Here is a 54,751-nt window from a genome sequence, read left to right as displayed (position 1 = left end):
GGAAAGGCTGCTCGACCGGCTTCACGCCGCTCAGATGCGCCGCGACGTCGACCACAGAAGGTGACAGACATGGATGACCAGGCCAAGGCGGCACTGGCGGCCGCCGTAGTGGGCGGGTATGTGCTGGGCCGGACGAAGAAGGGCCGGCTCGCCCTGAGCGTAGCGACCTACCTGGCAGGACGCCGCTTCGGGCTCGAACCCCGCCAACTGGCGGCCGAGGGGGCGCGCCGGCTCGGGCAGGTGCCCCAGGTCGCGGAGTTGCAGGAGCAGTTGAGGGGCGAGGTCCTCGACGCCGGGCGCCAGGCCGTGACAGCGGCCGCCAACCGCGGTATGGCCTCGCTGGCGGACGCCATCGGCGACCGCACGCTGCGTCTCGGCGCGGCGGACGAGGACGAGGGTGAGGGCGAGGAGTACGAGGACGAGGAGTACGGGGAGGAGGGGCCGGACGAGGAGGAACCCGAGGAGGACGAAGAACCCGAAGAAGAGGAAGACGACGAGGACGACCAGGACGACCAGGACGAGGAACCGGAGGAGGAGGCCCCTGCTCCGCCGCCCCGGCGTGGAAAGAAGCCCCCCACCCCCGCGAAGCGGGCTCCGTCGCGTAGGCCCGCCTCGGCGAAGAAGTCCGCCGCCCCGGCGAAGAAGGCCCCGGCCGAGAAGACCGCCGCGAAGAAGCCGGCCCCGGCCAAGAAGACGGCTGCCAAGAAGGCAGCCCCCGCGAAGAAGTCCCCCGCCGAGAAGACGAAGAAGTCCGCTCCCGCCCGGAAGGCCCCGGCCAAGAAGACGGCTGCCAAGAAGGCGACGGCGAAGAAGGCTACGGCGAAGCAGCGGTCCGCCAAGTCGGCCTCCTCGAAGCGGGCCCCGTCCAAGCGCTCCGGTAGCGGGAGGTAGACGTCATGGTGAAGACGGACAGGGACGAGCCGGAAGAGACGCAGGAGTCGGGGGTCGATCGCCTGAAGGAGGAGCTGTCGAAGTACGCCGGCGCGCAGGTGAAGAGGCTCGCCGAGAGAGCCGGTGGCAAACTCACCGATCTCACCGGCCAGTTGAACGACGTCGCGGAGAACGGCGGCTCCTTGCCCGCCATCGGCTCCCGCGTGCTCCAGGGGGAGTCCCCGGTGAAGGCCTTCGTCTCGGAGAAGGCCAAGGGAGCGAAGGACGCCGTGGTGGACAAGGCCAAGGACACCTTCGGCGGTGGCGGCAGGAGCAAGCGCAAGTCCAGCGGCAGCAAGGTCATGAACATCATCGAGGTGCTCGATGTCGGTGTGCCGCTGCGCAGGGCCTATGACGCGTGGACGCAGTACGAGGAGTTCAGCAGCTTCGCGAAGGGGGTTCGCGACGTCTCCAAGAGCGACGAGGTGGAGAGCGACTGGAAGGTGAAGATCGGTCCCTCCTCCCGCAGCTTCAAGGCCACGGTCCTGGAGCAGGTGCCGGACGACAGGATCGTGTGGTCCTCGGAAGGCGCCAAGGGAACGGTCAACGGAGCGGTCAGCTTCCACGAACTCGGGCCCACGCTGACCCGGATCATCCTGGTGGCGGAGTACTACCCCTCGGGGTTCTTCGAGAAGACGGGCAACCTCTGGCGCGTCCAGGGGCGTCGGATGCGACTCGACTTCAAGCACTTCCAGCGCTACGTGACCCTCACCGAGGAGGAGCCGGAAGGCTGGCGCGGTGAGATCCGTGACGGGGAGGTGGTGGTCTCCCACGAGGAGGCCGTCGAGCGCGAGGAAGCGGAGCGGGAGGAGGGCGAGGACGAACCGGAGGAGGAGTACGAGGACGACGAGGAGAACGAGGACGACGACGAGTACGACGGCGAGTACGAGGACGACGACGAGTACGACGGCGAGGACGAGCCGGAAGAAGACGAGGACGACGAGCCGGAGGAGTACGAGGACGAGTCCGAGGATGAGGAAGAGGACGAGGATGAGGAAGAGGACGAGGAGGAGCCTCCCGCCCCGAGCCGCCGCGATCGTAGGCGTCGCGCGGAGGGTTCACGGTGACGGACCTCGACTTCCGGCAGGACGACCGGCCCGTCCCGGGGCCTCCGAACTCCAACCTCGCCGACATCCTCGAACGCGTCCTGGACAAGGGCATCGTCATCGCCGGGGACATCAAGATCGATCTTCTCGACATCGAGTTGCTCACCATTCGGCTCCGTCTGTTCGTCGCCTCGGTCGACACCGCGAAGAAGGCGGGCATCGACTGGTGGGAGACCGACCCCGCGTTGAGTTCCCGGGCGGCCCGCAACGCTCTGGAGGAGGAGAACCGTGAGCTGAGGGAGCGTCTGCGGGAACGTGAACCGTCCGCCGAGGACGAAACGCCGTCCACGGGCCCGACGTCCCGGGCGGCGGACCACGAGGGGCGGGCGGAAGCGGAAGAGCGGACCGGCCGGAAGAAGGAGAGCGAGCGGAGATGACTCAGCCCTCGGCGCCCCGGGTGCCGCCCCCGCATGCGGACGACGGGGCCACCTATGTGTTCGCCGTCTGCCGCGCCACACGTGCCGCGAGCGCGCTGGAGCTCGGCGATGAGGCCGGCATGCCCGGCGGCGGAGCGGTCCGGCTGCTCCGGGCGGGCCTGCTGACCGCCGTGGTACAGACCGTTCCCGCCGCCGACTTCACGGACGAGGTCTGGCAGCGGCGGCTGTCCGACCGGACGCAGATCGAGCGGTACGCACGGGCACACCACACGGTGGTCTCGAACGTGGCCGCGCACGGTCCGGTCGTCCCCCTTCCGCTCGCCACGCTTTACCACGACGACGACCGGGCCCGCAGCCGCCTGGCGCAGGAGACGGACCGCTTCCACACCGCGCTCAAGCGCGTCGCGCACCACGCCGAGTGGGGCGTCAAGGTGTACCGGCCCGTGGCCCCGGAGCCCGGTCCCCTGCCGGACGAACCGCTGCCGGAGGCGACGGGCGGCCGTGCTCCCGGGGCCGGCCTCGCCTATCTGAACCGCAAGCGGGGCGCCCAGGCGCTGCGGGAGAGGCGCCGGGAACAAGCGCTGGACGTCGCCGAGGCGGTCGACGCCGAGCTGCGCGGGCTCGCCGCGGCGTCCCGACGGCTGCGCACGCACGGGGCGGCGCTCTCTGGCGACCGCCGGATGCACGTGCTCAACGCCACGTACCTCGTCGCCGACGAACTGGCGGACGAAGTCCGCCGCCTGGTCACGGTGTTGGGCGACCGCACCGGAGCGCAGATCGAGCTGTCGGGCCCCTGGGTGCCGTACTCCTTCGTCGGAGAGGTGTGACCATGGCGCACGACGTGGTGCCCTGGGACAGCCCGGAGCCCTTGAGCGGTCCTCTCGGTGTGCCGCTCGTGGACCTGCTCGACCGGGTCCTGGCGACGGGGGTGGTGGTCAGCGGCGACCTGGTCATCGCCATCGCCGACGTCCCTCTCGTCCGGCTGTCGCTGCACGCGCTGCTCTCGTCGGTCAACGAGCGGGTACCGGCGCCGTGGAGCGACGGGGGGCCGCTGTGACGGGTTCCCGCGTCGACCTGGACTCCGAGCGGATGGGGCGGGACCTGGTGGCGCTGGTCCTGACCGTGGTCGAGCTGCTGCGGCAGCTGATGGAGCGGCAGGCCATCCGCCGGGTCGAGCAGGGTGGTCTGAGCGACGAACAGGTCGAGGAGATCGGGACCACGCTCATGCTGCTCGACCAGCGGATGAAGGAGCTCTGCGAGCAGCACGGCGTACGTCCCGAGGACCTCAATCTCGATCTGGGGCCGCTCGGAACCCTGTTGCCCCGCGACTGAGGACCCATGCCCGCCCGGCACTCGAATGGCGTACGCGGTCGAGCAGGCGCAGAGTGAGGAGAGGGGCCCGAACGGGCCGATCGGCGGCCCGTGGCAACGACTCTCTGTGAGGCGGACATGGCCGACATCGACACCCAGGGCGACAACAGGGCGACCGGCGACCGGTCCGGAGGATCCGGCGGCCGCGGAAAGACGACCATCAGCGACAACGTCGTCTCCACCATCGCAGGCATCGCGATCCGCGAGACCGACGGCGTCCACTCCGTGGGGCGGGGAGCGTCCAAGGCGCTCGGTACCGTCACCGGGCGCAGGTCCGGCGCCTCCGGCGCACGCCGCGCCGTCAAGGTGGAGGTGGGCGAGAAGCAGGCCGCGATCGACGTCGACATCGAGGTGGAGTACGGCATCCCGATCCACGAACTCGCCGATCGGATCCGGTCCAACGTCACCGACGCCGTGGAATCGATGACGGGGCTGGAGGTCGTCGAGACCAACATCGTCGTGTTCGATGTCCACATCCCCGACGACGACGACGATTCCGACGAGGACGACGGGGGCGACTCGGACCGAGGCGCTTCTCGCGTGCGGTGAGGGGGATGCCCCTCGGGCGGTAGGGGCCGGAGGCGCGTAAGGGCCGAACGGGGATGACGGCCGCCGTGACGGGGCTGCCGGAGCGTTGCTCCCCGCCGAGCGGCCGGAGCCGTGATCGCCCCCGAACAGTTCCCTCTGCTCCCGACACGCCCCCGGCGGCCACGGTCGAGGCCCCGTCGACCGGGTCGTGGCGGTCGGTGCCGGTCCGGCGGCGCCGACCCCCGCCCCTCCTCGGCGGCCCCCGGGCCTCCTCCGTCGGGCCCCGCCTGCGCACGGACGCCGTCCGGCCCCGTCGGAGCCGTGCTCCGCGGGGCCGGACGGCGCTGCTCGGACGGCCTCAGTCCTTGAGGGCGTCCTTGGCCTTCTCCTTGGCCTGGCGGGCGTCGCCCTTGGTCTGGTCGGCACGGCCCTCCGCGACCAGACGCTCGTTGCCGACGGTGCGTCCCGCCGCTTCCTTGACCTTGCCCTTGGCCTGGTCGGTCTTGGCCTGAGCCTTCTGATCGGCACCCATGGCATTCACGCACCTTGCTGTGTTCGGCTTCGCGGTCTCCCCCCTCCTGACCGCCCGCCTCCGGATCAAACATGCCGGCCTCCGGGGCCCGAGAAGTCCGGTTGCGGTGGCCTGTCCCCGGCCCGACGGTGGTACGGGAAGCCGCCGACCCGACGGCGTCCCGGCCGAGAGGCCGACGAGGGAGCAAGGAGAGACGATGCCCGACATCCCGGACGTGCGCGGCCTCCGCCGGATCCCCCCTGGACCCGCCCGCCCGCTGGAGGGGCGGGTCGCGGTCGTCACCGGCGCCGCTCGCGGCATCGGCGAGGCGCTCGCCCGGAGCCTCTCCGAGGCCGGGATGCGGGTCGCACTGCTGGGGCGGGAGCGGGCGACCCTGCGGGAGGCCGCAGAGGCGCTCCCCGGCCCGACCCTCTGCGTCGAGTGCGACGTCACCGACCGTGCGGCGCTGGCGGAGGCCGCACGGTCGGTGGAAGCCGGCCTCGGGCCCGCCTCGGTGGTCGTGGCGAACGCGGGCATCGCGGTGAGCGGCCCGTTCGACCGTACGGACGCCGATCTCTGGCAACGCGTCATCGACGTCAACCTCACCGGGTCCGCCGACACCGCCCGCGCCTTCCTGCCCCACCTGACCGCCACACGCGGCTACTTCCTCCAGATCGCCTCCACCGCCGCGTTCGGGGCGGCCCCCATGATGAGCGCCTACTGCGCGTCCAAGGCCGGGGTGGAGTCCTTCGCGCTCGCCCTGCGCGGCGAGGTCGAACCGGACGGGGTCCAGGTCGGCGTCGCCTACCTCCACTGGACCGGGACCGACATGCTCACCGGCATCGACGACCACCCCGTCCTCGCGGCCCTGCGCCGCAACCAGCCCCGCCCCGCCCGCCGCGTCCACTCCTCCGGTCAGGTCGCCCAGTGGCTCACGCGGGGCATCACCCGCCGCGCCCCGCAGATCTACGCACCGCCGTGGCTCCGCTGGTGCCAGCCGCTGCGCCCGGTCTTCCCCGCCCTCGTGGCGTGGGCCGCCCGCCGCGAACTACGGGCCCACTCCAGCGACGAACTGTCCTCCCCCGTCGAGGTGCTGGGCGCCGGAGGCCGGGCCGACTGGCACTCCTTCCGGGCCTCCCGGGATTCTTCCCCGCCCGACCGGTAGGCGGCCCGTGGCCCGGCCGCGCCCCGGACTCACGGCCGGTGGCGGCGTACGGTCACGGCCGCTCGCCCCGTAGGCGGGCGGTCTCGCCGACCCGGTCCCGCCGGGCCAGCAGCCGCTGGGCGGCGGACAGCGCGGTGGTGGTCGCCCGCGTGGAGCGGAGGGCGGCCCGAGCGGCGTTGGCCCCCGGGGCCCCGTGCACCCCGCCCCCGGGGTGGGCCGAGGCGGAGGCCAGGTACAGCCCCTTGACGGGCGTCTCGGGGCGGCCCGTCCCCGGCACCGGCCGGAAGACCAGTTGCTGGTGCATCGCGGCCGTACCGCCGTTGATGGCCCCGTTGCACAGATTGGCGTCCGCGCTCTGGAAGGTCGTCGGGGCGAGGATCCGCCGGGCCAGGATGCGGCTGCGGAAGTCCGGGGCGTACCGCTCCACCTGCTGCTCGACCCGGTCCGCCATCCGTTCCGCCTCCCCCGCGTCCCAACCGCCGGTCAGCCCGGCGGCGCCCGCGTCGCCCTTCACGGTGTGCGGCACATGGGTGTAGGCCCAGGCCGACTCGGTGCCCCGGGGCGACCGGGTCGCGTCCGCCGTGGTCATCTGCCCGAACAGCAGGAACGGCCGGTCGGGGATCAGGCCCCGGGCGATCTGGGAGGCCCACCGGCTGAGCTCGTCGACCCCCTCCGCGAGGTGGACGGTCCCCGCCGACGCGGCGGCGGGGCTGCTCCACGGAACGGGGCCGTTCAGCGCCCAGTCCACCTTGAAGGTGGCGAAGTCCCACTGGAAGCGCCGCATGTCGTCCAGGAGCAGGGCGGGCAGGTGTTCGGCGGCGACCAGCGATCCGTAGAGGCTGGGGGCGGAGACGTCGGCCAGTACGGCCCTGCGGGCGGGAATCCCTTCCCCCGTCTCCGTACGGACGCCTACGGCGCGGCCCCGGCCGACGACGACCTCGGTGACCCGCTGCCCGCACCGGACGCTTCCTCCACGCCGCTGCAACCGCCTCACCAGGGCGGCGGTGAGGGCGCCGGCCCCTCCGACGGGGACGGGGAAACCGTGGAACTGCCCCAGCATGGACATCAGCCAGCCGAAGCCGCCGCTGCCCGCAGCCTCGGGGGCGAGGTCGGCGTGCAGGGCGTTGCCGGCCAGCAGCAGCCGCCCTCCCTCCTCGGCGAACTCCTCCTCGCCCAGTCTGCGGACCGGGAGGACGAGGCTGCGGGCCAGCCGCAACCCGCCCGCCGCCCGGAGCCGCGCCGCCAGTACGGCACCGGCCCGGACGGGCGGAAAGGGCGCGAAGAGGGCGTCGACGATTCCGTCGCCCAGCCGGTCCCAGATGTGGCAGAGGTCCAGCCATGCCTCGCCGTCGCCGGGGGCGAAGCGGTCGAGGCCGGCGGCGGTCGCCGTCCGGTCGCGGTCCAGCACGGCGCACCTGCCGTCGAGCAGCGGATGGGCGAGCACCTGGGGCGCGTGGCTCCAGCGGAGCCCGTCCCGGTGCAGATCCAGCCCGGCCAGCACGGGGGAGGCGGCGGCCAGCGGGTAGAACGAGCTGAACAGGTCGTTGACGTACTCGGGGTGGACCCCGCGGTCGCTGCGAACGGCGCCGCCCGGCTCGTCCTGGGCCTCCAGCACCTCCACCGACCAGCCGGCGTCGGCGAGCAGGTTGGCGGCGACCAGGCCGTTCGGTCCACTGCCGATCACTACCGCGTCGACCATGACGGCCTCACCTTCCGTTGCAATGGCAAAAGTCCGGGCACAGGGCGGGCGTCCCGTTCCCGGTGAGGGCCCATGGTCAGCCGGCCGCCGCGGGGCGGCGGGCGGCGGCGTCCGGTCCGGGCGGCGTCATGCGCTCGGTCAGCCGGGTGAGGCGCGCGAGCATGGCACGGTGGCGGATCTGGATCAGCCAGTCCAGCAGGAAGTTGTGGAGCGTGCCGCCGACACCGCGCAACGGGTGTTCGTCGACCGTGACCAGGGTCTTCTCCCCCCACGGCCGGACTTCCAGCGCGATGCGCGCCGACCCGAGCGCACCGGCCTCGGCCTCCAGCTCCAGCGTGTGCGGCTTCTCGATGCGCCGCACCACCGTGCGGCCGGTGAACTCCTTGGGCCCCAGCCGTACGCAGTAGACGAGCGAGGAGCCCACCTCGGGCCAGTGGCCCTGTTCCGGCCGGGACTCGGAGGTCCCCACCACCCATCTGCCGTACAGGTGCGCGTCTTCGAGGACCGCCCACACAGCGGAGGGCGAGCGGTCGATGAGATGGTGCCTGGCGGCCATGGTCATCCTCGATTCGTCGGTCGGTGCGTACCGGAGGCCGGAGAGCGGGCGCTGCCGCAGGGCGGGCGCTGCCGCGGCTCAGCCGTCCCCGCCGTCGGGCTCACCCGTTGTTCGGCTTCAGCTGTCGGATGCGGCCGTCGAGTTCACTCCGGTAGAAGTCGATGAAGCCGTCGGGGTCGGGCCCCGCGTTCTGCATGACCAGCCGGTCGTAGCCCGCGTCGACGAACGGTTGGGCCACTTCGACGTACCGGTCCGGGTCCGTGCCGCAGGCGAACTTCCCCAGGACGTCCTCCTCGCGGACGGTGGCGGTCGCCGCGTCGAAGTTGACCGGGTTGGGCAACTCGCTCATCACCTTCCACCCGGTCAGCGCCCAGCGCGTCGTCTCCAGGGCGGCGCGTGCGCCGGTGTGCGCGTCGGGCGCCCAGGCCATGGGGACCTCCGCGTAGCGGGGGCCGCTGCCGCCCGCGTCGCGGTAGTGCCGCACGATGCTCGGCTTGTCCTCCGTGGCGAACAGGCCGTCGCCCAGTTCGGCGGCGATCCGGGCCGACTTCGGGCCGCTGGCGGCCACCGCGATCAGGGGCGGCTCGTCGGGCAGGTCGAAGACCCGGGCATCGTGGAGCCGCAGGTGCTTGCCCTCGTAGGACCGGTACCCTCCGCTCCACAGCAGCCGGATGATCTCCAGGGCCTCCTTGAGCATGGCGTGCCGGGTGCTGACCGCGTCGGGGAAGCCGGGGCCGACGACGTGCTCGTTGAGCCGCTCCCCCGAACCGACGCCCAGGACGAAGCGGCCTTCCGAGAGCAGGGCGAGCGTCGCGGCCGCCTGGGCGATGATCGCGGGGTGGTAGCGCACGGTGGGGCAGGTCACCCCGGTCGCCAGACCGATCCGCGACGTCTTGGCGGCGATGGCTCCCAGCACCGTCCAGGCGAAGGGGGAGTGCCCCTGGTTGTCGAGCCAGGGGTGGTAGTGGTCGCTGATCTCCACGAAGTCGAAGCCCGCCTCCTCGGCGAGTACGGCCTGTCTGACCAGCTCCGCCGGACCGAACGCCTCCGCCGACAGCTTGTATCCCACCTGCATGTGATCCTCGTTCCGCACGCGTCCAGGGTCGGTTTGTCCCGCCTAGGGGTACCCCCTCTTCCCGACGCGTAACACGGGATCCCCCTCCGCCGCCGGGGCCGCCCGTCCGCCTTCCGGCACGCGCCGGTGGCCGGCGGGCGCGGCGGAGAACGGGGCGGTGGCGGGGGGGGCGGCGGGGGTTCAGGACAGGGCGGCGGTCGCCGTCTCCGGTGCCGGGCGGCGCAGTTGCTCGCGGGCGGAGAGGAGAGCCGAGGCGATGTCCCGGGTGCCGGTGGTCACGCACAGGGTGTAGCTCACGTCTTCCAGGCGCCGGTTCACCTCCTGGGCGTCCTCTCCGCGTCCGGCCGTCAGTTCGTCGTAACGACGCAGCAGCTCTTCGAGTACCGCGGGGTGGGCCAACAGCATCGCACTCGGCCTTTCTCTCGCAACGGAGCGCCGACGGGGCCGGCGGGGAGCGGAGGGACAGGGGGGACCGGCGCCGTGAACCTCTTCGGGCGCGGCCGGGCCGCCCGGGGGCGTGGGGCCGCCCCGGGGCAGAGAGGAAAGCAGGACTCGCAAAGGAGTGGATCACAGGTGGTGCGGGAACCTCACCGCCCACCGGTGGAGGACGGCAGCGGGTTCGTGCAGGCCGCTTCCTGACCTCCACTGTCACTTTTCCCACCTGGGCGTGGTTCATGCAAATCGCGCCGGCGCACAACCCGGGGCGTCCGCTCGCCTCTCCCCCGGGTTTCACCTGTTCGGCGTCGCACGGCAGGGGCGCTCCCGGCGCCCGGGCGGACACCGGGCCCGGCAGCGCCGGCGCCTCTCCGGCGGCGACCTCCGATGAGGGGGGCCTGCGACCCGCTCCCGGGTCCGCCCGCCCCGTCTCCGCGCACCGCTGGGCGGTGCCCACGGTGACCGTCCCGGCGGCCGAACCGCGTTGCGGTGCGCACCGGTTGACGGATCGCTCCGCTCGGTCCCGGTGCGGCCGGGTGCTGAGTACGCGTACTCAGGCGGGCCTGGACACCGGCTGGGAGGCTCCGCCGTATGGAACCCGGTAGAGCGACGCTTACGGCACTGCACCTCTTCCTGGTCTGGGCGACCACGGCGCTCGTGGGGCCGGCGCTCGGATTCGCACTGGTGGGGGCGGCCTGGGGCGGTGGAGCCGGTGCGGCGGTGCCGGTCCTCGCCGCGGGGGCGGCCCTGATGGTGGGGCTGCTGGCCCTGGCGGGGTTACCGGCACGGACCGTGGTGCCCTGGTGTGGTTCCGGGGCACGGCGCCTGGGCTGGGCGGCCCTGGTCTTCGTCCTCGGCACGCTCGGTGTGCTGGCGGGAGTGGCCGCCTACGGCGAGGGGGTCGGGCTGGGGGGCGCCGGCACGCGGTTCGCGCTGGTCGGCGTGGTGTACGCCCTCGCCGCGGCCTTCTTCGTGCCGAGCCGAGGCGTGCGGCTGGGGGCGCTCGCCGTCCTGGTGGGCGGAGTGGTCCATGGAGGCTTCGTGGGCCCGGACCAGGCTGAGCAGCGTCGGCACGAGGCGGAGACCGCCCGGTACCGGGAGAGGGCGGAGCTGCTGTATCTGGGGGACGCGCCGCCGGGCATGGAGGTGACCCGCGCCGAGGTGGGCCCCGCCTCCTTCGGCGTCGAGTACCACCCCGTCCGGGAGGGGCACTGGTCCGGCTATGTGGGGCTCGTCGTGCGTTCGCCGCTCACGCCCGCCTTCCGGTGCCCCGAGCCCCCGGCGGAGGACCGGACCTGCACCGCGGACGAGCACGGCGGGACCGTCACGGTCCACGAGCTCCCCGGCGGCGTCCGCGAGGTCACCCTCACCCGCCGCCACCGGAACGTACAGGTCGAGGTCGCCAGCCAGATCCTCGACGAACCCGGACTGCGCCGTCTCCTCGGCACACTGCACCCGCTGTCGGACGCGGAGTTGGAGGAGCTGATGCGGGAGAAGAAGATCTACCACCGGTCCTGACCTCCGCAGCGCCGGCAGGGCCCCGGCGGTGTCCGGGTCTCCTGTCCGCTCGGCGCCCGGCAGGCGCGGGGCCTGCCGTCACCGTCGGTCCCCGCCGTCCGGCCGCGGCGTTTGGCGCTCGGCCACCGTGGTACCCGGCGAGAGCCGGATCGCCCGGCGCAGCGCACGCGACCGCTGCGGGGGCGGACGGCGCGGCAGTCCGCCCCGCCGGTCCGGCGCGAGCCGGAGGGTGGGCGCGGGCGCGTTACCTAGTCGGCGCGCGACCTACGCAGGGAGAACACGTCATGGCCCTCCCCCGCTCCTTCCCGGGGCCCACGGAGTCCTACTGGATGGAGACCGCCCCCTTCCCGCCGTACCCGCCTCTGACCGAGGACATCGACGTGGACGTCGCTGTGGTGGGCGGTGGGATCGCCGGGCTGAGTACGGCGTGGGAACTGGCCCGGGCCGGCCGGAAGGTCGTGGTGCTGGAGGCGGACCGCCTCGCCTCCGGCGTCACCGGCCACACCACCGCGAAGGTCTCGGCGCTGCACTCGCTCGTCTACGACCGGCTGCGGCGGACCCGGGGCGCCGCGGCGGCGCGCCTGTACGCCGCGTCGCAACGGGACGCGGTGGAGCGGCTGGCCGCGATCGTCGACGAGGTGGGCATCGCCTGCGATCTGGAACGGGTGAGCGCCTACTCCTACGCCGCCGTGCCGGAGACGCGGGAGGCCGTGGAGGCGGAGGCCCGCGCCGCCGCCGAGGCGGGCCTGGACGTCTCCTACGTCACCCGGACGGAGCTGCCCTTCCCGGTCGAAGGCGCGGTCCGCCTCGACGGGCAGGCGCAGTTCCACCCGCGCAAATACCTCGCGGCGCTGGCCGAGGACCTGCTGGAGCGGGGCGGCCTCGTCCACGAGCACACCCGGGTCACCCAGCTCTCGGAGGGGCAGCCCTGTCGTCTGACCACCGAGGACGGTCGGCGGGTCACCGCCCGCGACGTGGTCATCGCCACGCACTACCCCGTCTTCGACCGCGCCCTGCTCTTCGCCCGGCTCTCGCCCCGGCGGGAACTGGTGGTGGCCGCCCCCATCGCCGCCGACGAGGCCCCGCAGGGCATGTACATCACCGAGGACGAGGGGAAACGTTCGGTGCGTACGGCACCGCTCGACGACGGCCGCCGCCTGCTCATCGTCACCGGCGAGAGCTTCACACCCGGCACGGGTGATCCGCAGGAGGGTTTCGCCCGTCTGGACGCCTGGATGCACGAACGCTTCCCGGTGGGGCCCACGGCCTACCGGTGGGCGGCGCAGGACAACGATCCCAGCGACACGGTTCCCCTCGTGGGCCCTTTCCACGTCGGGGCCCGTCATACGTACGTGGCGACCGGCTTCGGAGGCTGGGGGATGACGGGCGGTGTCCTGGCCGGCCGTCTGCTGACCGCCCTGATCACCGGTTCGGAGGCTCGTCCGGCCTGGGCGGAGCTGTACGACCCGCGGCGTATCGCGGGCGTGCTGCGCGAGGGCTCCGCGCTCCTGGGGCAGCAGGCCGAGGTGGCCAAGCACTTCGCCGGGGACCGGTTGCGCGTGACGCGGGTCGACGCGGTCGACGCCATTCCGCCGGGCACCGGGGCGGTCGTACGGATCGGGGGGCGGCGCTGTGCCGTCCACCGGAGCCAGGACGGCACGGTGCGGGCCGTCTCCGCGCGGTGCACCCACCTCGGCTGCCTGGTCTCCTTCAACGAGGCGGAGACGACCTGGGAGTGCCCGTGCCACGGATCCCGGTTCGGCCTCGACGGCGCGGTGCTCCAAGGGCCGGCGACCCGGCCCCTGGAGCAGGTGGAGGTGGGCGAGCCGGAGGAGGAGAACCCGTGAGCGCGGACGAGCGCATCCGCGTGGGCCGTCGCACCGTCGTCGTCACCCGGCCGGACAAGGTGCTGTTCCCGGCGGACGGGATCACCAAAGCCGGCCTGGCGGAGTACTACCGGCTCGTCGCCGGTGCGATGGTGCCCCACCTGCGCGGACGGCCGCTCATGATGGAGCGCTGCCCCGACGGCATCGACGGCTCGTCCTTCATGCAGAAGGAAGTGCCGGACCACTTCCCGGACTGGTTCCGCCGTGTCGAACTGCCCAAGGCGGACGGGACGGTCGCCTACGCGGTGTGCGACGAACCGGCGGCCCTCGTCCACCTCGCCGGACAGGCGTGCGTCACCCCGCACCGCTTCCTCTCCCGCGCGGACCGGCCGGACCGGCCGGACCGGATGGTGTTCGACCTCGACCCGTCCGACGACGACTTCGGCGCCGTCCGCACGGCCGCCCTGGGCCTGCGCGGCCTGCTCGGCGAACTGGAGCTGCCGTCGGCGGTGATGACCACGGGGTCGCGCGGTCTGCACGTGGTGGTACCGCTGGACCGCCGGGCGGACTTCGGCGAGGTGCGCGATCTCGCCCGCCGGATCAGCGACCTCCTGGCCGCCCGCGCCCCCGACGCGCTCACCACCGCGCCTCGCAAGGAGGCGCGTGGCGGACGCCTCTACCTCGATGTCCAACGCAACGCCTACGCCCAGACCGCGGTCGCCCCCTATGCCGTACGCGCCCGCCCCGGGGCGCCGGTCGCCGCACCGCTCGCCTGGGCCGAGGTCGAGGAGGGGCGTATCCACGCGCGGAGCTTCACCGTCGCGTCGATGGCCGACCGGATCGACGACGATCCGTGGAAGCACGCCTTCGGCCGTCCCCGGTCGGCTCGCGCCGCGGCACGGCGTCTCGCGGTGCTCGAAGCCGACGCACGCTGACGCGCCCCCGACCGCTGACGCGCCGTCGGCCGCATGCGTCGCGTACCGGGCGGGAACCGTGCCCGGCCTGCGGGGCGGGGGCTTCTGCCGACGGACGGGTTCAGCCTGCGCGACCTGCGAAGCGTCTGCATGATGGTGAAGGCACCTCCCGGCTCCACAGCTTCCGCCCGCCCCCTCGGCCCCGGGCCGGACCGTCGGTAAACTCGGCCGCAGGCCCGCCCCTCCAGCCCCCACCAGCGAAAACACAGATCGACGAGTTCTCTGCCACGCTCCCCAGGAGATACACGTGAAGATGTTGATCAACGTTCCCGAGACCGTGGTCGCCGATGCGTTGCGGGGCATCGCCGCCGCGCATCCCGAGCTGACCGTCGACGTGGAGAACCGGGTCGTCGTCCGGCGGGACGCGCCCGTGGCGGGGAAGGTGGGCCTGGTCTCCGGGGGCGGTTCGGGGCACGAGCCGCTGCACGCCGGGTTCGTCGGCCCCGGGATGCTGTCGGCCGCCTGCCCCGGGGAGGTGTTCACCTCCCCGGTTCCGGACCAGATGGTGCGGGCGGCCGCGGCCGTCGACAGCGGGGCGGGGGTGGTGTTCGTCGTCAAGAACTACACCGGCGACGTGCTCAACTTCGAGATGGCCGCCGAACTGGCCGAGGACGAGGGCATCCGGATCGCCCAGGTCGTGGTGGACGACGACGTGGCCGTGAGCGACAGCACGTTCACCGCCGGGCGGCGCGGCACGGGCGCCACGCTGTTCGTCGAGAAGATCGCCGGAGCGGCGGCGGACGAGGGCGCTCCGCTGGAGCAGGTGGCCGCGGTCGCGCGCCGGGTGAACGGGGCCTCGCGCAGTTTCGGGGTGGCCCTCGGCGCCGTCACCACCCCGGCCAAGGGCACTCCCACCTTCGATCTGCCCTCCGGGGAGCTGGAGTTGGGCATCGGTATCCATGGAGAGCCGGGGCGGGAGCGGCGGCCGGTGATGACCTCCGGGGAGATCGCCGACTTCGCCGTGAACGCGGTCCTGGAGGACCTGCGCCCCACCGGCCCGGTGCTGGCGCTGGTGAACGGCATGGGGGCGACGCCGCTGCTGGAGCTGTACGGCTTCAACGCCGAGGTCCACCGCGTCCTGTCCGAGCGGGGCGTCCCGGTGGCTCGTACGCTCGTGGGGAACTACGTGACGTCGCTCGACATGGCAGGCTGCTCGGTGACGCTGTGCCAGGTCGACGAGGAGTTGCTGCGGCTGTGGGACGCGCCGGTGGAAACGGCCGCGCTCCGCTGGGGCCGCTGAGCCGCCGACGGGGTTCCGTGACCGTGTGCGCGGCGCGGAGCGGCCGTACCGAGCCCGTACCGCCGGGGCGCCCCGGCGGGATCGAGGAACAGGAGATCTTGTGCTCGACACCGACTTCTTCCGCCGCTGGATGTCCGCCGCCGCGGAGGCCGTGGACCGGGAGGCGGCCCGTCTGACCGAACTGGACTCGGCGATCGGGGACGCCGACCACGGCAGCAACCTCCAGCGCGGCTTCGCGGCGGTGACGACGGTGCTGGAGAAGGACGCCCCGGAGACGCCCGGCGCGGTACTGGCCCTGGCCGGGCGGCAGCTCATCTCCACGGTCGGCGGGGCGTCCGGTCCGCTCTACGGGACGCTGCTGCGTCGTACGGGCAAGGCGCTGGGGGATGACGCCGAGGTGAGCCGGGAGCAGTTCGCGCAGGCGTTCGCGGCGGGGGTGGCCGCGGTGGGGCAGCTGGGCGGGACCCAGGCCGGGGACAAGACGATGCTCGACGCGCTGCTGCCCGCGGCGGAGGCGCTGGCCCTCTCGTTCGACGGCGCGGCGGAGGCGGCCCGGGCGGGCGCGGAGGCGACGGTGCCGATGCAGGCGCGCAAGGGGCGGGCCAGCTACCTGGGCGAGCGCAGCGTCGGGCACCAGGACCCGGGGGCGGCCTCGTCGGCACTGCTGGTGGAGGCCCTGGCGGCGGCGGGCGGGGAGGGCGCGTGAGCGGGAAGCGGCAGGTCGGCATCGTGCTGGTCTCCCACAGCGGACCGGTGGCCGAGTCGGTCGCCGAGCTGGCCCGCGGCCTCGCCGCCGGAGGGGTGACCGCGCCGGTGGCCCCGGCCGGCGGGCTGCCGAACGGCGGGCTCGGGACGAGCGCGGAACTGATCGGCCGGGCCGCCGCCTCGGTGGACCGGGGGGCGGGCGTCGCGGTGCTGGTGGACCTGGGCAGCGCGGTCCTCACGGTGAAGTCCATGCTGGCCGAGGGCGACGAGCTGCCCGAGAACACCCGGCTCGTGGACGCCCCCTTCGTGGAGGGCGCGGTGGCCGCCGTCGTGACCGCCTCGGCGGGCGGCGACCTGGCGGCGGTGGAGGCCGCGGCGTCGGAGGCGTACGGCTACCGCAAGACGTAATGCGTACTTCCCGGGCGGCCGGGCAAGGTCGTCGTCCCCCGGCGTGCGGGGTGTCCGTCCCGAAGCCGACGAGCCCCTGCTGAACGCGGGGCGCCCGGCCCGGGGCGCGCAAGGCGCCCCTCCCGGCACGCCCGATCCTGCGGCCCCGGCCGCGCCGGTCGCCTGCGGCGCGCTCCCCCGGCCCGTGCCTGGCGCCGCACGCCCCGCCGCCGCAGACTTGACGGCATGGCGAGAAGCAGGCGCAGTGCGGGGCTCCTTCTCTTCCGGGTCGCGGAGGGGACGGGCGGGCGGGACGTCGAGGTGCTGATCGGGCACATGGGCGGACCGTTCTGGGCGGGGCGGGAGGCGGCCGCCTGGTCGGTCCCGAAGGGCGAGTACGGACCGGAGGAGAGCGCGGAGGAGGCGGCCCGCCGGGAGTTCGTGGAGGAGCTGGGGGTGCCGGTCCCGCCCGGCGAGTGGATCGCTCTGGGCGAGTCCCGCCAACGCAGCGGCAAGAGGGTGAGCGTCTGGGCCCTGGAGGCGGAGCTGGACGTGGCGTCCGTCGTGCCGGGGACGTTCACGATGGAGTGGCCGCGGGGCTCCGGCGTGCAGCAGGAGTTCCCGGAGATGGACCGGTTCGCCTGGTGCACGCCGGAGCAGGCCGCGGAGCGGTTGATCGCCGGCCAGCGGGTCTTCGTCGACCGGCTGCGTACTCAGGTGCGCCGCAGGGCCGCCTCCCCCCAGGCGTAGGCCGGGACCGCGTCCACCGGGCGGCCCGCCCGCAGCTCCAGCACGTCGCCCGTGAAGCGGGACCGGAAGCTGCGGTCGTGCGAGACGACGACGACCGCGCCCCGGTACGCGTCGAGCGCCTGCTCCACCTCCTCCACGAGGCTCAGCGCGATGTGGTTCGTCGGCTCGTCCAGCACCAGCAGATCGGCCGGCCGGGTCACCAGGCGGGCCAGGGCCAGCCTGCGTTGCTGGCCGGCGGAGAGGGACGCCACCGGCACGTCGAGGTCCTGCGGGCGGAACAGGCCGAGGGCCAGCAGGTCGTCGGTGTACTCGTCGGGGAAGCCGGGCCGGCCGGCCGCGAAGGCGGCCAGCAGGGTGCGCCGGGTGGGGCGCGCGGGCAGCTCCTGCGGGAGGTAGCCGATGCGCGCGTGCCGGGTGACCGTGCCCGTGTCGGGGGCCAGGTCGCCCGCGAGGACCCGGAGCAGGGTGGTCTTCCCCGCGCCGTTGCCGCCGGTCACCAGGAGGCGGGCGCCCGCCTCCACGCGCAGGGCGGGGAGGCGCAGGCGATCGCCCACGGAGACGGATTCCAGCTCCACGAGCGTCCTGCGGCGGTCCGCCGCACCGGCCGCGGTGGCGCTCGCGGCCCGGACGGCCGGGCTCGCCCCGTCGGCGGAGCCCGCCCGGCCCGCCGCACCGGGCCCCGGGGCGAGAATCCGGCCGCCGGTGAAGGCGAGCGGAGGGGGCGGGGGCGGCACGGGCGACCGCCGCAGCGCTTCCAGCCGGGTCCTGGCCGCCCTGACCCGGCCGGACAGCTTGGCCTCGTGCGAGCGGCGGTGTTTGCCGAAGCCCTGTTTCGGGTCGCCTCCGGTGGCCGCGAGCCGCGCCCCGGCCGCCGCGACCAGCTCCTCGGTACGGGCCAGGTCCGCCAGGTACTCCTCGTGCTCCCGGGCCCAACGGCGGCGTGCGGCGGCCTTGGCGGTGCGGTAGCCGTCCCAGCCGTCCCCGTACCGGGTGACCGTGCGGAGGTCCCGGTCGACCTCCAGGACCACCGAGGTGACGCGCTCCAGGAACGCCCGGTCGTGGGTGATCGCCACGAGGGTGCCCCGGTGCGCCCGCAGCTGGTCCTCCAGCCAGGCGACGGCAGGGGCGTCGAGGTGGTTGGTCGGCTCGTCGAGCAGCAGCAGTTCGGGCCGGGAGGCCAGGACGCAGGCGAGGGCGAGCCGGGACTGTTCGCCGCCGGAGAGCGTGGCGAGCGTGCGGTCACGGGTGAGGTGGGCGAGGCCGAGGCCGTGCAGGGCCGCTTCGATGCGGGCGTCCGCCCGGTAGCCGTCGCGGTCCTCGTAGGCGGTGAGGAGGTCTCCGTAGGCGGCGAGTCGCGCGTCGGTGGGGCCGGGGCCGCCGGGCTCGCGGTCCGAGAGTCCGGCTTCCGCCCGGCGGATGCGGTGTTCGAGGTCGCGCAGTTCGGCGAGGGCCGCGTCGACCACGTCCTGCACGGTGTCGGCCGGGCCGAGGTCGAGCGTCTGGGCGAGGTGGCCGACGCCGCCGGGGAACCGGACGGTGATCTCCCCGGTGTCCGGGGCCTCGGCCCCGGCCATCAGGCGGAGCAGGGTGGACTTCCCGGAACCGTTCTCACCGATGACGGCGGTCTTCTCGCCGGGCCGGACGGTGAGGGTCACCTGGTCGAGTACGGAGCGGTCCCCGTACGCCTTGGAGACGTCCTTCAGGGTCAGTTGGGCGCGGTCGCGCTGGGGGTGCATGGGTGCCTTCTCCCTGGTTACGGCCCGTGGCAGCGCACACGGAGGCGCGGCGGCGGGGCGCGGGTGCCGGACGGCGGAGGGGACGGCGGCGGGCGTACGGGTGACGTGGACGTCACCGGGTGATCGGCATCGGGGCGTCTCGGTGGGACGCGCGATGCGGCGCGCTGCGGCCGTCCGGGCCGGGGATCAGCGGAAGAAGGGGAAGTAGTACGAACCCATGCCGGCCAGTCTAGCGGCGGCCGGCACGCGGGGCCCGGAATTATCCGCCCCCGCCCCGCGGGCGAGGACGGGGGCGGGGAGCGACCCGGGGGGGGTCAGCCGTGGGGGAGGATGACGGCCCGGCCGTTGATCCTGCCCTCGTGCAGGCGCTCGTAGGCGAGCGGGGCCTCGTCGATGGGGTACGTCTCCACGTGGACGTCCACCGCTCCGGCGTGGGCCAGGTCGAGGACCTCGGCCAGTTCCTTGCGCGAGCCCCAGTAGGGGGCGCAGACCGTGGTGCCGTACGGCAGGGCCCCGAAGCCGACCGGGAGCGCGCCGCCGCCGAGGCCGACGATGGTGACGTCGCCGTCCACGCGGGAGACGGCTCCGGCGGTCCGCACGGTGGGAGGCGCCCCGACGAAGTCGAGGACCACCTGGGCGCCGAGTCCGCCGGTCAGCTCCATGACGCGCGCGGCCGCCTTCTCGTCGGAGAGGACCGCTTCGTGCGCACCCACGGTCCTGGCCAGGTCGAGCTTCTCCTCGTTGACGTCGAGGGCGATCACCCGCGCGGCCGTCATGGAGCGCAGCAGCTGGATCGCGACGTGGCCGAGGCCGCCGGCGCCGATGACGACGGCGGTGGAGCCGGGCACGAGCTTCGTCAGCGAGCGCACGATGGCGTGGTACGGGGTCAGTCCGGCGTCGGTGAGGGGCACCGTCTTCACCGGGTCGAGGTCACCGATGGGGGCCAGGTGGCGGGGGTCGTCGACGATCATGTACTCGGCCATCGCGCCGGGGGCGCCGAGGCCGGGCGGCATGATGCCGAGCTCCTGGGCGCGCAGGCAGTAGTTCTCCTTGCCCTCGGCGCAGTTCACGCAGGTGCCGCAGCCCCAGGGCCCGTACACCGCCACGGCGTCGCCGACCTCGAAGGCGTCGACGCCGTCGCCGAGCCCGGCGACCGTGCCGACACCCTCGTGGCCGAGCGTCAGGGGCAGCGGGAAGGGGATCTGGTCGGCGGGCCAGCTCATCACGGCGATGTCCGAGTGGCAGACGCCGGCGGCGGTGACCTTCAGCAGGACCTGGCCGGGGCCGGGCTCGGGATCCGGGACGGTGACCACCTCGGGGGCGGCGCCGACGGTTCGGTACTGAACGGCTTTCATGGGGTCTCCTCGCTCTTTCCCTCGCGTGCTTCCTTTGTCGCCCCCGTCTCCCCCGCGCGCCACTCGGGGCCCGCGCCGCGGGGCCGAGCAGCCGCAGTCCATCAGGGGGTGGCCGCCGCGGAGGAAGGAAGCCTTGTCGGAGAGCAGGAAGGGCAGCCGGCTCGGCGGCCTCCCGCCGTGGTCGGCGGCGACGACCGCCCGCCCCGCCACCGCCAGGGGCATCAGCCTGTTCTCAGGGCCAGCAGGCTGTTCCCAGGGGCCTCAGGGGGTGGTGATCAGACCGTCGCCGCCCGGCGCCGGAGCCGCGGGGGCGGGCACGGCGGGCCCGGGAACGAGAGGGACGGCGCCGGGGCCCGCGGGCCGCCGTCCCGCCTCGACCGGGGCCCGGCGCAGGGCCAGCGCGGCGATGTCGTCGCGCCGGACGCCACCGGAGAACCCCTCCAGATCGACGTGGAGCGCGTCGAGCAGCTCCTGCGGCCCGTGGGCGGCCCACCCCCCGGCGCGGTCGCCCAGCGGGTAGAAGGCTCCGGCGGCGTCGCGGGCCTCGGTCACCCCGTCGGTGACGACGAGCAGCGTCGCGCCCGGCGGGAAGTCGAAGGACTCGGCCGCCCGGGCCTCCCGGCTGAGTCCGGCGAGGCCGAGCGGGACGTACGCCTGCCGGAGCCGGACGGCCCTGGCCCGGCCGTCGTGCAGCAGGAACGGCGGCAGATGGCCGCAGTTCACGGTCTCCACCCGGCCGCCCCCGTCGAACCCGAGCACGAGCGCGGTCACGAAGCGCTCCGCCTCACCGGTCTGGGCGGAGAAGGCGTTGTGCCGGACGACGGCGTCCTCCAGCGCCCCCACCACTCCGGTGAGCGTGGCCTCGCGGATCGCCGCCTCACGGAACGCGGCGATGGCGGCGAACCCCGCACCGATCGCCGCGAGCCCCTTGCCCTGGACGTCCCCGATGATCACCCGGGTTCCGTAGGGCGACTCGACGACCTCGTAGATGTCTCCGCCGACGAAGCGGTCCTCCTCGATCGGCACGTACAGTCCGTGGGCGAGGACGTGCCCGGTCGTGACGGGCAGCGGTCGCAGGATCTGGCGCTGCAGGATGACGGCGGCGGACCGCAGCCGCGCCATCTCGGCGGCGTGCCGGATGCGGGCCGCGCAGGCGGCGACCCCGAGGGCGCAGGCCAGTACGGCGAAGCCGATGCCGAAGACGAAGTCCCAGAAGGTGCCGTCCGCGCCGGCCCGGAACCCGACGACGACCGTGGTGATCCACACAGCGACCCAGATCGTCTGGCGGAGGCTGCAGTAGACGGAGGCCAGGGCGGGGACGACCACGAGCAGCGGCACGACCCTCAGGTCGTGGCCCGTCGTGGCGTCGAGGAGCACGACCAGCACGGTCAGCAGGGCGAGACCGCCGACCAGCGCCCAGGTGCCGATCCGGCTCTGGGACACCGCCGCGACGCCCGGGTCCGCCGCCGGGGCGGCAGCGTTCCGGGCTCGGGTTCCGATCCGCTTCTGTGCCATGTCCAGCAACCTCGTGGGCACGGCCCGTCCTCCTGCTGATCGCTCGGCGCCGCCCGCGGTCCGGGCAGTCCCTTCCAGTTGACCGGGGCGCGGGCGCGGGCGCAGGAGGGCTTAGGGCCCGAGCGGCCGCCGAAGGTCCCGCCCGGGACCTTCGGCCCGGGACCTCCGGCCGGTGGCGGGGGTGTCGCAGGTCCCGTCGTACGGGTACGAAGGGCGGGTACGGGGGCGGGTACGCCTGCGGCGGGGCGCGGAACGGTCCGGCGGAGGGGCGGTCAGCGCGGCGCGGCCCCGCGGGCCCCTTCCGCCGCCGGAAGCGTGGCGGGGACCAGGGCGGAGAGGAATTCCGTACGCCGGCGGAGCCGGAAGCCGAGCGCCTCGTAGAGCCGGACGGCGCCGGTGTTCGAGGCGGCGGCGTGCAGGAACGGCGTCTCACCGCGCTCCCGGATCCCGTGCGCGACCGCCCGGACCAGGCGGCCCGCCAGCCCCTGACCCCGTACGGACGCGTCCGTGCAGACGCCGCTGATCTCCGTCCACCCCGGCGGGTGCAGCCGCTCCCCCGCCATCGCCACCAGGACGCCGCCCCGGCGGATGCCGAGGTAGGGGCCCAGTTCGATCGTGCGCGGCAGGAAGGGGCCGGGGCGGGTGCGCGCCACCAGCTCCAGCATCTCCGGAACGTCCCCGACCCCGAGCCGGACCGCCTCGGGGTCGGGCGCGGCGTCCACCGACACGTCGACGAGCTGGACGCCCTCGGCCCGGAAGACGATCTCCCAGTCCGTCGGCGGCGCCTCCTGGAAGGCGGCCAGGGTGACGACGCCCCCCGGCCCGGCCAGCGCCGCGACGTCGGCCCACTCCGGGGACTCCGGGGCGTCGGGGAGCGCGACCCAGGGGGTGACCTCCGGGGGGTAGCGCAGGATGCGCCCGCGGCGCTCGGCGAAGTGGGCGTGCGGACCGGTGAGCGAGGAGCGGGTGGGGTTGTCCAGCGGGTGGAGTCGGGAAGGGGCCGGGGCGGGGGGCCGGGCATCGGCCGGGGGCCCGGCATCGACCGGGGGCCGGGCGTCCACCGCGGGCCGGGCATCGTTCCAGGGCATCGTCTTCCTCGCTCCGTCCACCGCACGTCTTCTCGGCGGAGGGTGCTCAGCGGTCGAAGCGGCGCACCCCCCGTGGGGGAAAGCCTCGTGGAGGCGGCGGGTATTCCGCCGGGTGCGGCGGTTCACGCCGCCGTGCCCCTCGGGCCCGGGCCGCCCGGCCGCCGGGGCCCTGCGCTCTTCGGCCCCGGAGCCCGGCCCCCCCGCCCGGGCGCCGCGAGGACGAGCGACCAATTCGACTCATCCATAGGCCGATACGCGCCGCTCCGCTCCCAACCTCCCCCCGGCTGTGGCACTCTGGTGGCGGCCGCCCCACCGGGCTCCCCCGTACCGGTGGGGCGGCTCTCTGCCTCCCCGCGAGCGCTGCGGCGCTGCTCCGGGACGCCGCCGGACCCTTCCGGGGCTCCTCCCCGCCCTCCTCGCCCCCGCCCCGCCCATGACGCCGCCTCAGCGGTGAACGCGGGCCGTTTCCGGCCGACTCGCCCGGCGCTCGCAGATCAACTCGTTCTCGCACGCATGAGAGTCATGACCCCGGGAAGGCGAACAACCCTGAGGGCCTTCGAACCAGGGAGCGTGAAGCGACATGACCGTGCAGACCTCGCAGACCGCACAGTCCGTGCGGACGGCCGACGTGGAGGGTGTGGGAGCCGCGGAGGACCTTCCCTGGATCGAGGAAGCCGGGAAGGTCGCCCCGATGGACGCGCGCCGGCTTTCGCGCCTCTTCTTCGACCGGCTCCAGACGCTGGAGGAGGGCACGCACGAGTACCAGTACGCGCGCAACACCCTCATCGAGATGAACCTGTCCCTGGTCCGCTTCGCCGCCAACCGCTTCCGCAACCGGGGCAGCGGCGACATGGAGGACATCGTCCAGGTCGGCACCATCGGGCTGATCAAGGCGATCGACCGCTTCGACCTCTCGCGGGAGGTCGAGTTCACCTCGTTCGCCGTTCCGTACATCGTCGGGGAGATCAAGCGGTTCTTCCGCGACACGAGTTGGGCGGTGCACGTGCCGCGCCGCCTCCAGGAGCTGCGGGTCGACCTCGCCAAGGCGAAGGAGGCGCTCGCCGCCGAGCTGGACCGGGATCCCACGGTGCGGGAACTGGCGGATGCCCTGGGCATCGAGGAGGCCGAGGTCACCGAGGGGATCGTCGCCTCCAACGGCTACACGGCGGGCTCCCTCGACATGCCGACCGACACCGCGGAGAACGGGTCCGGCCAGAGCGGGGCGCGGACCTTCGCCGATGTGCTGGGCGGCCCCGACCCCGCCATGGAGACCGTGGAGAACCTCCACACCCTCGCTCCCCTGCTGAACGAGCTGGACGAGCGGGAGCGCCGGATCATCGACATGCGCTTCGGGCAGGAGATGACTCAGGCGCAGATCGGCGCGGAGCTGGGCATCTCCCAGATGCACGTGTCCCGGCTGCTGAGCCGGATGCTCGGCAGGCTGCGGGACGGGATGCTCGTCCAGGAGTGAGCGCGCCGGACGACGTACCCGGGCCGGCGGCCCGCGCCTCGTGGGGAGGAGCGGGTCGTCGGCCCCTCGCAGGGCCGGCGGGCGGGTGACCCCATGAGCCGGTCCCCCGATTCCGTCACCGCAGACCACTCCCCCGAGGGCCGGGACCGCCAGGAATCCGCAGCGGCCCGGCCTTTCGAGGTCGAGCAGATCCGCGCGGAGGCCGTCCGGCCCCGGCAGCCGGCGCGCGCGGTGCCGATCCACCGGCCGACGGTCTTCGTCCTCCGCGCCGCGCACCACGCTGCCGACGCGTTCCCCCCGGCCGGGCCGGGCGCCGTCACGGTGCCGGGCGGGCTCCGGTCAGGACGGCGGTGTGCACGGCGCGGGCGATGCGCGCGCCCCAGGTGGAGCGGGGCCCGGCGAAGGCTTCGCCGGAGTCGGCTGCCGGCTCGGGGGCGATGACGCACACGGCGTCCGTGGGGGTGCCCGAGCAGTCGAGTCCGGCGTCGAGGAGGGCCTGGACCTTGGCCTCGGTGGCGGTGGCGACGGCGTTGACGAGGGCGGCGTCGAAGAGCGGCACGGGCAGCGTCAGGACGATGTTGACCGTGCCGGGCCTGAACGGGACCGCCGGGGCGCCGGTCTCCGGCGCCGCTGCCCAGCCCCGTACGCCGAGGCCGGTGGTGACGGTCGCCGTGACACCGCCGTCGTGCGCTGTTGTGTACGCGGCGACCTCGGCGGCCGTCATCAGTCCGGCACCGGCGCCCGTGAGCCCTTCGGCGGCGGCGATCTCGGCGAGGTGGCGGTCCGGGTCGAGGCGCGGGTAGCCCCCGGGGACCTGAGCGTTGAGGACCCAGGCGCGGGGGCCGATGCCGCCGCCGAGTACCGCGCTGCTGCAGACCCGAAAACCCGGCCCCAGCCGCCACACCAGGTGGTGGAGGCGGTGCCCGTCCTCGTGCCGGTCGCGCAGTTCGGCGCGGGGTCCGGCGGGGGGTTCGCCGCGTTGCGCGGGCGGCCGGAGGCGTACGGAGGAGATGGCGCACCCCTGGTGGCTCGGCGGGTCGGCTGGCGGGGCGGCGGTGGTCCGTACCGCGGCCGCCCTGTCCGCCGATCCTATGCGGGGCCCGGGTACTCACCCGATTGGCCTAACGGGCTCCCGGGTGGCCCGACCCCTTCGTGCGGGGGCCCACGGCCCGTCCCGGCCTTCCGGGCGCCGGAATCCGGGCGGGCGGGCGGTTGCACGGGGCATGCGGGTGAGGCGCGATGGAATCCGGACGCGCCACCTCTGGTGGAGCCACCCACAGGGCGTGCCCGAGAGGAGGAATCGGTTATGGGAGCCGCTGACGGTTTCACGGATTCCGGAGAGCTCGACGGTCTGACCGTGTACGACAACGACGGTGAGAAGGTCGGCAGTGTGGGCCGGGTGTACGTCGACGACGACACCGGCAAGCCCGACTGGGTCACGGTCAAGACCGGCCTGTTCGGTATGAAGGAGAGCTTCGTCCCGCTCGCCGGAGCCCGTCGGGTGGGCTCCGACCTGCACGTCGCCCACCCCAAGGAGAGCGTCAAGGACGCGCCTCGGGTGGACGCGGACGCGCACCTCTCCGTGGCCGAGGAGGAGGAGCTGTACCGGCACTACGGCCTGACCAGGAAGACCGGCAACCTCGCCGGGAACCGGTCGCAGGGCACGGACGCGCCGACCGCCGCCGGCACCGGGGCGATGGGCGCGGCAGGCGCCGCGGGCACGGCCCGCGGGACCGGGAAGGCGACGACGGCCGGCACGGGCAAGCACCGTGACACGGACGCCTCCGCCACCTCGCGCCCCCTGGCGGGCGCCGGAGCGGGCACGTCCCGCGCGGCCGAGCGGGGCGGCAAGGAGGAGATGATCCGCTCCGAGGAGGAGCTGCACGTCGGCAAGGAGGAGTACGAGAGCGGCCGGGCCCGGCTGCACAAGTACGTGGTGACCGAGGAGGTCACCCGGACGGTTCCGGTCTCCCACGAGGAGGTCCGGGTGGTCCGCGAACCGCTCCGGCCGGGCGACAAGACGGCCGGGACCACGGACTTCGGCGAGCAGGACGTCGAGGTCACGCTGCACGCGGAACGCGCCACCGTACGCAAGGAGGCCGTGCCGGTGGAGCGGGTCCGGCTGGAGACCAACCGGGTGACCGAGCAGAAGGAGGTCTCCGCCGAAGTCCGCAAGGAGAAGATCGACTACGCGGACGGGACGGACGCGGGCACCGGCAAGGACGCCGGTGGCGAGTTCGGCCAGGGGCGACGCCGCTGAGCTGGACCCCTTCAGGTGGCCGGCAGGCCGCTCCCACGTCCTCGGCCGCCGGGCGGATCCGTTCCACGGGTCCGCCCGGCGGGCTGTGCGGCACCGTCGCTCAACGGCGCGGCAGGAACCGCACCGAGGGGCGGCCGTCCGGCCCGTCGGGGGTGACGACCGCCCGGACCCCGTAGACGTCCTGGATCAGCTCCTCGGTGATGACCTCGGCGGGGGTGCCTCCGGCGACCACCCGGCCGGCTTTCATCACGGTGATCCGGTCGCAGAACATCGCGGCGAGGTTGAGGTCGTGCAGGGCGACGACGCTGGTGACGGGGAGGCCGGCGACCAGGGCGAGCAGGTCCAGCTGGTGCTGGATGTCGAGGTGGTTGGTCGGCTCGTCCAGGAGGAGTTCGCGGGGCCGCTGGGCGAGGGCGCGGGCGATCTGGACGCGTTGGCGCTCCCCGCCGGACAGGGTGTGCCAGGACTGCCCGGCACGGTCGGTCAGCCCGGTGCGGCGCAGGGCGTCGGCGACGGCTTCCTCGTCGGTGCGGTCCGGCGCGGACCAGGCGCGGCGGTGCGGTATGCGGCCCAGGCGCACGACGTCCAGGACGCTGAGGTCGACCTGGGTGGCCGCGTGCTGGTCGACGACGGCGATCCGGCGGGCGACGGTACGGCGGCCGAGCCCCGCGAGGGGGCTCCCGTCCAGGGTGACGACGCCGGTGTCCGGGGCGAGGAGCCCGGCGAGGACGCGGAGCAGGGTGGACTTGCCGGAACCGTTGGGGCCGAGGAGTCCCACGGTCGCGCCGGGCGGCGGGGTGATGGTCACGCCGTCGAGGATGAGCCGGCCGCCCGCCTCCCGCCCGACGCGCTCGGCGCGCAGCCCCCCGGGGGCTTCCACGGGGAAGCCCCCGGGGCTCGCGGGGTCGGTCATCGGCTGCTCCGGGTGCGGTACAGGACGAGGACGAAGGCGGGGACGCCGATCAGGGCGGTGACGACGCCGACCGGTACCTCCTGCGGGTCCAGGGCGGTCCGGGCGAGGGTGTCGACCCAGACGAGGAAGACCGCTCCGGCGAGCGCGGTGACCGGGAGGAGCCTGCGGTGCCCGGAGCCGGTGAGGGCGCGGGCGGCGTGCGGCAGGACCAGACCCACGAAGCCGATCGCCCCGGCCGCGCTGACCAGCGCGGCGGTCAGCAGGGCGGTGGCGCACAGCAGCACGGTCCGGGTGCGGGCGACGTTCACGCCGAGCGCGGCGGCCGCGTCCTGTCCGAAGGCGAAGGCGTCCAGGGTGCGGGCGTGGGCCAGGCAGGCCGTCAGGCAGACGGCGAGGACGGCGGCGCAGACGGCGACCTCGCTCCAGCCGGCCCCGCTGAGCGAACCGAGCAGCCAGAACAGCACGCCCCGGGTCTGCTCGGCGTCGGCGGAGGTCATCACGACGAAGGAGGTGAGGGCGGAGAAGAGCTGCATGACGGCGACGCCGGAGAGCACGACCCGGTCGGTGGAGCCGCCGAGGACATGGCTGACCAGCATCACCAGGGCGAACGAGCCCAGCGCCCCGGCGAACGCCCCGGCCGACAGGGACACCGCTCCCCCGCCGACCCCGAGGACGACCACCACGACCGCCCCGGTCGAGGCCCCGGAGGAGACGCCGAGGACGAAGGGGTCGGCGAGCGGGTTGCGCAGAAGGGACTGCATCACCGTGCCGCACACCGCGAGTCCGGCTCCGCACACGGCGGCCAGCAGGGTGCGCGGCATACGGAGGTTCCAGATGATGCCGTCCCGGATCGGACTGAGATCACTGGCGCCGAAACCGAGGTGCGCGGCGACGGCGGACCACACGTCGGGGACCGAGATCCGGGCGGGTCCGATGGTGACGGCGACCGCGACGGAGAGCAGCAGGAGCAGGATGGAGCCGCCCCACAGCAGCACGGCGAGCGGGGCGCCGGGCCGGCCGCCCTTCCGGAGCGGTCCGCGGGGGGCGGAATCCCCCGCCGGGCCGGGTGGGGCGCTGGGGCGTCCTGCCGGTCCGGGCGGGGCGCCGGGGACTCCGGACGTCCGCTCCCTGCCGCCGGGCGGGTGGTCCTCCACCGCCGGATGGCCGGCGCTCACCCCGCGAGCCCGAAGCCGCGCAGGCCGGCCGCGACGGTCTCCAGCCCCTCGACGGTCCGGATGGTGGGGTTCATGGCCTGTCCGCTGAGCAGCACGTAGCGGTGGTTCCTGACCGCGTCCATGGTCCTGGTGACCGGGTGGGACTCCAGGAACGCGATCTTCTTCTCCGCGCTCTCGGCGGTCTGCGTCGTACGGGTCAGATCGCCGACGACCAGGACGTCGGGGTTGCGGTCGGCGACGGTCTCCCAGCTGATCCGGGGCCATTCCTCGTGCGTGTCGTCGAAGACGTTCTTCGCGCCGAGTTGGTCGGTGATGACGCCGGGGGCGCCGCAGCAACCCGCGAGGTAGGGCGCCTTGGAGTCGGAGAACCAGTAGAGGAGGGACGCGCCGGAGGCGTCGACGCCCTCCTTGGCCTTCGCCACCCGTGCCCGGAGGTCTTCCACCAGCTTCTCGCCGCGCTCGGGGACGGCGAACACCCGGGCCAGCTCGCGCACTTCGTCGTAGACCGTCTCCATCGTCAGCGGCGCGGTCCGGGCGCCGTCGCCACCGCCGCTGTCGTCCTTGGCCGTGCAGTCGGCGGGCGAGACGTAGGTGGGGACGCCGAGCTTCTCGAACTGCTCGCGGGGCGCCACACCGCCCTTGGCGAGGGTGGAGGTGAAGGACGCCGAGAGGAAGTCGGGCTCCTGGTCGAGGACCTTCTCGAAGGAGGGGCGGTTGTCCGATATCCGCTCGACGCCGGCGTTCGCCTTCTCCAGCCCCTTCATGACCGGGTCGGTCCAGGTGGCGGTGGCGGCGAGCCTGTCGGCGAGGCCGAGCGAGAGCAGGATCTCGGTCGAACCCTGGTCGACGGAGACGGCCCGCTCGGGCGGGGCCTGCACGGTGACGGTGCGCCCGCAGTTCTCGAACGTGAGCGGGAATCCGTCGGTGCGGCCGCCCTCGGCGGCCCGGCCGACGCCCGGGCCGCCGCAGGCGGTGAGCGCGAGGAGGCCCGCCGCGAGCAGGGCGGCGGTTCGTATCGGGGCGGGAGCGGCTGTGGGCAGCACGAAGGACCTCGGTGTCTCTGGGCCCTGTCGCGGAGCCCGTCGTACGGTTCCCGCGCCCGGGTACGGGCGCGGGCGCCAGCAGGTCTTCGGACTCGGGTTCGTCCGGACGGGGCGCCTTCCCGGAGCGCGGGTGCGCTCCAGTGGCCGTGGCCCCGCCCGTCCCCCTCACCGCTGCGCGTCAGTTCCGGATTCGCACCGGATTCCCTGACCCCGTCGCTGGGGTTCGACTGGCCCCGGCAAGCTATCACGCACCGTCCCGCGGACCGGTCGCGGTGCGGCGGCCCGGTGCGCGGGGCCGGTGCGGCGTGGGATCGGCCCGCCGCACCGGCCCGGGGAATTCCGCCCGGGCGCCGGAGTCCGTGGTCCACCCGGCCCGGGGCAGGGGTTCCTGGGTCAGGGGGCGGCCTGGAGGGCGATCACCGCGTTCTGGCCGCCGAAGCCGAAGGAGTGGCTGACGGCCCGTCGTACGGGAGTCACGCGCGGGGTCTTGGTGACGCAGTCGATGGCGAACCCGGGCTCGGGGGCGTCCAGGTTCGCGATCGGCGGGATCACCCCGTGCTGGAGGGTGAGGATCGTCAGTCCCGCTTCGATGGCGCCCGCCGCCCCCATGCAGTGGCCCAGTACGCCCTTGGGGGCGGTGACGGGAGGCCGGTGCGGGTAGGCCCGGCCGATGAGCGCGGCCTCGGTGGCGTCGTTGAGAGGGGTGGACGTCCCGTGCGCGTTGACGTGGTCGACGTCCTCGGCCCGCCAGCCCGCGTCGCGCAGGGCGGCGTCCACGGCCGCCCGCGCGACCGCCCCGGAGGGGTGGGGGCTGGTGGGGTGGTGGGCGTCGGTGGTGGCGCCGGTCCCGGCGATCAGCGCGCGCGGGGCGGCACCTCTGGACCGGGCGTCCTCGACCCGTTCCAGGACCATGATGGCGGCGCCCTCGCCCATGACGAGCCCGGCCCGGTCGGCGGCGAAGGGGCGGCAGAGCCGGGCGGGGTCGCCGTCCCGCGGTGCCGCCGCGCCGGAGCGGCCGAAGCCGGTCATGGCGACCGGGAAGACGATCGATTCGGTGGCGCCGGCGACGGCGATGTCGCAGTGGCCCAGCGTCAGCATGTCCCGGGCCACCGAGAGCGCGGTCACCCCGGAGGAACAGGCGGTGCAGGGGGCGAGGCTGGGGCCGGTGGCCTTCATGTCGATGGCGATCTCGGCGGCGGGCATGCTCGGGATGGTCAGCAGGATGCCCGAGGGCGAGGTGGCCTCGGGGCCGCGGCGCTCCAGCGCGACGGCCTGTTCGGTGAGCCCGGCGGATCCTCCGCTGCTGGTGCCGACGACGACGGCGACCCGGGCGCCGTCCCAGTGCGCGGGGTCGAGCCCGGCGTCGGCGACCGCCTCACGGGCGGCCAGGAGGGCGAACTTGACGTACCGGCCCATCCGGAACGCGGACCGGCCGCCGACCGCGTCGTCGAGGTCGATGCCGGAGACCGTGCAGGCGAAGTCGACGGCGCAGCCGTCCAGTCCGGGGACGGTCGCGGCGGGTGAGACGGCGGCGAGGACCCCGTCCCAGGTGGTGTCGGTGGTGTGGCCGACCGGGGTGATCATTCCCAGCCCGGTGACGGCGATGGCGGGTCGCTTCATCGGGTGTTGCTCACCGGCACCGTCGCTTCGGCCGCCGCGCCGCCGACGGCCGCGTCGATGTACGCGGTGATGTCGGCCAGCGTGGCGTCCTTGTAGAGCTTCTCGGAGTCGGCGGTGACGCCCAGGGTCTCCTTGATGATGACGGCGAACTCGGCGACCGCGAGGGAGTCCATCTCCAGGCTGTCCATGGTGGACTCCGGCAGGATCTCGGCGGCGGGCACCTTGAACGTCCCGGTCAGCACCTCGGTGATCTTGGGGTGGATGGTCGTCATGGCGATTCCTCTCATCGGTGTTCCGTGGGTGTGCGGTGTACTGCGGGGGGCGAACGCGTCGGCCCACCGTCCGAAATAACTGGATGAAGATATTCCGGTTACGCCTTCGGGTGAACCGATTCGTCAGCGCTCACCTGCGGCTTCTCGAACCACCGGGCGAGCACGGAAGCGGTCCCCCAGTACGCCAGCAGCACCCCTCGGGTGCCGAGCGCCGCGACCTTCTCCCGCAGAGGGCGCCTCCTGCTGCCGCAGACGGGCCGCCGGAACTCCGCCGCCCGCCCCCGGGCCCCCGCCCTGCGTCCCCGGTGCCAGGGGCCTTCGGGGTCGTCGTAGACGTCCGTGTACCGGGGCCCCGCGATCGGCCAGTCCGACATCAGCCGCTCGGGAAGCGCGAAGGTCGCCACCAGCGAGGGGGTGTGTTCGGCGACGGTGGCGACCGCCTCCTCCACCGCGTCGGGCAGGGAGGCGACCTGGTCGGCGGTCAGCCGTCCGGCGGCGAGCAGGTCGCCGCTGTTGCGGTCGATCCACCGGAGGGCGAAGAGCCGGCGCAGCTCGGCGAGGCGTGCGCGCGCCTCGCCCCCGGGGAGCCGGGCCACGGCCTCGGCGTACGCCTCGTCAGCCTGACGGTAGGCGTGGGCCTCGACGCCGCGCAGCGCGGCCGGGGAGGCGGCGTTCCAGCGGCCGAGCGGATCGCCGGGCGGGGCGGAGCTCATCCGCGCGCGGGCACGGGCGAACCAGAGGGCCTCGACGGCCCCGAAGAGGCGGCCGAGGAAGGCGGGGTCGCCCAGATCGCCGGGCCCCTCCCCCTCGGCGGCCTCCTCTTCGGTGGCGCTGAAGAGCATCTCGGCGGCGGCCTTGGCGTGCACGGCGAGGTTGTCGCCCTCGGCGGTGATGGCGCCCTCGATGCCGGTGAACAGCTCGGTCATCCCGTTGTTCTCCAACAGCCCCTGGGCGCCGCACCGTTCGCGGCACTCGACGATGACGTCACGGGCCTGCCAGGTGATCCACCCCTTGGCGACGGCGACCAGGCGTTCGGCGTCGTCCCGGTCGGACTCCGGGGCCGACTCCCAGCGGTCCAGAGCCCTGCGGTGCAGCAGGCTCATCGCGTAGACGGTGGCCATCGCGGCGGCCAGCGGCCCGTGGTGGGTGCGGTGGGCGTACACCGGGACCTGGCGGGCGGCGCGGGACGCGGAGATCATCCGGTGCCCGGCGTACCGGACGGCGATCGCCAGGGTGACCCGGGCGGAGCCGACCGCGCAGGCGCTCATGGAGAGCTTGCCGGGGGTGACCCGGCCGATGGAGACGAGGAAACGCCTTCTGCGGTTGGGGACTTCGCTGCGGAAGCGGCCGTCGTCGCCGATCCGCCCCTGCTGGCCGGCGAGCAGCGCGTCACGCGGGACGAAGCAGCGGTCGAAGGAGGTCAGGCAGTGGTCGACCGGGGAGCCCATCCGGGCGGGCAGCCGCCGCACCCGCACGCCCGGCAGGGGGCGGTGGGCGTCGGTGAGCGGGGCGAGGAAGAGGAAGACCCCGCGGTCGGCGCCGTCGGCGAGCAACCGGGCCGCCACCACACCGGACTTGGGGCCGCCGGCCGGGCTGGTGTTGGGCATGAACTTCTGCGCTCCGGCGTGCGGGGTGTGGAGCACGAAGCCGTCGCGTTCGCGGTCGTACGTCGCGGTCGTCTCGATCGCCGCCGCGTCGTTGCCGTGCGCCACCTCCGTACAGAGGAAGGTGCCCACGCGGCGCAGGGCGAGGAAGTCGGACAGGTCGCGCGAGGGGTCCGCGTCGTGGTCGAGGAGGCTGCCGAGGAAGAGGTTGTAGTGGATGCCCGCCACCGTGGTCAGCGCGGGGTCGACGGGGCCGAGCCATTCGTGCAGGGCGGACAGCGCGCGGGGGTCGGCGGCCACCCTCGCGCCGCTGTCGAGCGCGCTGTTGAGGATGCGCAACCGGTGGTAGGAGAGGGCGAGTCGTTCGTCGGGGGTGCCGCCACCGGGACGGCGAAACGGTTCTGTAGTCAGCAGGCGACGCCAGAAGCCGTGCTCCTGGCCGAAGTCCGGTCCGAAGAGCACAGCGGTGAGCAGGTCGTTCGTGGACGGCGAGGCCGCGTCATTCGTGGGTACGGTCACAACACAGTAACGATCAAGGAACGGCGAGGACACCCCTCGCCGTCCTGAAATGCCCCCGTATATCAGGCGCGTTGGAAGGCGAGGGCGACGTTGTGGCCGCCGAAGCCGAAGGAGTGGCTGAGCGCCGTCTCGACCCGCTGGTGGCGGGGCTCCTTCGTCACGCAGTCGAGCGGGAAGGCGTCGGGCAGCGCGTCCAGGTTGGCGATCGGCGGAACGGCGGAACGTTCCAGCGTCAGTACGGTGGCCACCGCCTCGATCGCGCCCGCCGCCGCCAGCGTGTGGCCGACGACGCCCTTGGGGGCGGTGACCGACGGACGGTGCGGGAAGAGCCGGGAGACGAGGGTGGTCTCCATGGCGTCGTTGAGGGGCGTGGAGGTCCCGTGGGCGTTGATGTGGTCGACGTCGCCCGGGGCCCAGCCCGCCTGGTCCAGCGCCGCCTGGACGGCCCGCTGGGCGCCGTAGCCGTCGGGGGCCGGTGCGGTGGGGTGGTGGGCGTCCGTGCTGGAGCCGGCCCCGGTGAGCAGGGCGCGCGGGCGGCCGCCGCGGGCGCGCACCCCTTCCTCGCGTTCCAGGACGAGCAGGGCCGCGCCCTCGCCGATGACGAAGCCGTCCCGGTCGGCGGCGAACGGGCGGGACGCGGCCGCCGGATCTCCGGCACGGGTCGACAGCGCGCCCATCCGCGCGAACGCGGTGACCACCAGCGGGGTCAGGACCGCTTCCGCGCCGCCCGCCACCACCACGTCGCAGTCGCCGCTCAGCAGCAGATCGCGGGCGACGGCGAGCGCCGTGGCCCCGGAGGCGCAGGCGGTGGCGGGGGCGAGGCTCGGGCCGCCCGCCTTCAGTGCGATGGCCACCTCTCCCGCCGCCGCGTTGGGGATCATCATCGGGACGAGCAGCGGGGAGACCGCGTCGGGCCCCGAGGCCGCCAGCCTGGCGGCGTTGTCGACGAGTACGGAGACGCCGCCGACGCCCACGCCGAGCACCACGCCGACCCGGCTGCCGTCCCACCGGGCCGGGTCGAGGCCGGCGTCGGCGACGGCCTGCCGGGCGGCCACCACCGCCAGCTTCACGAACCGGGCCATCCGCCACACCGACCGGCCGCCCACCGCCGCGTCCAGGTCGATGCCGTCGACCGGGCACGCGAAGTCGACCGGGAGCCCGGCCAGCTCCTCGCACCGCCGGGCGGTGGAGTGCCCGGAGCACAGCCCCTCCCAGAAGCTGTGCTCGTCCGCCCCTGCGGGTGTCACCAGGCCGATGCCCGTCACCGCGACGGCGGCTCGGGTCCGGGCCTCGGCGCCCTGGTCAGAGGGGAGTGACATGGTGTGTTCCTTCCATCGAATCCGTGCACATGGTCTGCGGGGTTCCGGGCCAGCGGAGTGCCGCCGAGCCCCAGGTCAGTCCGCCCCCGAAAGCGGTGAGCAGCACCCGGTCGCCGGGGTGGAGCAGGCCCTCGTCCGCCGCGTCGGCCAGGGCCAGCGGGATGGAGGCGGCGCCGGTGTTGCCGACCCGCTCCAGATGGGTCACGCAGCGCTGGGGGTCGATGCCGACGCGCTCCGCGACGGCGCGCAGGATGCGGGCGTTGGCCTGGTGCGGCACGAAGCGGTCGACCTCGGCCGGCTCCCAGCCGACCCGGTCCAGGAGCGCCCGGCAGGAGCCCGTCATCCGTTCGACGGCGTGCTGGTAGACGGTGGCGCCCTGCATCCGGAAGTACGCGTCGCCCAGCTCCGGCGGCTTGCCGCTCGCCCGTGCCCGTGCGCCCCCGGCGGGGACGGTGATCAGGCCGTAGCCCGTGCCGTCGCTGCCCAGGTCGAACGCGAGCAGCTCCCCGGGGTCGCCGGGCAGCCCGGCCGCCACGAGGGCGGCGCCCGCCCCGTCGCCGAAGATGACGCCCGCCGAGCGGTCGGCGGGGTCGAGCCAGGTCGAGTAGACGTCGGCGCCGACCAGCAGGACGCGTTCGTAGAGCCCCGAGGCGACCAGGCCGTGGCAGACGGCGAGGCCGTAGACGAAGCCGCTGCACACGGCGGCGATGTCCAGGGCCGGTACGGTGCCGAGCCCGAGCCGGGCCGCGAGGGCGGGCGCGGTGCCCGGGCAGAGGTGGTCGGGGGTGGCGGTGGCGAGGACCACCGCGTCCACCTCGCCCGTCTCCGAGGCGCGGGCCAGCAGCCGGGCCGCCGCCTCGTAGGCGAGGTCGCCCGTCGCGACGTCCGGTCCGGCACGGTGCCGACTGCCGATGCCGGTCCGGCGGCGGACCCAGGCGTCATCCACCTCCCAGTCGGCGGGGAGCCGGTCGTTGGGGACCGGCGCGCCCGGCACCCAGCCGGCCACGCTCTGCAGCACCGCCGTGCGCGCTCCGGCCGTTAAGACGCCCGCCCGCGCTCCCGGCCCCGTACCGCTGCCGGCCGTCCGTCTCCTCGCCACCCGTCGCCCCGATCCCGTTGTCGTACTGCATCCGGTTGACGAACGGCGGAACGTCTCACGAGGATGCGTTCGACTGCGCCGAACGGGTCATGACGGGGCGTCAGTTGCGTACGAGGGCGTCGTGGAGCTCGTGCGCGCCGGGCGGGTTGGCCCCGGCCCGGGAGACGGCCACGGCGGCGGAGGCGACCGCGTGGCGCAGGACGTCGGCCACGGTGCCCCGGTCCACGGCGTGCAGCCGCTCCCGTGCGCCTCCGCCGATCAGCCCGTGCCCGGCGAGGGCGTGGAGGGCTCCCGACATGAAGGCGTCGCCCGCGCCGACGGTGTCGACGACCTCGACCGCCGGCGCCCGGACGGCGATCCGGTCGCCGGGCAGGACGGCCAGCGCCCCGTCGCCGCCCCGGGTCACGAGCACGGCGGCGGGGCCGAGCCCCAGCCAGCGCTCGGCGACCCGGTCCGGCCCCTCCTCCGGGTACAGCCATTCCAGGTCCTCGTCGCTCGCCTTGACCAGGTCGCTCAGCGCCACGCACTCCTCGACCCGGCGTACGGCGGCCGCGCGGTCGCCCATGAGGGCGGGCCGCACATTGGGGTCGTAGCTGACGGTCGCGGTGGGCCGGGCGGCGCGTACGAGCTCCAGGACGGTGGCCGATCCGGGCTCGGCCACCGCCCCGATCGACCCCGTGTGCACATGGGCCGGCGCGGGTGCGACGGCGACCGGGGAGAGGTCCCAGGTGACGTCGAAGGCGTACGCGGCCCGCCCCGCCCCGTCGAGGGTGACGACGGCCGAGGGGGTGGCGGTGGTGGAGCCGTCGGTACGTACCTCGACCCCGCCGGAGGCCAGGTGTTCCCGGATGAGCCGCCCGTTGCCGTCCGGGCCGAGCTGGGTGAGCAGGACGGCGCGGTGGCCGAGGCGGGCCAGGCCGTACGCGACGTTGGCGGGGCTGCCGCCCGGATGGACCCGGGGGGCCTCGCCGGGGAGCTGGACGATGTCGGCCACGCATTCACCGATGACCAGCAGTTCGGTGTGGTCGGGCATGGGGGCGGTTCTCCTCAGGAGTCGGTCCACGCGTGGTGGGCCGGCGGTGTCGAAGGTTCTGCCGGACAGGGTTCCCGCACGTTTCACCGGCGCCGTCGCACCCTACGGGTTGACCGCCGACGCCTCCGTGCGGGGAGCGGCGGCGGGGAGCGGCTTCGCCGGGGCGGCCCGGCGTACCCAGAGGAGGGCGCCGGCCAGCACGGCGGTGGCGGCGAGCAGCCAGGGCAGCGGGCCCGGCGGCAGGGCGCCCGCGCCCAGTCCCGCCCCCGCGGCGACCAGTTGCAGGGAGAGCGACTGGACGGAGAGGGCGGTGGCGCGGCCGGAGGAGTCGACGCGGCGGTGCAGCAGGTCGTTCTCGTTGGGGCCCGCGGCTCCGAGCCCCAGGTACACGAGGCCGTAGCCGGCGACGGCGACCGCCGTGGCGAGGGCGCTCACCGTGTGCGCGGTGATCCCGAGCAGGGTCAGCCCCAGCACCGTGAACGCGAGGCTCACGAGCACCGCGCGCTCGCTGCCGCGGGCGAACCGGGCGACGATCGGGGCGAGTTGGCTGCCGATGGCGGAGCACAGGAATCCCGCGCAGGCGAGCCCGGCGTAGACCAGGGCCCCGGATTCCGCGGTCCCCATGAGGGCGGCGGCCCGGCCCGGGGTGAGCAGTTCGACGGCGGCGAGGGCGGCCCCGGCGGCGCTCGCGGTCAGCAGGATGCGCCGGATCAGGGCGTCGCGGGCGCCGAGCCGGAGACCGGCGGCGATGGCGGCGGGCACGCCGCCCACGACCAGGCGCAGGGTGGTGCGGGGCCGGGGCGGTTCGGGCAGGGAGCTGAGCACGTAGAGCACGAAGACGAGTTCGACCAGCGCGCCGAACAGGGCGGGAACGGAGAGCGGGATCACGAGTCCGCCGGTCGCGCCGGTCAGCCACTCCCCCGCACCGGGGGCGAGTCCGAGCAGCCAGGGCAGTCCGCCGCCGAGCAGGGTTCCGATGGCGAGGGCGGCCGAAGTGGCGGACCCTCCGCGCGCCAGGCCGGTACGCAGGTCGGCGTCGGGTCCGGCGTGGGCGTGGACGGTGTCCACGTACCAGGCTTCGGCGGGTCCGCTGGACAGGGCGCGGGCGAGGCCCATCAGGCCCATGCCGAGGGCGATGGCCCAGCCCGCCGCGCCGAGGCCGATGAGGGTGAAGGCGGTGAGGTTGAGCAGTCCGGCGAGGGCCAGGACGGGGCGTCGCCCGATGACGTCGGACAGCCCGCCGGTGGGCAGTTCCATCGCGGCGGCGGTGAGGGAGTGCACGGCGAAGAAGCCCGCGATGGCGGCGAGGCCCATCCCCCGTTCGGTGAAGAGGAGCACTCCGGGGGCGATGGACATGCCGATGGGGAACCAGAAGAGGAAGGAGACCGCTACGTACCGGCGGCGTGCGGTCGCCTCGTCGAGGCCGCCCCCGGGGGCGGCGAAGGCCGGCCGGCGCGTCATGACGCGTCTCCGGTGGTGGCGTCCGGGCTTCCGGCGTCAGGCCCGGCGGAGGCGTCCGCGCGGTCCCGGGCAGCTTCCGGCTGCGGGGCCAACGGCAGTCCGGCGGTGAAGAGGACGACCCGTTCGGCGCGGGGGTCCCCGGCGTCGCGGGCGCTCAGCTCGTCCGTCTTCGCCCGGAACACCTCCCACAGTTCGGCGAGGGACTCCGGGGTCAGCCGGGGCATCATGTCGCTGATGCCCGAGGGCTCCTGCCACTCCTGAGCCAGCAGACCGCTCTCCAGGTCCGCCTCGTGGCGGTCCAACGACTGCTGGAGGTGCTCGATCTGACGGCGGTGCAGAACGCTGAGGATCGCGCTGCCGCCGGGGCTGCGGCGCATCGCCTCATTGCTCCACGAGGTCATGGCGTGCACGGATTTCCAGCGGCGTTCGCGGCCGTCGCGGTGGTCGGCCTCGGCGACGAACGCGTACTTGGCGAGCACGCGCAGGTGGTAGCTGGTGGAGGCCGAGGACTCCCCCGTCCTCACCGCGAGCTCGCTGGCGGTGGCCGGGCCGTGCTGCCTCAGCAGCCCGAGCAGGGTGAGGCGGAGGGGGTGGGTGAGCGCCTTGAAGGCGGCCCCGTCCTGCGCGGGATCGAGTACGCGACGGCTCTCTTCGCTGTCCATGACCGCAGCGTAGAACAGCCGGAGCACTTTCCCAAAGTATTTTTGCAGAATATTTTTGGGAAAGTTGGCAGACACCCCTTCAGGGGTTGCTCACAGCCCTTGGCCAGAGGCCGGTCAGCCCCCGGAGCGGGCCTTCCGCCGCGCCCGGAGCACCTCCACCACCTCCCGGCACCAGTCGCGGTTGGCACGTTCGAAGTCCCTGCCCCGGCGGCAGGTGAGGTACGGGCCGACGCGCGCCCCGCGCAGCAGGAACTCCGCCTCGTCGGACTCCCCCCGCATCGCGCGCAACTGCGCCTCGAACAGCGCGGCCTTGGCCTCGGCGCAGGCGTACCGTTCGGTGAGCCGGTCGATCAGCACGTCGGTGTCGAGGTGGTCGGCGGCCTGCACCTGGACCAGCAGGTCCTCCCGCAGGAACGAGGGTGCGGCCGTGGTGGACGCGAAGCGCTCCAGTTCGGCCAGCCCCGCCGCGGTGACACAGAACAGCCGCTTGTCGGGACGCCCCTCCTGGGCGACCCGGCGCCCCGACGCCAAACCGTCCCTCTCCAGCTTCGCCAGCTCCGCGTAGACCTGCTGCGGCTTGGCGTGCCAGAAGTTGGCGACGCCCGCCGCGAACGCCTTGGCGAGCTGGTAGCCGCTCAACTCCTCGTCGAGCAGCGCCGCCAGCACCGCATGGCGCAACGCCATCGGATCGCCTCCCTCTCCGTCGGGCCCGGGCGCGCCCTGCCCCTTCCCGCCCGGCCACCCCTGTCCGGAACACCGGCTCACATGATAGTCATGAAACTGACTAGTCAGATTGATGACTGTGCGATGTACCGGCTCCGCCGTGCGCCCACCGAGGACGCACCGCACCGAGGAGGACATATGACCACCGCAGTGGACCGCTTCCGCGCCGCCGTCGATGATCGCGACCTGACCGCCCTGGACGGGCTGTTCACCGAGGACGTCCGGCTCTACAGCCCCGTGAAATTCACCCCGTTCGAGGGCCTCCCGGCGGTGCTGGGCCTCTTCGGCGTCCTGCTGCGCACGTTCGAGGACTTCCGCTACGTCGGCGAGTTCGCGGGCGTCTCGCAGACGAGCGCCGACGGAGCGGAGGCTCCGTCGGCGGTCCTGTTGTTCCGGGCGACGGTGGGCGGCAAGGAGATCCACGGCATCGACCTGCTGCACCTGGACGAGGCGGGCCGGATCAAGGAGTTCACCGTGATGGTCCGGCCCCAGTCCGCCGTCCTGGCGCTGGGGGAGGCGGTGCTCGCCGGCCTGGTCGCGGACGGTCTGGTCCCCGCCCCCTGACGACTCCCCGCGGGGGCGTCCCTACTCAGCTCGTCCGCGCCGCCTCCAGGGCGTCCGCGACCAGGCCCAGGAACCGGGCGTGGTCGCGGGGCCCGTAGAGGGGTTCGGGGTTCCACGGGACGACGGGGGCCGGTGCGGCCTCGCCCCCACGCAACTCCTCCCACGGAGCGGCGTGGGCGCGGACGTCCGCCAGGACCACCTCGGGGCGCAGACCGAAGGTGTCGGCGCGGTCGAGCGTGGCCCAGTTGGCCCCCGGCCCCTCGGGCGGCTCCACGACCCGGACGCCCAGGTCGGTGAGCACCCGCAGCTCGGGCCACATCCCGGGGCGTGCCACATAGGCCCGGTCCGGGCCCGCCGGGGAGAGCGCCAGCACCCTGGGGACGCCCGCGTGCGCGGCGGCGACACCCCGCAACCGCTCCCGGGCGGCGTCGAGTTCCCGGTCCGCGCCCGGCCGGTCCGTCGCGCCGAGCGAACGGACCAGCGCGGCGAACCGTTCGCCGATCTGCCCGAACGTACGGGCCGGGCCGACGTCGAGGACCACCACCGGCACCCGCTCCTCCAGGTGCTTGGCCGTCTCGGGGGTCAGCCCGTAGACGTGGCCGCCGCCGTAGCTGACGGCCACCACGAGGTCCGGCCCGCCGCTCAGCAGCCGCTCGGCGTCCAGGGAGCCGCCCGCACCGGCGTACTCGACCTCGTCCAGCGGCAGGGTGCCGGTCTTCGCCGGGTCGGGGACCGGTCCGTCGTGGTCGGACCCGAAGATTCCCACCGGCCGGACACCCAGGCCCCAGAGGGTGGCGCCCGCCTGGACGTAGGCCAGCACCCGCCCGGGCGGACGGGGCGCCGTCGACTGCTGCCCCCGGTCGTCGGAGAACCGCCATTGGCTCTGTTCCGTCACGTCGCACACGCCCCTCTGCCGCCGTCCGCCGTACCGCTCGTGCGAGTTCGCACACCTGTACCTGCCCACCCCCTTGCGGGCGCACCCCTGCGGCCAGGGAGGAAACAGCGGTCGGGCGGCCCCGCCACGACGCACAGAAATCATCACTAAGTGTTAAAACTTAGTGATCGAACGTCATCAGCCGGTGTCCTGTTCCAGCCCTTTTCCGAAAGGAGTCGACCCCCTGTGCGCGCGGCCTTGAAAACGGCCCCGGCCCCGGGCGTCGGCATACCGCTCCGCACAGGCCCGGCGGGGTCGCCTCCTCGCGGCAAGGGCGTCCCCCCGGGCCGCCCGGGGGGCGCGTCATCCGGTACGGGGGCGCGCGCCGTCCAGCGCCAGATCCACGATCCGGCGCGCGAGCCCCTCCTCCAGCGGTGCGCCGGTCAGCAGGACCCGGGCGAACAGCGGCCCCGCCAGCATCTCGGCCACCAGCCGGGGGTCGGTCTCCGGACCCAGCTCCCCGCGCTCGACCCCGCGCCGCACGATGTCCTCGCCGTGCCGGAGCCGGGCGTCCCAGTAGGGCAGCCGCTCCGCCGCGACGGCCCCCGCGTCGGGGGAGGCGCCGAGCTGGAGCAGGGCCGCGCCCTGCGGCGAGGAGAGGTAGACCGCGACCGCCGACATCAGCTGGACCAGGTCCCGGCGCACGTCCCCCGTGTCGGGTGCGGGCAGCGCGTCGTCGGCGTGCGAGCCGAGGGCGTCCAGCAGCAGGTTCTCGCGGGTCTTCCACCGCCGGTACACGGAGGTCTCGTGCACCCCCGCCGCCCGGGCGACCGCCGCGACCGTGGCACCGGCGAGCCCTTCGGCGGCGAGGAGGTCCACGGTCGCGGCCAGGACGGCCTGCCGCATGGGTTCGCCCCGGCGGCGCAGGGGGGCGGGAGTGTGCTCGGCGCTCATCCGCGCACCGTATCGCAAGCTCACTTGCTTTAGCCGCAGGACCGGCTTACGTTTTAAAGCAAGGCGACTTGCGATAGGCCGCCGATCCGAACCGTAAGGACCCGTCATGGAACGCATGCGCGCCGCGCGTCTCCACCTCTCCAGCCGCTCCCTCGTCGTGGAGGAGGTGGAGAGGCCCGTCCCCGGACCCGGCGAGGTGCTGGTGAAGGTGGAGGCGGCGGGGGTCTGCCTCTCCGACGTGCACCTCGTCGACGGCACGCTGAGTCCGATGTACGCGGAAGGGGACGCGGTCACACTGGGCCACGAGGTGGCCGGGACCGTGGCGGAGACCGGGCCGGACGTCACCGGCTGGTCGCCGGGGGCGCGGGTGGTGCTCCAGGCGGGCGAGCAGCGCCGGGGCCGGACGTACACCCGGGGCGTCGACTACGACGGCGGCTGGGCCGAGTACGCCCTCGCCACCGCGTCCACCCTCGTCGCCCTCCCCGACTCGCTCCCCTTCGAGCAGGCGGCGATCATCCCGGACGCGGTCTCGACGCCGTGGGCGGCGGTGACCGCCACCGGCGACGTGCGGCCGGCGGAGGCGGTGGGCGTCTGGGGCGCGGGCGGTCTCGGCGCGCACGCCGTGCAACTGCTGCGGGCGGTCGGCGCGTACCCGGTCGTCGCGGTGGACCCCGCTCCGGCGGCCCGGCGGCGGGCCCTGGAGTTCGGGGCGGACCTGGCGCTGGACCCCGCCGACCCGCGGTTCCGGGAGAAGGTGCTCGGAGCGAGCGACGGCGTGGGCCTGACGGCCGCCTTCGACTTCGCCGGGGTTCCCCCGGTCCGCGAGCAGGCGCTGACCGTGCTGGCCCCGAAGGGACGGCTGGTGCTGGTGGGGCTGACCGATCAGCCGCTGACGGTCTCCCACGGCACGCTGTTCAGCTACTTCCAGCAGCGGATCCTGGGCCACTACGGCTCGGAGGGCCACCATGTGAGGCAGCTCGTCCGGCTCGCCGAAGGCGGTCGGCTGGACTTCTCCCGGTCCATCACCGACGTTCTGCCGTTGGAGGAGGCGGCGGGGGCGGTGCGGCGGATGGAGACCAAGGAGGGCGACCCGGTCCGGCTCATTCTGCGGCCGTGACGGCCTTCCCCTCCGCTGCCGCGGGCCCCGCCTCCCCCGTCGCGCGCCCCGGGCCCTGCCGTTGGAGCTCGACGTTGAACTGGGCTCCAGCCAGCAGCGAGAGGTTGGCGAACCAGACCCAGATGAGGAAGACGACGAGCCCGGCGAGCGAGCCGTACAGCCTGCTGTAACTGCCGACCTGGGTGGCGTACAGGGCGAACAGCGCCGATGCGGCCAGCCAGCAGACCGCGGCGAGGGCGCCGCCGGGCAGGCCCCGGCGGACACCCCGCGCGGAGCGGGGACCGGTGCTGAAGAGAACCATGATCAGACAGGCGACGAGGAACACCAGCAGCGGCCACTTCATCGCCGCCCAGAGGGTCTCCCCCTCGTGCGGCAGACCGGCGCGGCGGCCGAGCCAGCGGGCCAGCGGGCCCGTCATCACGAGGGCGAAGGCGCTGGTCATCAGCAGCAGGAGCAGGCCGATGGCGGAGACGACGATGATGTGCGCCTGTCGCAGCGGCGGACGGGTGTCCCGGACGCCGTGCATGGCGTGCATCGCCCGGCGGAAGACCGCGAGGTAGCTGCAGGCGGACCACACGGCGCTCACCGACCCGGTCGCGACGAGCAGCCAGACGGCGGAGCGCTGTTCGGTCGCCGCCTCCAGGGGCCTGCGCAGCGCCTCGCCGGACTCGGCGGGGGCGAACGCGGTGATGTCGGCGATCAGAGCGCCGGTCGCGTCGGGGTTGGCCAGGCCGATGACGGACACGGTGGCCAGGAGCGCGGGCAGCAGGGCCAGGATGGCGTAGTACGTCAGGGCCGCGGCCCAGTCGGTGATGTCGTCGTTCCACAGCGAGACCGGCGTGCGGCGCAGGGCGGTGACCCAGCGTCGGTACGGTGCGGTGCGTCCGGCGGCGGGGGCGGTGCTGTCCGCGGCGGACGCGGTCTGGGTGGGCAAGCTGGTACTCCGGGTACGTGGACGGACGCGGCGGGCGGCGCGGCCCGTCCCTCTCCGGACGCGCCGACTCCGCTCGATCCTCTCCTGCCACGCCGGGGCCGGTGCACACCCCTCCCCGTCCGACGCGGCCGCGCGTCACGGACGCCGGGGGCGGTCAGTCGTTGACCGCGGTGAGCAGGACCACCGCGTCCCGGAGCGCCAGCAGCCCGTGCCGCTCCCGCGGGAGCGGGTACAGGACCCCGGCCGGCAGGTCGGCGTCGCCGGAGGCGGCGGTGACGCGGACGCTGCCGCGCAGGACCAGCAGCGAGGCCGCGGGCGGTGCGTTGTGCTCGTCGAGCGCGGTCCCCTCGGTGAGGGCGATCACCGTCTGCCGCAAGGGGGGCTGCTGGAGCAGGAGGTGGGCGCTGCGGCCGTGCGCGGAGGCGCGGGCGGCGGCCAGGTGTTCCTCGGCGAGTGCGTTGAGGTCGTCCATGTGCCCACTGTGCCGCAGCCGTGCCCGCCCCGCGATCCTGGCGGCGGGGCGGCGCCGGTGGGGCCGGTGGGCCGGTGGGGCCGGTGGGGCCGGTGGGGCCGGTGGGGCCGGTGGGGCCGGTGGGCCGGTGGGGCCGGTTCCGGCGGGGCGGGGCGCCGGGTTCCCGGGCGGGGAGCGGGTTCCGCCGCGCGTTCGCCGCTCCCCGGCCCGTGGGCCGGTCCGGCCGGCCGGCGGGCCGGGGAGGGCCGGCGGGCCGACGGACCTCAGAGGCCGCCGGTGAACAGCAGCCGGTCGGGCGAGCCCTGGCCGAGGCCGGAGAGCACGTACGGGGTGGCCGTGTCCGTCAGCCACCGCGCGACGGCGGCGGGCTCGGCGGATGGGTTCTCCTGCTTGTACAGCGCGGCGACGCCCGCGACGTGCGGGCTGGCCATGGAGGTGCCGTTCAGCGAGACGGCGCCGCCGCCGAGCCGGGCCGAGACGATGTCGGCGCCGGGTGCGTACAGCGCGACGCAGGAGCCCCAGTTGCTGAAGGAGGTCTCGCGGTCCTGCCGGTCGCTCGCCCCGACCGCGACCACGCCGTCCGCCGCGGCCGGGGAGACGTCGCAGGCGTCCCGGATGTCGTTACCGGCGGCCACCACGGGGAGCACGCCGGCGGCGGCCACGGACTCCACCGCCGCGTCGACGGATGTCGAACGGGCCCCGCCGAGCGAGGCGTTGAGCACGGCGGGGGTCCTGGTGCGCTCGGCGTCCTGGGCGACCCAGTCGAACCCGGCGAGGATGCCGGCCCAGGTTCCCCGGCCCTCGCAGTCCAGGACGCGTACGTTGACCAGCGAGGCTTCCCGGGCCACGCCGGACGTCCCGCCGCCGACCGTGCCCGCCACGTGCGTGCCGTGCCCGTTGCAGTCCATGCCGTCGCGGCCGTCGCCGACCGCGTCGTACCCCTGCACGACCCGGCCGCCGAACTCGGTGTGCGCGGCGTCGATCCCGGTGTCGACGACGTACGCCTTCACGCCCTTGCCGGTGGCGGTGGCGGTGAAGGCGCCGTCCAGCGGCAGGGCGCGCTGGTCGATGCGGTCGGCGCCCCAGCCGGCGGCGGGGGCGCGGAAGAGGCCGCCGGACCGGGGCTCTCCCACGGTCACCTCGGCGTTCTCCTCGACGGCGAGGACACCGGGGGCGGCCCGTACCGCTTCGAGTTCCGAGGCGGTGAGCGAGGCGGCGAAGCCGTGCAGGACGTTTCCGTACCGGAACAACGGGTCGAGCCCGAGCTCCCGCAGGACGGTGTCCGGGGGGAGCCCGGGCTCCAGGGTGACGATGTACTGCCCGGGTACGGCCCGGGTGGACTGCTCCACCCGGACCCCTTCCGGTCCGCTGTCGGCCGAGGCCGTGGCGGGGGCGCCGATCAGCGGGGCGATCAGCAGCAGGGCGGCCGGGGCCCATCGGGCGGGCAGGCGCATGCGGTCTCCTCGGGGTGGGGGTCCGTTCACGGAGCGAGTGCGTCCGCGAAGCGCGAACACCCGTTCCTTCGTCCCCGGCCGTGGGCCGCCTTAGCGGGTTCAGCCGGACAGCGCAACGCCGCCGACCGGTTCCAGTTCGTGGAGATCGGGCGCGGCGCCGGCCGGGAGGCCGTTCTTCGCCCAACTGCCCACGGCGACCTCGGCGGTGATCCCGGGTCCGAAGCCGGCGATGAGCCCCTGCGCGGCCTCGGCCGCCCCGCCGTCGTCGAAGAGCCGGGCCAACGCGTCGAAGACGACGGAGCTGGCGATGTTGCCGCGTTCGGTGAGGGTGGCCCGGCTGTAGCGGAACATCTCCGGCGGCAGCTCCAGGAAGCGGCAGAGGTCGTCCAGGATCCGCGGCCCTCCGGCGTGGACGATGAAGAAGTCCATGTCCGGGACCGACCAGCCGTGCAGGTCGACCAGGTCCTGGAGGACCGGGGCGAGCATCTCCATGGTGCCGGGAACCCGCTTGTCCAGCAGGAAGTGGAAGCCGGTGTCGCGGACGGCGTAGGAGATCCAGTCCTCGGTCCCGGGGACGAGGTGGGAGCCGTTTCGCTCCAGGCGCATGCCGGTGCCGCCCCGCCCCCGTACGACGGCGGCGGAGAGGGCGTCGCCGAACAGCCCGTTGGAGAGCAGCGAGCCGACGCCGATGTCGGTGGGCTGGTAGCACAGCGAGCAGAACTCGCAGGAGACGATGAGGACGTTGGAGCCGGGGTAGGCCCGGCAGAAGTCGTGTGCGCGGTTGATCGCCGCGCCGCCCGCCGCGCAGCCGAGCTGGGCGATGGGCAGTTGGCGGGTCTCGGACCGGAACCCCATGGTGTTGATGATCCACGCGGTCAGCGAGGGCATCATGAAGCCGGTGCAGGAGACGTAGACGATGAGGTCGATCTCGCCGGGTTCGGTCTCGGCGTGGGCGAGGGCGCGGCGGACGACGTCGGGGACCCGGGCCTTGGCCTCGGTCTCGTAGATCCGGTTGCGCACCTCGAACCCGGGGTGCTTCAGGGTCTCCTGGATGGGCTGCACGAGGTGCCGGGTCTGGACACCGGTGTTCTGGATGAGCCGCAGGACGAGGTCGCGCTGCGGATGCCCGGCATGGGTCTCCCGCGCCAGATCCAGGGTCTGCTGCATCGTGATGACGTGCTCGGGCACAGCGATGGCGGGTCTGCACAGGGTCGCCATGGGTTCTCCTCGGTCTTCGGAGCGGAGCCTCTCGTCACCAGGTGACGGGCAGGGCGAGCGGATAACGCCAGATGGAGGTCGTGTTCCACTCGACGTCCTCGGGCGGCACGTCCAGACGCAGGGCCGGGAAGCGGGTCAGCAGCGTGGAGAAGGCCACTTCCAGTTCCATGGTGGCCAGCGGCGCGCCCAGGCAGTGGTGGGCGCCCCAGCCGAACGTCATGTGGGGGATGGCCGGGCGGTCGGGATCCAGCTCGTCGGGGCGGTCGAACTTGGCGGCGTCCCGGTTCGCCGTCAGGTAGGACACGTGGACCACGTCGCCGGCCTTGATGAGGACACCGCCGAGCTCCACGTCCTCCAGGGCGACGCGCGGGATGCCGACGCCCTTGCGGAAGGGGATGTGGCGCAGCAGCTCCTCCAGGGTGCGGGGCAGCCGCGCCGGTTCGGCCCGGAGGGAGTCCGACAGCTCCGGCCGGGTGAGCAGGGTGTAGGCGATGTTGCCGAGCTGGTAGGTGGTGGTGTCCTGACCGGTGATGAGCAGGACCATCGCCATGACGGCCAGTTCGTCGTCGTCCAGCAGTTCGGCGCCGTCCCGGGCGGTGGCGAGGGTGCTGATGAGGTCCTGGCCCGGGGAGCGGCGCCGGTCGGCGGTCAGTTCCTGGAAGTAGCCGCGCAGCTCCGCCTTGGCCCGTACGGCGTCCTGCTTACCCGCGGCTCCGACGTTCATCATGGTCATGGCGTGGGCGCGGAGCCAGGGGCGGTCGGCCTCGGGGATGTCGAGCGCCTCGCAGATGGTGATCAGCGGCAGCGGCGAGGAGACGCGGGCGACGAAGTCGGCCGGTGGGCCCGCGTCCTCCATCTCGTCCAGCAGCCGGTCGACCACGCGCTGGGTGCCGCCGCGCATCTGCTCGACGCGGCGCGGGGTGAAGCTCTTGGCGACCAGGCTGCGCAGGCGGCTGCTGGCGGGCGGGTCCATGAGGTTGATGGACTCCGCCTGCACGATGGGCTCCGGGGTCATGCGGGGGAAGTCCCGGCCGAGGACGGCACTGCGGCTGAACCGCCGGTCGGTGGTGACCGTGCGGACGTCGTCGTACCGGGTGACCAGCCAGGCCTCGCCCTCTCCGTACGCCATCCGGATGCGGGACACCGGCTCCTCGGTCAGCAATTGCCTGAGCTGGGGGTCGAACTCCAGCCGCTGCGCGTAGTCGAACGGACAGTTCCGTACGGTTTCCTTGTTCTGCACCGAGGTGTGCTCCACCGAGGTTCTCCCAATGACCGCTTCGAGGAAGGGGGGTGCCGGGGCGGGGGCCCGGCACCCGACCTCCCCTGCATCCCCCGTCACCCTTCGAAACATGTCAGTGACAGGGTGCAGTCAGCCGATCAGGGGGCGCGCACTCCGGCGCTCAGCGGGCCGCCTCCGTCGCGGGCTGCGCCCCGGCCGGGTCCAGGACGTGGTGGCGGCCGATCGGGAGCATCAGGGGCCGCCCGGAGACGGGGTCCTCGATGATGCGGCTGTCGAGGTCGAAGACGGCCCGTACGGTCTCCTCCGTCAGCACCTCGGCCGGGGCGCCGGAGGCGTGGAGGCCGCCGCCGGCCAGGGCGATCAGATGGTCCGCGTACCGGGCGGCGAGGTTGAGGTCGTGCAGGACCATCACGATGGTGGTGCCGCGCGAGCGGTTCAGGTCGGTGAGGAGGTCGAGGACCTCGATCTGGTGGCTGGCGTCGAGGAAGGTGGTCGGCTCGTCGAGCAGCAGCAGATCGGTCTGCTGGGCGAGGGCCATCGCGATCCACACGCGCTGGCGCTGGCCGCCGGAGAGCTCGTCCACGGCGCGTTCGGCCAGGGATTCGGTACGGGTGGCCTCCAGGGCGGCGGCCACGGCGGCGTCGTCCTTCTCGTTCCAGCGGGAGAAGACGGACTGGTGGGGGTGGCGGCCGCGGCCGACGAGGTCGGAGACGGTGATGCCTTCGGGGGCGACGGGGGACTGCGGCAGCAGTCCGAGGGTGCGGGCCAGCTCCTTGGCGGGGAGCCGGTGCACCTCCTTGCCGTCCAGGACGACCCGCCCCGCCCTGGGGGCGAGCAGCCGGGACATGGAGCGCAGCAGCGTCGACTTGCCGCAGGCGTTGGCGCCGACGATCACGGTGATCCGGCCGGGCGGTACGGCCAGGTCGAGGGAGTCGACGACGGTCCGGTCGCCGTAGCCGAGGGTGAGTCCTTCGGCGGTCAGTCGGTGGTGCGTGGTCATAGCGAGCCTCCCGCCCGGTTGGTGCGGATGATCAGGTAGACGAGGTAGGGGGCTCCGAGGACGCCGGTGACGACGCCGACCGGGTAGCGCTCGCCGAAGGCGAACTGACCGGTGAAGTCGGCGACGAGGACGAGCAGCGAGCCGACGAGTCCGGCGGGCAGGAGCAGCGAGCCGCCCGCCCCGGTGATCCGGGCGGCGATGGGCCCGGAGAGGAACGCCACGAACGCGATGGGGCCGGCGGCGGCCGTGGCGAAGGCGATGAGCCCGACGGCGGCGACGATCACGGTGATCCGGGTGCGTTCCACCCGTACGCCGAGGGCGGAGGCGGTGTCGTCGCCGAGCTGGAGCGCGGAGAGGTTGCGGGCCTGGCCGAGCAGGAGCGGGGTGAGGACGGCCGCGGCGGCGAGCGCGGGGAGCACCTGTTCCCAGGTGGCTCCGTTGAGGCTGCCGGTCAGCCAGCGCATCGCCTCCTGGAGGTCCCATTCGGCGGCCCGGGACAGCACGTAGGAGGTGATGCTGTCGAGCATCGCGGAGATCCCGATGCCGATGAGGATGAGGCGGGTGCCGACGACGCCGTCCCGGAAGGCCAGGGAGTACACCAGGAGGGCGACGCCGAGTCCGGCGGCGATGGCGAGGACGGAGACCTGCACCTCTCCGAGGGACAGGGTGACGATGGCGATGGCCGCGGCGGCGCTCGCCCCGGAGCTGATGCCGATGATGTCGGGGCTGGCGAGCGGATTGCGGAGCATCGTCTGGAAGGTGACGCCGGCCAGGCCGAAGCTGAATCCGGCGATCAGGGCGAGGGTCGCGCGGGGCAGGCGCAGCCGGCCCACCGTGAACGAAGCGCCGGGCACCTGCTCGCCGAGGATCACCCGGAGCACGTCGCCGGGCGGGTAGGAGGTCCGGCCCGCCATGAGGGTCACGGCGAACGCGGCGACGAGGAGGAGGGCCAGGACCAGGACGACGCGGCGGCGGCGCGAGGCGCCCCGGACACGGCGGCGGGTGGCGGCCTCGACGGAGGCGGGCCGGGTGAGGACAGGGGCGCTCACAGGGCACGTACCTTCTGTCGGCGGACGATGTAGATGAAGAACGGGGCCCCGACGAGGGCCGTGACGATGCCGACGTCGATCTCGGAGGGGCGTGCCGCGATGCGGCCGACGACGTCGGCGGCGGTGAGCAGGACCGCGCCGAGCACGGTCGACAGCGGCAGGAGCCAGCGGTGGTCCACGCCGACGAGGAGCCGGCAGGTGTGCGGGACGACGAGGCCGACGAACCCGATCGGCCCGGCGACGGCGGTGGCCGCTCCGCACAGCAGGACGGCCCCGGCGGCGGCCACGGCGCGTGCCAGGGCGACCCGTTCACCGAGTCCGGCCGCCAACTCGTCGCCCAGGGCGAGGGAGTTCAGGGCGCGGGCGGAGAGCAGGCAGACGGCGAAGCCGACGGCGAGGAACGGCGCGACCTGGCCGACGCGTTCGAAGGAGGCCCCGCCGACGCCGCCGATCTGCCAGAGCTTGAAGCTTCCGGCGATGTCGTTCCGCGGCAGGACGACCGCGCTGACGAGCGAGGCGAACGCGGCCGACGTGGCGGCCCCGGCGAGCGCCAGCTTGAGCGGGGTGGCCCCTCCCCTGCCGAGGGTGCCGACCGTGTAGACGAACAGGGCGGAGAGGGCGGCACCCGCGATGGCGACCCAGATGTAGCCGGTCGGGGAGGTGAGTCCGAAGAACGCGACCCCCGTGACGACGGCGAGGGAGGCCCCCATGTTGACGCCGAGGATGCCCGGGTCGGCCAGCGGGTTGCGGGTGACGCCCTGCATCACCCCTCCGGCGAGGCCGAGCGCGGCGCCGAGGACGACGGCGAGGACCGTACGGGGGATGCGCTTGGCCGCGGCCGCCCGGCCCAGGGTGTCGTCGGATCCGCCGAAGGCCGCGACGACGTCGGACCACGGCACGTCGCGGGAGCCGAGGGCGACGGAGGCCACCATGACGGCGGCCAGGGCGAGCGCGGAGAGCAGGACCCAGAGCAGGCGCACGCCCGCCGGACGCCTGGTGACGGCGTCCGGCGGGGTACGGGTGCCGGGCGTGGTCACTTGACCTTGTCCGCGGCCTTGGCGAGGGCGGCGGCGTAGTCGTCCAGCACGTAAGCGATCGACAGGGGCGTCGGGTTGGCGGCGGTGGCCAGCGGGCTGCCGCTGCCGGGCAGGAAGTAGGTGGAACCGCGCTCGACGGCGGGGATCTTCGAGAGCAGCGGGTCCTCGGTGATCGTCTTCAGCAGCTCACCGGTCTCGTCGCCGTACCCGGTGATGATGTCGACGTCGTCGAACGCGTCGATCTGCTCGGCGCTCTTGGTGAGGGCGAACTTGTCGGTGCCCTCGGACGCCTTCGCCACGGACCCGGGGATCTTCATGCCGAGGTCCTGGAAGAACTGCGTACGGGTGTCGTGGGCGGTGTAGAAACCGACTTGGCTGACGTCGTTCGGGTCCACGTGCGTCATGAACATCGCCGACTTGCCCTTGAGCTGCGGGTACTTGGCGGCGGTCTGGGCTATCTCCCCGTCGAGCTTCTTGATCAGCTTCTCGCCCTCGTCGGCCAGCCCGATCGCCTTGCTGTTCGTCCGGACGATCTCGCGCCACGGCGTCGCCCAGGCGGCGTCCGGGTAGGCGACCACGGGGGCGATCTCGCTGAGGGTCTCGTAGTCCTTCTTGGTCAGACCCGAGTACGCGGCCAGGATGACGTCCGGCTTCGTGTCGGCGACGGCCTCGAAGTCGATGCCGTCCGTCTCGTCGAAGAGCACCGGCGTCTTGGCCTTCAGCTCGTCGAGCCTCTTCTCGACCCAGGGCAGCACGCCGTCGTCGTTGTCGTCGCCGAAGTCGGCCGCGGCCATGCCCACGGGGACGACGCCGAGCGCGAGCGGCACTTCGTGGTTGGCCCAGTTGACGGTCGCCACGCGCTTCGGCTTGGCCGGGATGGTGGTCGTGCCCAGGGCGTGCTCGACGGTCAGGGGGAAGGCGCCGTCGGAGCGGCCCTCGCCCTTGGTCCCGGCGTCGGAGTTCCCGCCGCAGGCGGAGACGCCGACGAGGGCGGCCGCCACGATGAGCAGGCGGAGGCGGTGTGAAGACATGGGTGTGTACCCGGCTTTCCGGATGTCAGGGGTGCCGCTGCTCGCACGTCGGGCGCGGGAAGCACCCGCATGACGCGCGGGGCGACGACTGCGTGAACGACTTAGGTAAGGCTTGCCTTGGAACTTTATGAGAGGGGAACGTATGTCGCAATCAAGCGTTACGGACACCGCATGTCGCGGAACGGACAGGCAGAGGTGCGTCCGCGCGGACGCCGTCCCGCCGCCCCTCCGGTGGGGGCGTCGGCGGCCGCACCCCGCTCCGGCCGCCGACGCCCGGCTCACTCCGGGCGGAAGCTCCCCGGGGTGAGCCCCGTCGTGCGCCGGAAGGCCGCGCCGAACGCACTGGCGGAGCGGTAGCCGACCTGTTCGGCCACGCTCTCCACCTCCCATCCGGCGGCCAGCAGGCCGATCGCGTGCTGGGCGCGGACCGCCGCCACCCACCGGCCGAAGCCGGCGCCCGTCTCGGCGGTGAACGCACGGGTGACGGTACGGGCGCTGACGCCGAGGGCCGCGGCCCACTCCGTGAGCGTCCGCTGATCGGCCGGGTCCTCGCGCACCGCGTCGGCGATCGGACGGAGCAGGGCCGAGGACGGGACGCGCACGAGCAGTTCGCGGGGCGACGGGGTGAGCACGTCGAGCACCAGCGCCTCGGTCGCGGCCCGCGAACCGGGGGCGAGAGCGGGCTCCCCGAGCCTCTCCAGCAGCAGACGCAGCAGCGGGGTGATCTCGACGGCGACCGGGGTGTCGGAGATCGACGCGGTGGTGCGGAAGCCGAAGAAGCTGGCCCGCAGCCGGGTGCCGGCGCTCGCCGAGCCGGTGTGCAGCGTGCCGGCGGGCATCCAGAGGCCGAGGGCGGGGGTGATCATCCAGACGCGTTCGCCCACCACCGCGGTGGAGGCGCCGCGCTCGTTCCAGAGGAGTTCGTGGAAGGGGTGGGAGTGCGCGTCCCAGTGCGTGTCGTGGGAGACGACCTCGCCGTAGTCCTTGATGACGAACGGGGTCTCCACCGCACCGGGCGCCAGCGCGGGAAGCGTCCGGGTCTCGCTGGTCACGGCAGGCGGACCCGGTTGGCAGGAGGGCCGCTCACGCGCGAGCGGGGGCCGCTCGCGTACGTACGGGGGCCGGGCGGGGCGGACGGGGGGCGCATCGGTCCAGCCTAGGACCTGCCGTCGAGCCGCCGTCGCCCGGCAGGGCGGTTCGGCGACAGGCCCCGGAGGCGGGGGGTGCGCACTTCGGACAAGCCCCGCACCCCGGAGCGGGTGAAAGGAGCGCGCGGCCGACCGTTCCGGCCCGGCGGGTCCGGCCCGGCCGGCTCGGCGGGAGGAGCTGAGCCGTTCGGGGGGAGGTGTGGGCTCACCGCGGACCTCTTCCATGAACAGCCGGTTCCGGGGTACCCGAACGTCAGCCAGAAAGCTCACGCGACGGGGTGAACGCTATGAACGACCGCATGCTCATGACCTTGTCACCGGACGGCGAGACCCGTACCGATTTCGTCTGCCGACCGGAGATGGCCGCCGACGCACGGGACGCGGTCAGCGCGTTCGTCGCACGCCTGCACCCGGCGCCGACCACGCACATGGTGCAGAGCCTCCTGCTCCTCGTCTCGGAGCTGGTCACCAACGCCGTCCGTCACGCGGGCGCCGTCACCGCCCTGTGGCTGACCGCCGACCGCAGGGGCGTCCACGTCCGGGTCACCGACCCGAGTCCGGCGCACCCGCGGAACCGCACGCCCGATCTGACCGGGCGCACCGGCGGGTTCGGCTGGCCGATGGTCCAGCGGCTGGCG

The 54,751-nt window shown here is 74.1% G+C and carries 55 protein-coding genes and 1 riboswitch (2 of these 56 running past the window's edge); of the genes, 21 read left to right on the top strand and 34 right to left on the bottom strand.

From position 1 onward, the window contains the following. The 8 genes from ACH4K1_RS24345 to ACH4K1_RS24310 all read left to right on the top strand — a co-directional run. Nucleotides 1-64, top strand: partial view of a gas vesicle protein GvpG gene (locus ACH4K1_RS24345; protein WP_398091474.1) — the final stretch only. It extends 191 nt beyond the left edge of the window; the window shows 64 of its 255 coding nt (coding positions 192-255); its start codon lies beyond the left edge, outside the window; it ends in the stop codon at nucleotides 62-64. Nucleotides 65-69: 5 nt separating this feature from the next. After that, nucleotides 70-891, top strand: a complete 822-nt coding sequence (locus tag ACH4K1_RS24340; protein ID WP_398091473.1) for a histone protein — start codon at nucleotides 70-72, stop codon at nucleotides 889-891. 5 nt (nucleotides 892-896) lie between these two features. Next, nucleotides 897-1,997, top strand: coding sequence for an SRPBCC family protein (locus ACH4K1_RS24335; protein WP_398091472.1), 1,101 nt, complete (start codon nucleotides 897-899; stop codon nucleotides 1,995-1,997). Continuing rightward, nucleotides 1,994-2,413 carry a gas vesicle protein gene (locus tag ACH4K1_RS24330; protein ID WP_398091471.1) on the top strand — a complete coding sequence of 140 codons (420 nt, stop codon included), beginning with the start codon at nucleotides 1,994-1,996 and terminating at the stop codon, nucleotides 2,411-2,413. Before ACH4K1_RS24335 ends, ACH4K1_RS24330 begins: the two co-directional genes overlap by 4 nt. After that, entirely contained in the window at nucleotides 2,410-3,240 is an 831-nt protein-coding gene (locus ACH4K1_RS24325) for a GvpL/GvpF family gas vesicle protein (protein WP_398091469.1), read from the top strand. The genes ACH4K1_RS24330 and ACH4K1_RS24325 overlap by 4 nt, the downstream gene beginning before the upstream one ends. A 2-nt stretch (nucleotides 3,241-3,242) precedes the next feature. After that, nucleotides 3,243-3,470: a gas vesicle protein gene (locus ACH4K1_RS24320; protein ID WP_228992171.1), complete on the top strand. Its 228-nt coding sequence runs from the start codon at nucleotides 3,243-3,245 to the stop codon at nucleotides 3,468-3,470. Then, nucleotides 3,467-3,745 (top strand): gas vesicle protein K, encoded by a 279-nt coding sequence (locus tag ACH4K1_RS24315; RefSeq protein ID WP_228992170.1) that lies wholly within the window; start codon nucleotides 3,467-3,469, stop codon nucleotides 3,743-3,745. The genes ACH4K1_RS24320 and ACH4K1_RS24315 overlap by 4 nt, the downstream gene beginning before the upstream one ends. A 117-nt stretch (nucleotides 3,746-3,862) precedes the next feature. Further along, entirely contained in the window at nucleotides 3,863-4,333 is a 471-nt protein-coding gene (locus ACH4K1_RS24310) for an Asp23/Gls24 family envelope stress response protein (RefSeq protein WP_398091468.1), read from the top strand. A gap of 337 nt (nucleotides 4,334-4,670) precedes the next feature. On the opposite strand, the gene ACH4K1_RS24305 is transcribed toward ACH4K1_RS24310, so the two are convergent. Then, complete coding sequence (locus tag ACH4K1_RS24305) at nucleotides 4,671-4,844, bottom strand: CsbD family protein (RefSeq protein ID WP_228992168.1); 174 nt, start codon at nucleotides 4,842-4,844, stop codon at nucleotides 4,671-4,673. A 196-nt stretch (nucleotides 4,845-5,040) separates the two neighbouring features. On the opposite strand from ACH4K1_RS24305, the gene ACH4K1_RS24300 reads away from it, so the two are divergent. Continuing rightward, nucleotides 5,041-5,988: an SDR family oxidoreductase gene (locus ACH4K1_RS24300; RefSeq protein ID WP_398091467.1), complete on the top strand. Its 948-nt coding sequence runs from the start codon at nucleotides 5,041-5,043 to the stop codon at nucleotides 5,986-5,988. 52 nt (nucleotides 5,989-6,040) lie between these two features. On the opposite strand, the gene ACH4K1_RS24295 is transcribed toward ACH4K1_RS24300, so the two are convergent. The 4 genes from ACH4K1_RS24295 to ACH4K1_RS24280 all read right to left on the bottom strand — a co-directional run bounded on the left by ACH4K1_RS24295 (nucleotide 6,041) and on the right by ACH4K1_RS24280 (nucleotide 9,723). Then, nucleotides 6,041-7,687, bottom strand: a complete 1,647-nt coding sequence (locus tag ACH4K1_RS24295; RefSeq protein WP_398091466.1) for a phytoene desaturase family protein — start codon at nucleotides 7,685-7,687, stop codon at nucleotides 6,041-6,043. A gap of 76 nt (nucleotides 7,688-7,763) precedes the next feature. Next, nucleotides 7,764-8,243 carry an SRPBCC family protein gene (locus ACH4K1_RS24290; RefSeq protein WP_398091465.1) on the bottom strand — a complete coding sequence of 160 codons (480 nt, stop codon included), beginning with the start codon at nucleotides 8,241-8,243 and terminating at the stop codon, nucleotides 7,764-7,766. Between the two features lie 100 nt (nucleotides 8,244-8,343). Continuing rightward, nucleotides 8,344-9,318, bottom strand: coding sequence for a TIGR03557 family F420-dependent LLM class oxidoreductase (locus ACH4K1_RS24285; protein WP_398091546.1), 975 nt, complete (start codon nucleotides 9,316-9,318; stop codon nucleotides 8,344-8,346). 180 nt (nucleotides 9,319-9,498) lie between these two features. Beyond that, nucleotides 9,499-9,723: a DUF5133 domain-containing protein gene (locus tag ACH4K1_RS24280; RefSeq protein ID WP_398091464.1), complete on the bottom strand. Its 225-nt coding sequence runs from the start codon at nucleotides 9,721-9,723 to the stop codon at nucleotides 9,499-9,501. 621 nt (nucleotides 9,724-10,344) lie between these two features. On the opposite strand from ACH4K1_RS24280, the gene ACH4K1_RS24275 reads away from it, so the two are divergent. From ACH4K1_RS24275 to ACH4K1_RS24245, 7 genes are all read left to right on the top strand, one after another. Further along, nucleotides 10,345-11,271 carry a hypothetical protein gene (locus ACH4K1_RS24275; protein WP_398091463.1) on the top strand — a complete coding sequence of 309 codons (927 nt, stop codon included), beginning with the start codon at nucleotides 10,345-10,347 and terminating at the stop codon, nucleotides 11,269-11,271. Nucleotides 11,272-11,555: 284 nt separating this feature from the next. After that, nucleotides 11,556-13,118, top strand: coding sequence for an FAD-dependent oxidoreductase (locus ACH4K1_RS24270; RefSeq protein WP_398091461.1), 1,563 nt, complete (start codon nucleotides 11,556-11,558; stop codon nucleotides 13,116-13,118). Beyond that, nucleotides 13,115-14,032, top strand: a complete 918-nt coding sequence (gene ligD, locus ACH4K1_RS24265; protein WP_398091460.1) for a non-homologous end-joining DNA ligase — start codon at nucleotides 13,115-13,117, stop codon at nucleotides 14,030-14,032. The genes ACH4K1_RS24270 and ligD overlap by 4 nt, the downstream gene beginning before the upstream one ends. Nucleotides 14,033-14,318: 286 nt before the next feature. Then, nucleotides 14,319-15,311 carry a dihydroxyacetone kinase subunit DhaK gene (gene dhaK / locus ACH4K1_RS24260; protein ID WP_398091458.1) on the top strand — a complete coding sequence of 331 codons (993 nt, stop codon included), beginning with the start codon at nucleotides 14,319-14,321 and terminating at the stop codon, nucleotides 15,309-15,311. A gap of 100 nt (nucleotides 15,312-15,411) precedes the next feature. Further along, complete coding sequence (gene dhaL / locus ACH4K1_RS24255) at nucleotides 15,412-16,017, top strand: dihydroxyacetone kinase subunit DhaL (protein WP_398091457.1); 606 nt, start codon at nucleotides 15,412-15,414, stop codon at nucleotides 16,015-16,017. Beyond that, on the top strand, nucleotides 16,014-16,424 hold the full coding sequence (locus ACH4K1_RS24250; RefSeq protein WP_398091456.1) for a PTS-dependent dihydroxyacetone kinase phosphotransferase subunit DhaM: 411 nt from the start codon (nucleotides 16,014-16,016) through the stop codon (nucleotides 16,422-16,424). Before dhaL ends, ACH4K1_RS24250 begins: the two co-directional genes overlap by 4 nt. A gap of 225 nt (nucleotides 16,425-16,649) precedes the next feature. Continuing rightward, nucleotides 16,650-17,153: an NUDIX domain-containing protein gene (locus ACH4K1_RS24245; RefSeq protein WP_398091455.1), complete on the top strand. Its 504-nt coding sequence runs from the start codon at nucleotides 16,650-16,652 to the stop codon at nucleotides 17,151-17,153. Here ACH4K1_RS24245 and ACH4K1_RS24240 read toward each other — a convergent pair. From ACH4K1_RS24240 to ACH4K1_RS24225, 4 genes are all read right to left on the bottom strand, one after another. Beyond that, nucleotides 17,117-18,889 carry an ABC-F family ATP-binding cassette domain-containing protein gene (locus tag ACH4K1_RS24240; RefSeq protein ID WP_398091454.1) on the bottom strand — a complete coding sequence of 591 codons (1,773 nt, stop codon included), beginning with the start codon at nucleotides 18,887-18,889 and terminating at the stop codon, nucleotides 17,117-17,119. The genes ACH4K1_RS24245 and ACH4K1_RS24240 overlap by 37 nt on opposite strands. A gap of 314 nt (nucleotides 18,890-19,203) precedes the next feature. Beyond that, nucleotides 19,204-20,244 (bottom strand): NAD(P)-dependent alcohol dehydrogenase, encoded by a 1,041-nt coding sequence (locus ACH4K1_RS24235; RefSeq protein ID WP_398091453.1) that lies wholly within the window; start codon nucleotides 20,242-20,244, stop codon nucleotides 19,204-19,206. Nucleotides 20,245-20,505: 261 nt separating this feature from the next. Next, the gene (locus ACH4K1_RS24230; RefSeq protein WP_398091544.1) at nucleotides 20,506-21,759 is read right to left on the bottom strand and encodes a PP2C family protein-serine/threonine phosphatase; all 1,254 of its coding nucleotides are present in this window, start codon (nucleotides 21,757-21,759) and stop codon (nucleotides 20,506-20,508) included. Between the two features lie 272 nt (nucleotides 21,760-22,031). Beyond that, nucleotides 22,032-22,847, bottom strand: coding sequence for a GNAT family N-acetyltransferase (locus ACH4K1_RS24225; RefSeq protein ID WP_398091451.1), 816 nt, complete (start codon nucleotides 22,845-22,847; stop codon nucleotides 22,032-22,034). Between the two features lie 580 nt (nucleotides 22,848-23,427). Here ACH4K1_RS24225 and ACH4K1_RS24220 point away from each other — a divergent pair. After that, nucleotides 23,428-24,318, top strand: coding sequence for a SigB/SigF/SigG family RNA polymerase sigma factor (locus ACH4K1_RS24220; RefSeq protein ID WP_398091450.1), 891 nt, complete (start codon nucleotides 23,428-23,430; stop codon nucleotides 24,316-24,318). Between the two features lie 316 nt (nucleotides 24,319-24,634). Here ACH4K1_RS24220 and ACH4K1_RS24215 read toward each other — a convergent pair whose 3' ends face one another. Then, the gene (locus ACH4K1_RS24215) at nucleotides 24,635-25,330 is read right to left on the bottom strand and encodes an adenosylcobinamide amidohydrolase (RefSeq protein WP_398091542.1); all 696 of its coding nucleotides are present in this window, start codon (nucleotides 25,328-25,330) and stop codon (nucleotides 24,635-24,637) included. Between the two features lie 294 nt (nucleotides 25,331-25,624). Between ACH4K1_RS24215 and ACH4K1_RS24210 the strand changes: the two genes are divergently transcribed. Continuing rightward, nucleotides 25,625-26,578, top strand: coding sequence for a PRC and DUF2382 domain-containing protein (locus tag ACH4K1_RS24210; RefSeq protein WP_398091449.1), 954 nt, complete (start codon nucleotides 25,625-25,627; stop codon nucleotides 26,576-26,578). Nucleotides 26,579-26,678: 100 nt separating this feature from the next. Here the strand turns inward: ACH4K1_RS24210 and ACH4K1_RS24205 are convergent, their stop codons facing one another. The 12 genes from ACH4K1_RS24205 to ACH4K1_RS24150 all read right to left on the bottom strand — a co-directional run bounded on the left by ACH4K1_RS24205 (nucleotide 26,679) and on the right by ACH4K1_RS24150 (nucleotide 39,982). Next, nucleotides 26,679-27,491: an ABC transporter ATP-binding protein gene (locus ACH4K1_RS24205; RefSeq protein ID WP_398091447.1), complete on the bottom strand. Its 813-nt coding sequence runs from the start codon at nucleotides 27,489-27,491 to the stop codon at nucleotides 26,679-26,681. Next, entirely contained in the window at nucleotides 27,488-28,486 is a 999-nt protein-coding gene (locus ACH4K1_RS24200) for a FecCD family ABC transporter permease (RefSeq protein ID WP_398091446.1), read from the bottom strand. The genes ACH4K1_RS24205 and ACH4K1_RS24200 overlap by 4 nt, the downstream gene beginning before the upstream one ends. Nucleotides 28,487-28,662: 176 nt before the next feature. Beyond that, entirely contained in the window at nucleotides 28,663-29,709 is a 1,047-nt protein-coding gene (locus ACH4K1_RS24195; protein WP_398091445.1) for an ABC transporter substrate-binding protein, read from the bottom strand. A 59-nt stretch (nucleotides 29,710-29,768) separates the two neighbouring features. After that, nucleotides 29,769-29,956, bottom strand: a riboswitch (cobalamin riboswitch). Nucleotides 29,957-30,102: 146 nt separating this feature from the next. Further along, nucleotides 30,103-31,329, bottom strand: coding sequence for a beta-ketoacyl-[acyl-carrier-protein] synthase family protein (locus ACH4K1_RS24190; protein ID WP_398091444.1), 1,227 nt, complete (start codon nucleotides 31,327-31,329; stop codon nucleotides 30,103-30,105). After that, nucleotides 31,326-31,601: an acyl carrier protein gene (locus ACH4K1_RS24185; protein ID WP_228992148.1), complete on the bottom strand. Its 276-nt coding sequence runs from the start codon at nucleotides 31,599-31,601 to the stop codon at nucleotides 31,326-31,328. The genes ACH4K1_RS24190 and ACH4K1_RS24185 overlap by 4 nt, the downstream gene beginning before the upstream one ends. Nucleotides 31,602-31,699: 98 nt before the next feature. Further along, the gene (locus ACH4K1_RS24180) at nucleotides 31,700-33,724 is read right to left on the bottom strand and encodes an acyl-CoA dehydrogenase (protein WP_398091442.1); all 2,025 of its coding nucleotides are present in this window, start codon (nucleotides 33,722-33,724) and stop codon (nucleotides 31,700-31,702) included. 62 nt (nucleotides 33,725-33,786) lie between these two features. Continuing rightward, on the bottom strand, nucleotides 33,787-35,043 hold the full coding sequence (locus ACH4K1_RS24175; RefSeq protein ID WP_398091441.1) for a beta-ketoacyl-[acyl-carrier-protein] synthase family protein: 1,257 nt from the start codon (nucleotides 35,041-35,043) through the stop codon (nucleotides 33,787-33,789). Continuing rightward, entirely contained in the window at nucleotides 35,027-36,061 is a 1,035-nt protein-coding gene (locus ACH4K1_RS24170; protein WP_398091440.1) for a beta-ketoacyl-ACP synthase 3, read from the bottom strand. Before ACH4K1_RS24170 ends, ACH4K1_RS24175 begins: the two co-directional genes overlap by 17 nt. Before the next feature lie 181 nt (nucleotides 36,062-36,242). Beyond that, complete coding sequence (locus ACH4K1_RS24165; RefSeq protein ID WP_398091438.1) at nucleotides 36,243-37,175, bottom strand: carbohydrate kinase; 933 nt, start codon at nucleotides 37,173-37,175, stop codon at nucleotides 36,243-36,245. 102 nt (nucleotides 37,176-37,277) lie between these two features. Continuing rightward, nucleotides 37,278-38,636: an MFS transporter gene (locus tag ACH4K1_RS24160; RefSeq protein WP_398091437.1), complete on the bottom strand. Its 1,359-nt coding sequence runs from the start codon at nucleotides 38,634-38,636 to the stop codon at nucleotides 37,278-37,280. After that, a complete protein-coding gene (locus tag ACH4K1_RS24155; protein ID WP_398091435.1) occupies nucleotides 38,633-39,298 on the bottom strand; it encodes a helix-turn-helix domain-containing protein in 666 nt (221 codons plus the stop codon). The genes ACH4K1_RS24160 and ACH4K1_RS24155 overlap by 4 nt, the downstream gene beginning before the upstream one ends. Before the next feature lie 114 nt (nucleotides 39,299-39,412). Further along, nucleotides 39,413-39,982, bottom strand: coding sequence for a PadR family transcriptional regulator (locus ACH4K1_RS24150; protein WP_398091433.1), 570 nt, complete (start codon nucleotides 39,980-39,982; stop codon nucleotides 39,413-39,415). Nucleotides 39,983-40,159: 177 nt separating this feature from the next. Here ACH4K1_RS24150 and ACH4K1_RS24145 point away from each other — a divergent pair, with 177 nt between their 5' ends. Then, nucleotides 40,160-40,585 (top strand): nuclear transport factor 2 family protein, encoded by a 426-nt coding sequence (locus ACH4K1_RS24145; RefSeq protein WP_398091432.1) that lies wholly within the window; start codon nucleotides 40,160-40,162, stop codon nucleotides 40,583-40,585. Nucleotides 40,586-40,610: 25 nt separating this feature from the next. On the opposite strand, the gene ACH4K1_RS24140 is transcribed toward ACH4K1_RS24145, so the two are convergent. Both ACH4K1_RS24140 and ACH4K1_RS24135 read right to left on the bottom strand, forming a co-directional pair. Then, nucleotides 40,611-41,480 (bottom strand): ABC transporter substrate-binding protein, encoded by an 870-nt coding sequence (locus ACH4K1_RS24140; protein WP_398091431.1) that lies wholly within the window; start codon nucleotides 41,478-41,480, stop codon nucleotides 40,611-40,613. Nucleotides 41,481-41,822: 342 nt separating this feature from the next. Then, a complete protein-coding gene (locus ACH4K1_RS24135) occupies nucleotides 41,823-42,413 on the bottom strand; it encodes a TetR-like C-terminal domain-containing protein (protein WP_398091429.1) in 591 nt (196 codons plus the stop codon). Nucleotides 42,414-42,519: 106 nt separating this feature from the next. On the opposite strand from ACH4K1_RS24135, the gene ACH4K1_RS24130 reads away from it, so the two are divergent. Further along, a complete protein-coding gene (locus tag ACH4K1_RS24130; RefSeq protein ID WP_398091428.1) occupies nucleotides 42,520-43,530 on the top strand; it encodes a zinc-binding dehydrogenase in 1,011 nt (336 codons plus the stop codon). Here ACH4K1_RS24130 and ACH4K1_RS24125 read toward each other — a convergent pair. From ACH4K1_RS24125 to ACH4K1_RS24080, 10 genes are all read right to left on the bottom strand, one after another. Continuing rightward, nucleotides 43,514-44,464 (bottom strand): YihY/virulence factor BrkB family protein, encoded by a 951-nt coding sequence (locus tag ACH4K1_RS24125; protein WP_398091427.1) that lies wholly within the window; start codon nucleotides 44,462-44,464, stop codon nucleotides 43,514-43,516. The genes ACH4K1_RS24130 and ACH4K1_RS24125 overlap by 17 nt on opposite strands. Nucleotides 44,465-44,618: 154 nt before the next feature. Further along, nucleotides 44,619-44,936 (bottom strand): cupin, encoded by a 318-nt coding sequence (locus tag ACH4K1_RS24120; RefSeq protein ID WP_398091426.1) that lies wholly within the window; start codon nucleotides 44,934-44,936, stop codon nucleotides 44,619-44,621. A gap of 263 nt (nucleotides 44,937-45,199) precedes the next feature. Continuing rightward, the gene (locus ACH4K1_RS24115) at nucleotides 45,200-46,390 is read right to left on the bottom strand and encodes a S8 family peptidase (protein WP_398091425.1); all 1,191 of its coding nucleotides are present in this window, start codon (nucleotides 46,388-46,390) and stop codon (nucleotides 45,200-45,202) included. A gap of 99 nt (nucleotides 46,391-46,489) precedes the next feature. Further along, a complete protein-coding gene (locus ACH4K1_RS24110; protein WP_398091540.1) occupies nucleotides 46,490-47,671 on the bottom strand; it encodes a type III polyketide synthase in 1,182 nt (393 codons plus the stop codon). Next, entirely contained in the window at nucleotides 47,643-48,863 is a 1,221-nt protein-coding gene (locus ACH4K1_RS24105; RefSeq protein ID WP_398091423.1) for a cytochrome P450, read from the bottom strand. Before ACH4K1_RS24105 ends, ACH4K1_RS24110 begins: the two co-directional genes overlap by 29 nt. A gap of 145 nt (nucleotides 48,864-49,008) precedes the next feature. Further along, nucleotides 49,009-49,848, bottom strand: a complete 840-nt coding sequence (locus ACH4K1_RS24100) for an ABC transporter ATP-binding protein (protein WP_398091421.1) — start codon at nucleotides 49,846-49,848, stop codon at nucleotides 49,009-49,011. Beyond that, on the bottom strand, nucleotides 49,845-50,897 hold the full coding sequence (locus ACH4K1_RS24095; RefSeq protein ID WP_398091420.1) for a FecCD family ABC transporter permease: 1,053 nt from the start codon (nucleotides 50,895-50,897) through the stop codon (nucleotides 49,845-49,847). Before ACH4K1_RS24095 ends, ACH4K1_RS24100 begins: the two co-directional genes overlap by 4 nt. Beyond that, a complete protein-coding gene (locus tag ACH4K1_RS24090) occupies nucleotides 50,894-51,934 on the bottom strand; it encodes a FecCD family ABC transporter permease (protein WP_398091418.1) in 1,041 nt (346 codons plus the stop codon). The genes ACH4K1_RS24095 and ACH4K1_RS24090 overlap by 4 nt, the downstream gene beginning before the upstream one ends. Further along, nucleotides 51,931-52,965: an iron-siderophore ABC transporter substrate-binding protein gene (locus ACH4K1_RS24085; RefSeq protein ID WP_398091417.1), complete on the bottom strand. Its 1,035-nt coding sequence runs from the start codon at nucleotides 52,963-52,965 to the stop codon at nucleotides 51,931-51,933. Before ACH4K1_RS24085 ends, ACH4K1_RS24090 begins: the two co-directional genes overlap by 4 nt. A gap of 278 nt (nucleotides 52,966-53,243) precedes the next feature. Further along, a complete protein-coding gene (locus tag ACH4K1_RS24080) occupies nucleotides 53,244-54,017 on the bottom strand; it encodes an AraC family transcriptional regulator (protein WP_398091416.1) in 774 nt (257 codons plus the stop codon). Nucleotides 54,018-54,400: 383 nt separating this feature from the next. Between ACH4K1_RS24080 and ACH4K1_RS24075 the strand changes: the two genes are divergently transcribed. Beyond that, nucleotides 54,401-54,751, top strand: partial view of an ATP-binding protein gene (locus tag ACH4K1_RS24075; protein WP_228992124.1) — the 5' portion only. Its footprint extends 66 nt past the window's final position; the window shows 351 of its 417 coding nt (coding positions 1-351); its start codon is at nucleotides 54,401-54,403; its stop codon lies off the right edge, out of view.

Source organism: Streptomyces sp. NPDC017448 (genome assembly GCF_044330565.1).
In the GTDB taxonomy this organism is placed as follows: domain Bacteria; phylum Actinomycetota; class Actinomycetes; order Streptomycetales; family Streptomycetaceae; genus Streptomyces.
This window is presented reverse-complemented; position numbering and strand designations above follow the sequence as displayed.

Excerpts from the sequence above, each read along its gene's own strand:
- ACH4K1_RS24340 (WP_398091473.1), top strand. The coding sequence starts at position 70 with ATGGATGACCAGGCCAAGGCGGCACTGGCGGCCGCCGTAGTGGGCGGG.
- ACH4K1_RS24335 (WP_398091472.1), top strand. The coding sequence starts at position 897 with ATGGTGAAGACGGACAGGGACGAGCCGGAAGAGACGCAGGAGTCGGGG.
- ACH4K1_RS24325 (WP_398091469.1), top strand. The coding sequence starts at position 2,410 with ATGACTCAGCCCTCGGCGCCCCGGGTGCCGCCCCCGCATGCGGACGAC.
- ACH4K1_RS24320 (WP_228992171.1), top strand. The coding sequence starts at position 3,243 with ATGGCGCACGACGTGGTGCCCTGGGACAGCCCGGAGCCCTTGAGCGGT.
- ACH4K1_RS24310 (WP_398091468.1), top strand. The coding sequence starts at position 3,863 with ATGGCCGACATCGACACCCAGGGCGACAACAGGGCGACCGGCGACCGG.
- ACH4K1_RS24305 (WP_228992168.1), bottom strand. The coding sequence starts at position 4,844 with ATGGGTGCCGATCAGAAGGCTCAGGCCAAGACCGACCAGGCCAAGGGC.
- ACH4K1_RS24300 (WP_398091467.1), top strand. The coding sequence starts at position 5,041 with ATGCCCGACATCCCGGACGTGCGCGGCCTCCGCCGGATCCCCCCTGGA.
- ACH4K1_RS24295 (WP_398091466.1), bottom strand. The coding sequence starts at position 7,687 with ATGGTCGACGCGGTAGTGATCGGCAGTGGACCGAACGGCCTGGTCGCC.
- ACH4K1_RS24290 (WP_398091465.1), bottom strand. The coding sequence starts at position 8,243 with ATGGCCGCCAGGCACCATCTCATCGACCGCTCGCCCTCCGCTGTGTGG.
- ACH4K1_RS24285 (WP_398091546.1), bottom strand. The coding sequence starts at position 9,318 with ATGCAGGTGGGATACAAGCTGTCGGCGGAGGCGTTCGGTCCGGCGGAG.
- ACH4K1_RS24280 (WP_398091464.1), bottom strand. The coding sequence starts at position 9,723 with ATGCTGTTGGCCCACCCCGCGGTACTCGAAGAGCTGCTGCGTCGTTAC.
- ACH4K1_RS24275 (WP_398091463.1), top strand. The coding sequence starts at position 10,345 with ATGGAACCCGGTAGAGCGACGCTTACGGCACTGCACCTCTTCCTGGTC.
- ACH4K1_RS24270 (WP_398091461.1), top strand. The coding sequence starts at position 11,556 with ATGGCCCTCCCCCGCTCCTTCCCGGGGCCCACGGAGTCCTACTGGATG.
- ACH4K1_RS24245 (WP_398091455.1), top strand. The coding sequence starts at position 16,650 with ATGGCGAGAAGCAGGCGCAGTGCGGGGCTCCTTCTCTTCCGGGTCGCG.
- ACH4K1_RS24240 (WP_398091454.1), bottom strand. The coding sequence starts at position 18,889 with ATGCACCCCCAGCGCGACCGCGCCCAACTGACCCTGAAGGACGTCTCC.
- ACH4K1_RS24235 (WP_398091453.1), bottom strand. The coding sequence starts at position 20,244 with ATGAAAGCCGTTCAGTACCGAACCGTCGGCGCCGCCCCCGAGGTGGTC.
- ACH4K1_RS24230 (WP_398091544.1), bottom strand. The coding sequence starts at position 21,759 with ATGGCACAGAAGCGGATCGGAACCCGAGCCCGGAACGCTGCCGCCCCG.
- ACH4K1_RS24225 (WP_398091451.1), bottom strand. The coding sequence starts at position 22,847 with ATGCCCTGGAACGATGCCCGGCCCGCGGTGGACGCCCGGCCCCCGGTC.
- ACH4K1_RS24220 (WP_398091450.1), top strand. The coding sequence starts at position 23,428 with ATGACCGTGCAGACCTCGCAGACCGCACAGTCCGTGCGGACGGCCGAC.
- ACH4K1_RS24210 (WP_398091449.1), top strand. The coding sequence starts at position 25,625 with ATGGGAGCCGCTGACGGTTTCACGGATTCCGGAGAGCTCGACGGTCTG.
- ACH4K1_RS24205 (WP_398091447.1), bottom strand. The coding sequence starts at position 27,491 with ATGACCGACCCCGCGAGCCCCGGGGGCTTCCCCGTGGAAGCCCCCGGG.
- ACH4K1_RS24190 (WP_398091444.1), bottom strand. The coding sequence starts at position 31,329 with ATGAAGCGACCCGCCATCGCCGTCACCGGGCTGGGAATGATCACCCCG.
- ACH4K1_RS24185 (WP_228992148.1), bottom strand. The coding sequence starts at position 31,601 with ATGACGACCATCCACCCCAAGATCACCGAGGTGCTGACCGGGACGTTC.
- ACH4K1_RS24175 (WP_398091441.1), bottom strand. The coding sequence starts at position 35,043 with ATGTCACTCCCCTCTGACCAGGGCGCCGAGGCCCGGACCCGAGCCGCC.
- ACH4K1_RS24165 (WP_398091438.1), bottom strand. The coding sequence starts at position 37,175 with ATGCCCGACCACACCGAACTGCTGGTCATCGGTGAATGCGTGGCCGAC.
- ACH4K1_RS24160 (WP_398091437.1), bottom strand. The coding sequence starts at position 38,636 with ATGACGCGCCGGCCGGCCTTCGCCGCCCCCGGGGGCGGCCTCGACGAG.
- ACH4K1_RS24155 (WP_398091435.1), bottom strand. The coding sequence starts at position 39,298 with ATGGACAGCGAAGAGAGCCGTCGCGTACTCGATCCCGCGCAGGACGGG.
- ACH4K1_RS24150 (WP_398091433.1), bottom strand. The coding sequence starts at position 39,982 with ATGGCGTTGCGCCATGCGGTGCTGGCGGCGCTGCTCGACGAGGAGTTG.
- ACH4K1_RS24145 (WP_398091432.1), top strand. The coding sequence starts at position 40,160 with ATGACCACCGCAGTGGACCGCTTCCGCGCCGCCGTCGATGATCGCGAC.
- ACH4K1_RS24135 (WP_398091429.1), bottom strand. The coding sequence starts at position 42,413 with ATGAGCGCCGAGCACACTCCCGCCCCCCTGCGCCGCCGGGGCGAACCC.
- ACH4K1_RS24130 (WP_398091428.1), top strand. The coding sequence starts at position 42,520 with ATGGAACGCATGCGCGCCGCGCGTCTCCACCTCTCCAGCCGCTCCCTC.
- ACH4K1_RS24120 (WP_398091426.1), bottom strand. The coding sequence starts at position 44,936 with ATGGACGACCTCAACGCACTCGCCGAGGAACACCTGGCCGCCGCCCGC.
- ACH4K1_RS24115 (WP_398091425.1), bottom strand. The coding sequence starts at position 46,390 with ATGCGCCTGCCCGCCCGATGGGCCCCGGCCGCCCTGCTGCTGATCGCC.
- ACH4K1_RS24100 (WP_398091421.1), bottom strand. The coding sequence starts at position 49,848 with ATGACCACGCACCACCGACTGACCGCCGAAGGACTCACCCTCGGCTAC.
- ACH4K1_RS24085 (WP_398091417.1), bottom strand. The coding sequence starts at position 52,965 with ATGTCTTCACACCGCCTCCGCCTGCTCATCGTGGCGGCCGCCCTCGTC.